General features: G+C 42.6%; 48 protein-coding genes and 1 tRNA gene (1 of these 49 running past the window's edge). 14 read left to right on the top strand and 35 right to left on the bottom strand.

Going from position 1 to position 57,671, the window contains the following annotated elements; all coding sequences use genetic code 11:
• The 5 genes from mfd to GUA46_RS00225 form a co-directional block, all read right to left on the bottom strand.
• On the bottom strand, positions 1 to 900 hold the 5' portion of the coding sequence (gene mfd / locus GUA46_RS00245) for a transcription-repair coupling factor (protein ID WP_176619527.1). 2,496 nt of this gene lie to the left of the window's left edge; the window shows 900 of its 3,396 coding nt (coding positions 1-900); it begins with the start codon at positions 898 to 900; the stop codon falls past the left edge of the window.
• A gap of 56 nt (positions 901 to 956) precedes the next feature.
• Positions 957 to 1,589, bottom strand: coding sequence for a ligase-associated DNA damage response endonuclease PdeM (pdeM, locus tag GUA46_RS00240; RefSeq protein WP_108245332.1), 633 nt, complete (start codon positions 1,587 to 1,589; stop codon positions 957 to 959).
• Positions 1,590 to 1,797: 208 nt separating this feature from the next.
• Positions 1,798 to 4,260 carry a ligase-associated DNA damage response DEXH box helicase gene (locus tag GUA46_RS00235; protein WP_176618824.1) on the bottom strand — a complete coding sequence of 821 codons (2,463 nt, stop codon included), beginning with the start codon at positions 4,258 to 4,260 and terminating at the stop codon, positions 1,798 to 1,800.
• The gene (locus GUA46_RS00230) at positions 4,257 to 5,894 is read right to left on the bottom strand and encodes an ATP-dependent DNA ligase (protein WP_176618823.1); all 1,638 of its coding nucleotides are present in this window, start codon (positions 5,892 to 5,894) and stop codon (positions 4,257 to 4,259) included. Before GUA46_RS00230 ends, GUA46_RS00235 begins: the two co-directional genes overlap by 4 nt.
• Positions 5,891 to 6,919, bottom strand: coding sequence for a ligase-associated DNA damage response exonuclease (locus tag GUA46_RS00225; protein WP_176618822.1), 1,029 nt, complete (start codon positions 6,917 to 6,919; stop codon positions 5,891 to 5,893). The genes GUA46_RS00230 and GUA46_RS00225 overlap by 4 nt, the downstream gene beginning before the upstream one ends.
• Positions 6,920 to 7,009: 90 nt before the next feature.
• On the opposite strand from GUA46_RS00225, the gene GUA46_RS00220 reads away from it, so the two are divergent.
• A complete protein-coding gene (locus GUA46_RS00220) occupies positions 7,010 to 7,432 on the top strand; it encodes a tellurite resistance TerB family protein (protein WP_108245328.1) in 423 nt (140 codons plus the stop codon).
• Positions 7,433 to 7,435: 3 nt separating this feature from the next.
• Here GUA46_RS00220 and fbp read toward each other — a convergent pair whose 3' ends face one another.
• A complete protein-coding gene (fbp, locus tag GUA46_RS00215) occupies positions 7,436 to 8,446 on the bottom strand; it encodes a class 1 fructose-bisphosphatase (protein ID WP_108245327.1) in 1,011 nt (336 codons plus the stop codon).
• 113 nt (positions 8,447 to 8,559) lie between these two features.
• Here fbp and GUA46_RS00210 point away from each other — a divergent pair, with 113 nt between their 5' ends.
• The 3 genes from GUA46_RS00210 to GUA46_RS00200 all read left to right on the top strand — a co-directional run bounded on the left by GUA46_RS00210 (position 8,560) and on the right by GUA46_RS00200 (position 12,220).
• Positions 8,560 to 9,042, top strand: a complete 483-nt coding sequence (locus GUA46_RS00210; RefSeq protein ID WP_176618821.1) for a GNAT family N-acetyltransferase — start codon at positions 8,560 to 8,562, stop codon at positions 9,040 to 9,042.
• 28 nt (positions 9,043 to 9,070) lie between these two features.
• The gene (locus tag GUA46_RS00205) at positions 9,071 to 10,321 is read left to right on the top strand and encodes an aspartate kinase (RefSeq protein WP_108245325.1); all 1,251 of its coding nucleotides are present in this window, start codon (positions 9,071 to 9,073) and stop codon (positions 10,319 to 10,321) included.
• 78 nt (positions 10,322 to 10,399) lie between these two features.
• On the top strand, positions 10,400 to 12,220 hold the full coding sequence (locus GUA46_RS00200) for a GNAT family N-acyltransferase (RefSeq protein ID WP_108245324.1): 1,821 nt from the start codon (positions 10,400 to 10,402) through the stop codon (positions 12,218 to 12,220).
• Here GUA46_RS00200 and GUA46_RS00195 read toward each other — a convergent pair.
• The 15 genes from GUA46_RS00195 to GUA46_RS00125 all read right to left on the bottom strand — a co-directional run bounded on the left by GUA46_RS00195 (position 12,217) and on the right by GUA46_RS00125 (position 24,295).
• A complete protein-coding gene (locus GUA46_RS00195; RefSeq protein WP_176618820.1) occupies positions 12,217 to 12,708 on the bottom strand; it encodes a GNAT family N-acetyltransferase in 492 nt (163 codons plus the stop codon). The two genes, GUA46_RS00200 and GUA46_RS00195, sit on opposite strands and share 4 nt — an antisense overlap.
• A gap of 80 nt (positions 12,709 to 12,788) precedes the next feature.
• The gene (locus GUA46_RS00190) at positions 12,789 to 13,175 is read right to left on the bottom strand and encodes a YtxH domain-containing protein (protein WP_176618819.1); all 387 of its coding nucleotides are present in this window, start codon (positions 13,173 to 13,175) and stop codon (positions 12,789 to 12,791) included.
• Positions 13,176 to 13,228: 53 nt separating this feature from the next.
• Positions 13,229 to 13,615: a VOC family protein gene (locus tag GUA46_RS00185; RefSeq protein WP_108245321.1), complete on the bottom strand. Its 387-nt coding sequence runs from the start codon at positions 13,613 to 13,615 to the stop codon at positions 13,229 to 13,231.
• Entirely contained in the window at positions 13,612 to 14,070 is a 459-nt protein-coding gene (locus GUA46_RS00180) for a DUF1801 domain-containing protein (RefSeq protein ID WP_108245320.1), read from the bottom strand. Before GUA46_RS00180 ends, GUA46_RS00185 begins: the two co-directional genes overlap by 4 nt.
• Before the next feature lie 56 nt (positions 14,071 to 14,126).
• Complete coding sequence (locus GUA46_RS00175; protein WP_176618818.1) at positions 14,127 to 15,059, bottom strand: 2-hydroxyacid dehydrogenase; 933 nt, start codon at positions 15,057 to 15,059, stop codon at positions 14,127 to 14,129.
• 19 nt (positions 15,060 to 15,078) lie between these two features.
• The gene (locus tag GUA46_RS00170; protein ID WP_176618817.1) at positions 15,079 to 15,444 is read right to left on the bottom strand and encodes a cupin domain-containing protein; all 366 of its coding nucleotides are present in this window, start codon (positions 15,442 to 15,444) and stop codon (positions 15,079 to 15,081) included.
• Between the two features lie 30 nt (positions 15,445 to 15,474).
• Positions 15,475 to 15,948 carry a DinB family protein gene (locus GUA46_RS00165; protein WP_176618816.1) on the bottom strand — a complete coding sequence of 158 codons (474 nt, stop codon included), beginning with the start codon at positions 15,946 to 15,948 and terminating at the stop codon, positions 15,475 to 15,477.
• 21 nt (positions 15,949 to 15,969) lie between these two features.
• A complete protein-coding gene (gene mgtE, locus GUA46_RS00160) occupies positions 15,970 to 17,322 on the bottom strand; it encodes a magnesium transporter (RefSeq protein ID WP_176618815.1) in 1,353 nt (450 codons plus the stop codon).
• The gene (gene rsmA / locus GUA46_RS00155; RefSeq protein WP_108245317.1) at positions 17,309 to 18,181 is read right to left on the bottom strand and encodes a 16S rRNA (adenine(1518)-N(6)/adenine(1519)-N(6))-dimethyltransferase RsmA; all 873 of its coding nucleotides are present in this window, start codon (positions 18,179 to 18,181) and stop codon (positions 17,309 to 17,311) included. The genes mgtE and rsmA overlap by 14 nt, the downstream gene beginning before the upstream one ends.
• Positions 18,182 to 18,199: 18 nt before the next feature.
• Positions 18,200 to 18,508: a gamma-glutamylcyclotransferase family protein gene (locus GUA46_RS00150; RefSeq protein WP_108245316.1), complete on the bottom strand. Its 309-nt coding sequence runs from the start codon at positions 18,506 to 18,508 to the stop codon at positions 18,200 to 18,202.
• Positions 18,509 to 18,511: 3 nt separating this feature from the next.
• Entirely contained in the window at positions 18,512 to 18,829 is a 318-nt protein-coding gene (locus GUA46_RS00145; RefSeq protein ID WP_108245315.1) for a DUF4286 family protein, read from the bottom strand.
• 35 nt (positions 18,830 to 18,864) lie between these two features.
• Positions 18,865 to 20,649, bottom strand: a complete 1,785-nt coding sequence (locus GUA46_RS00140; RefSeq protein ID WP_229418408.1) for a tetratricopeptide repeat protein — start codon at positions 20,647 to 20,649, stop codon at positions 18,865 to 18,867.
• A 77-nt stretch (positions 20,650 to 20,726) separates the two neighbouring features.
• Positions 20,727 to 21,998, bottom strand: coding sequence for a serine--tRNA ligase (gene serS / locus GUA46_RS00135; protein ID WP_176618814.1), 1,272 nt, complete (start codon positions 21,996 to 21,998; stop codon positions 20,727 to 20,729).
• A gap of 50 nt (positions 21,999 to 22,048) precedes the next feature.
• A complete protein-coding gene (locus tag GUA46_RS00130; protein WP_176618813.1) occupies positions 22,049 to 23,365 on the bottom strand; it encodes an HTTM domain-containing protein in 1,317 nt (438 codons plus the stop codon).
• On the bottom strand, positions 23,366 to 24,295 hold the full coding sequence (locus GUA46_RS00125) for a bifunctional riboflavin kinase/FAD synthetase (protein ID WP_176618812.1): 930 nt from the start codon (positions 24,293 to 24,295) through the stop codon (positions 23,366 to 23,368).
• Between the two features lie 58 nt (positions 24,296 to 24,353).
• Between GUA46_RS00125 and GUA46_RS00120 the strand changes: the two genes are divergently transcribed.
• Entirely contained in the window at positions 24,354 to 28,148 is a 3,795-nt protein-coding gene (locus GUA46_RS00120; protein ID WP_176618811.1) for a reprolysin-like metallopeptidase, read from the top strand.
• Entirely contained in the window at positions 28,145 to 28,831 is a 687-nt protein-coding gene (locus GUA46_RS00115) for a hypothetical protein (RefSeq protein ID WP_176618810.1), read from the top strand. Before GUA46_RS00120 ends, GUA46_RS00115 begins: the two co-directional genes overlap by 4 nt.
• A 2-nt stretch (positions 28,832 to 28,833) precedes the next feature.
• Here the strand turns inward: GUA46_RS00115 and pth are convergent, their stop codons facing one another.
• The 3 genes from pth to GUA46_RS00100 all read right to left on the bottom strand — a co-directional run bounded on the left by pth (position 28,834) and on the right by GUA46_RS00100 (position 31,156).
• Positions 28,834 to 29,463 carry an aminoacyl-tRNA hydrolase gene (gene pth / locus GUA46_RS00110; RefSeq protein WP_176618809.1) on the bottom strand — a complete coding sequence of 210 codons (630 nt, stop codon included), beginning with the start codon at positions 29,461 to 29,463 and terminating at the stop codon, positions 28,834 to 28,836.
• Between the two features lie 90 nt (positions 29,464 to 29,553).
• Positions 29,554 to 30,195, bottom strand: a complete 642-nt coding sequence (locus GUA46_RS00105; protein ID WP_108245309.1) for a 50S ribosomal protein L25/general stress protein Ctc — start codon at positions 30,193 to 30,195, stop codon at positions 29,554 to 29,556.
• A 19-nt stretch (positions 30,196 to 30,214) separates the two neighbouring features.
• On the bottom strand, positions 30,215 to 31,156 hold the full coding sequence (locus GUA46_RS00100; protein WP_176618808.1) for a ribose-phosphate pyrophosphokinase: 942 nt from the start codon (positions 31,154 to 31,156) through the stop codon (positions 30,215 to 30,217).
• 160 nt (positions 31,157 to 31,316) lie between these two features.
• Here GUA46_RS00100 and GUA46_RS00095 point away from each other — a divergent pair.
• The 3 genes from GUA46_RS00095 to GUA46_RS00085 all read left to right on the top strand — a co-directional run bounded on the left by GUA46_RS00095 (position 31,317) and on the right by GUA46_RS00085 (position 34,088).
• A tRNA-Leu gene (locus GUA46_RS00095) sits at positions 31,317 to 31,398 on the top strand.
• A gap of 115 nt (positions 31,399 to 31,513) precedes the next feature.
• Positions 31,514 to 31,843 carry a hypothetical protein gene (locus tag GUA46_RS00090; RefSeq protein ID WP_176618807.1) on the top strand — a complete coding sequence of 110 codons (330 nt, stop codon included), beginning with the start codon at positions 31,514 to 31,516 and terminating at the stop codon, positions 31,841 to 31,843.
• A 67-nt stretch (positions 31,844 to 31,910) separates the two neighbouring features.
• Positions 31,911 to 34,088 carry a TonB-dependent receptor gene (locus GUA46_RS00085; RefSeq protein WP_176618806.1) on the top strand — a complete coding sequence of 726 codons (2,178 nt, stop codon included), beginning with the start codon at positions 31,911 to 31,913 and terminating at the stop codon, positions 34,086 to 34,088.
• A 53-nt stretch (positions 34,089 to 34,141) separates the two neighbouring features.
• Here GUA46_RS00085 and GUA46_RS00080 read toward each other — a convergent pair whose 3' ends face one another.
• Entirely contained in the window at positions 34,142 to 35,887 is a 1,746-nt protein-coding gene (locus GUA46_RS00080) for a hypothetical protein (RefSeq protein WP_176618805.1), read from the bottom strand.
• A gap of 534 nt (positions 35,888 to 36,421) precedes the next feature.
• On the opposite strand from GUA46_RS00080, the gene GUA46_RS00075 reads away from it, so the two are divergent.
• Together GUA46_RS00075 and GUA46_RS00070 are read left to right on the top strand one after the other, a co-directional pair.
• Positions 36,422 to 37,696: a ribonucleotide-diphosphate reductase subunit beta gene (locus tag GUA46_RS00075; protein WP_108245305.1), complete on the top strand. Its 1,275-nt coding sequence runs from the start codon at positions 36,422 to 36,424 to the stop codon at positions 37,694 to 37,696.
• A gap of 3 nt (positions 37,697 to 37,699) precedes the next feature.
• The gene (locus GUA46_RS00070) at positions 37,700 to 39,487 is read left to right on the top strand and encodes a ribonucleoside-diphosphate reductase subunit alpha (protein WP_176618804.1); all 1,788 of its coding nucleotides are present in this window, start codon (positions 37,700 to 37,702) and stop codon (positions 39,485 to 39,487) included.
• 78 nt (positions 39,488 to 39,565) lie between these two features.
• Here GUA46_RS00070 and GUA46_RS00065 read toward each other — a convergent pair whose 3' ends face one another.
• From GUA46_RS00065 to GUA46_RS00050, 4 genes are all read right to left on the bottom strand, one after another.
• On the bottom strand, positions 39,566 to 40,042 hold the full coding sequence (locus GUA46_RS00065; protein ID WP_176618803.1) for a DUF4625 domain-containing protein: 477 nt from the start codon (positions 40,040 to 40,042) through the stop codon (positions 39,566 to 39,568).
• A gap of 57 nt (positions 40,043 to 40,099) precedes the next feature.
• Positions 40,100 to 40,879 (bottom strand): DUF4625 domain-containing protein, encoded by a 780-nt coding sequence (locus tag GUA46_RS00060; protein WP_176618802.1) that lies wholly within the window; start codon positions 40,877 to 40,879, stop codon positions 40,100 to 40,102.
• Between the two features lie 39 nt (positions 40,880 to 40,918).
• Complete coding sequence (locus GUA46_RS00055) at positions 40,919 to 43,291, bottom strand: TonB-dependent receptor (protein WP_176618801.1); 2,373 nt, start codon at positions 43,289 to 43,291, stop codon at positions 40,919 to 40,921.
• A 218-nt stretch (positions 43,292 to 43,509) separates the two neighbouring features.
• Positions 43,510 to 43,818 carry a hypothetical protein gene (locus tag GUA46_RS00050; RefSeq protein WP_176618800.1) on the bottom strand — a complete coding sequence of 103 codons (309 nt, stop codon included), beginning with the start codon at positions 43,816 to 43,818 and terminating at the stop codon, positions 43,510 to 43,512.
• Between the two features lie 315 nt (positions 43,819 to 44,133).
• Between GUA46_RS00050 and GUA46_RS00045 the strand changes: the two genes are divergently transcribed.
• The 3 genes from GUA46_RS00045 to GUA46_RS00035 all read left to right on the top strand — a co-directional run bounded on the left by GUA46_RS00045 (position 44,134) and on the right by GUA46_RS00035 (position 49,883).
• Complete coding sequence (locus GUA46_RS00045; RefSeq protein ID WP_176618799.1) at positions 44,134 to 48,279, top strand: T9SS type B sorting domain-containing protein; 4,146 nt, start codon at positions 44,134 to 44,136, stop codon at positions 48,277 to 48,279.
• Positions 48,280 to 48,282: 3 nt separating this feature from the next.
• Positions 48,283 to 49,224 carry a PorP/SprF family type IX secretion system membrane protein gene (locus tag GUA46_RS00040; RefSeq protein ID WP_176618798.1) on the top strand — a complete coding sequence of 314 codons (942 nt, stop codon included), beginning with the start codon at positions 48,283 to 48,285 and terminating at the stop codon, positions 49,222 to 49,224.
• A 77-nt stretch (positions 49,225 to 49,301) separates the two neighbouring features.
• On the top strand, positions 49,302 to 49,883 hold the full coding sequence (locus GUA46_RS00035; RefSeq protein WP_176618797.1) for a precorrin-2 dehydrogenase/sirohydrochlorin ferrochelatase family protein: 582 nt from the start codon (positions 49,302 to 49,304) through the stop codon (positions 49,881 to 49,883).
• Between the two features lie 5 nt (positions 49,884 to 49,888).
• Here GUA46_RS00035 and GUA46_RS00030 read toward each other — a convergent pair whose 3' ends face one another.
• The 6 genes from GUA46_RS00030 to GUA46_RS00005 form a co-directional block, all read right to left on the bottom strand.
• The gene (locus GUA46_RS00030; protein WP_108245297.1) at positions 49,889 to 50,641 is read right to left on the bottom strand and encodes a LytR/AlgR family response regulator transcription factor; all 753 of its coding nucleotides are present in this window, start codon (positions 50,639 to 50,641) and stop codon (positions 49,889 to 49,891) included.
• Between the two features lie 800 nt (positions 50,642 to 51,441).
• Complete coding sequence (locus GUA46_RS00025) at positions 51,442 to 52,107, bottom strand: hypothetical protein (protein WP_176618796.1); 666 nt, start codon at positions 52,105 to 52,107, stop codon at positions 51,442 to 51,444.
• 207 nt (positions 52,108 to 52,314) lie between these two features.
• Positions 52,315 to 52,689, bottom strand: coding sequence for a hypothetical protein (locus GUA46_RS00020; protein ID WP_108245295.1), 375 nt, complete (start codon positions 52,687 to 52,689; stop codon positions 52,315 to 52,317).
• Between the two features lie 182 nt (positions 52,690 to 52,871).
• Positions 52,872 to 53,870, bottom strand: coding sequence for a dienelactone hydrolase family protein (locus GUA46_RS00015; RefSeq protein ID WP_176618795.1), 999 nt, complete (start codon positions 53,868 to 53,870; stop codon positions 52,872 to 52,874).
• 21 nt (positions 53,871 to 53,891) lie between these two features.
• Positions 53,892 to 54,836 (bottom strand): PorP/SprF family type IX secretion system membrane protein, encoded by a 945-nt coding sequence (locus GUA46_RS00010; protein ID WP_176618794.1) that lies wholly within the window; start codon positions 54,834 to 54,836, stop codon positions 53,892 to 53,894.
• A gap of 13 nt (positions 54,837 to 54,849) precedes the next feature.
• Positions 54,850 to 57,671: T9SS type B sorting domain-containing protein (locus tag GUA46_RS00005; RefSeq protein WP_176618793.1), on the bottom strand; the 2,822-nt coding region annotated here is incomplete at its 5' end.

The following is a 57,671-nucleotide window of genomic DNA, read 5'->3' as shown; positions in this document are numbered from 1 at the left end:
ATCCAAAAACAACTCTTTAGGTTGGGCGTGTTTGATGTCCTTGCTCAGTTTGGCAAAACTTTCCTCTGCTTTTTCAAAGAATGAATCAATCCGGTCGTAGATTAAAGCGGGGTTCTTGGCAAAGACCACAGTATTGCCCGAAATATATTTTAAGAAACTTTCCCGTATTTCCTCGGTGAACTTATTTTCTACGTTTGGAATGATGGTGATTTTCTTCACTTTGTCCGTGGAAAGCTGTGTCTCTACATCAAAAGTTCGAATGCTGTCCACTTCATCACCAAAAAACTCGATTCGGTAAGGTTCATCGTGAGAGAAGGAGAAAACGTCCACAATACCGCCTCGAACCGAAAATTCCCCAGGTTCGGTCACAAAATCCACTCGCTTGAACTGGTATTCAAATAACACTTCGTTTAAAAAGTCCAATGAAATCTCATCGCCCAATTTTATCTTTTGGGTGTTCTTGTCCAGTTCCTTTCGCGTGACCACTTTTTCAAAAAGCGCATCGGGATAGGTGACGATGATGGCCGGCTTTTTTCTGGAATTGATGCGGTTGAGCACTTCGGCACGAAGTAGTACGTTCGCATTGTCCGTTTCCTCAATTTGATAGGGCCTACGATAACTTCCGGGGTAAAAAAGTACATCCTTTTCTCCCAAGAGTTGCTCCAAATCATTCAAGTGATAAGCTGCTTCCTCTTTGTCGTTCAGAATCAATAGAAATGGGGATTCAACTGATTTGAAAGCCTCTGAAACCACAAAGGAAAGTGAGGAGCCTACAAGTCCTTTTAAATTAATTTTCCGTGATGATTCAGAAGAGTTGTTTTGAGTTTGGGCAATGGTATCCCTCAGTTTCCCAAGTTGTGGAGACTGTTCAAAAAGCTGTGAAATCGGGGTTTTGGTCAATCCAAAAAACTTTGCGGCAAAGATAAACCGCAGAAGTTTTGCGGACAACACCAATTTTAAACTTTAATAACACTGTCCTCTACAATGGCATACACCTCGTCCGAATCCTTGGGGTCTAAGGAATAGGTTCCTGTAAATTGGCCAAATGCGGGAAGAATCATTTGATTATCTGATTTGAAAAAACAGGGCAACTTAATGCGTTCCCGGCCAAAATCTCTCAGTTTTATGGATGGATGTATATGTCCGCAAAAGGTAAAATATCCTTCGCGTTCCTCGGGATGATGGGTCAATAGGAATGAATCAATGATCAACTCTGGAAAAATGGTGATCTTTAGTTTCTCAAATTTTTCTGGAGCAATGATGTCGTGGTTGCCCGCCACTAAAAGCATTTCTGCTGGGGTCTTGGCGACCCAATTTTCGAACAGTTCCCATTCCTTGTTCAGTGAAGAATGAAATAGATCGCCCAAAAAACAAATCTGAAAGGGCTGAAAATCAGCTACGATTTTATCCAACAACAAAAAGTTCTTGTGGATGGCCTTTCGGGGCACGGCCGCTCCAAACTTTCTAAAGTGGGATACCTTGCCCAAATGCACATCACTAATGAGCAAGAGCGATTTTTCTTCCCAGAACAGACCACCCAAAGGGTGGAGTACGAATTCTTGTTTATGTATTTGAATTTTTTGGATCATTTGTAATCGATGATACAAATTTAATTCAATTGTCATTTTGAACCGAGCGAAGCAAGTGTGAGAAATCTGAAACTAGATTTCTCAATCGTCGTTACCCTCCTCATATCGAAATGACCTCCTTACGTCATGCTGAACTTGTTTCAGTATCCCCCTGTCGGATGAGATTCCGTGTCGGGGCACGGAATGACAAGAGGCTTGGGATCGTTGGTTATTTGGTCAATTTAGTTATCATTCGTTGAATACGGTCCGCCAATTTCTCGTTGGACAGTTTTTCCCGCAACCTATCGGTGATAATGGGGAAGGAAAGGGGCGTGGGTTGGGAACATTGTTTCCAAACGATTTCTTGTTGCGCGATTCGCTCCAAGGCCAATCGTATACGGCCTTCTTCCAATTGATGTTCAAAGGTTTCGGTGTAGGCTTGCTGATAGAGCAGATTATCATCCTCAAAATCACGGAAAACATCAAACAGCAATTCCGAACTGCTTTGCAGGTGTTTCATTTTAATGCCTTTTTCCGGATAGCCTGTAAAAACCATGCCACTGATGACGGCAATATCACGGAATTTTCTACGCGCCATTTCGTTGGAGTTCAAACTTTTTTGAAGGTCGGATAACATGTACTCCGGGGTAAAAAGGTTGTTGTCCAAAACTTCTTGAATGTTGATTTCTCGGTCTGATAGTAGTTCAAATCCATAGTCGTTAAAGGCAAGTGAGCAAGTTATTGGTGCCAGTAAACTGATACGATAGGCCAACAAACTGCTCATGCCTTCGTGGATGGCCCTACCTTCGAAGGGGTAGAACATGTGATGATAGCCATCTCGTGTCTTAAAGGTCTCAATTAAAAATTGATGGGGCTGCGGCACTATGCTTTCCTCCCGTTGTTTGGAAAACATGGTATTCAATGCCTGGATTTCTTCCGACTGTTCCGAAAACTCCAACTCGGCGGTGTACAGCTCTTGACGCAACAATTCCGACATTTTTGCGGAAAAGCTCAATCGACCTCCCATCCAACTGGGCACTTTGTTTGTCCTTTTTGTGGAGTTGCGGACATGGGCCGCCATCCCCTTGATCCTTATAAATTCCAAATTTCTTCCAGCAAAGGTGAACACATCGCCCGGACTCAATTTGGAGATGAAATATTCCTCGATACTGCCAATGTAGCCACCTTTTTGATAGCGAACGGAAATTGTGGAATCTCCGACAATGGTTCCGATTTGAAAACGGTGCCGCATGGCCACCGCCCTGCTGTTCACTTTAAATTTGCCGTCTTCTTCAACTTCTACTTTTTTGTATTCATCATAGCTTTTAAGGCTTTGGCTACCCATCACTAAAAAATTGAGTAACCATTGCCATTGCTCATCTGAAATACCCTGATAACAAAAGGTTTGTTTGATTTCAGGATAGATGTCATCCGGATAAAATCCATCGGAAACGGCCAAAGTGGTCAAATACTGAATAAGGACATCAAAGCTGTTCAAATAGGGGATGCGGTCTTCGACTGCGTTGTTCAACACCGCTTTTTGCATGGCCGAAGCTTCGACCAACTCAATGGCGTGGGTGGGTAAAAAATAGATGACGCTTTCTTTCCCCGGTCTGTGGCCACTGCGCCCAGCTCTTTGTAAAAAACGGGCAACGCCTTTTGGACCACCAATTTGAATTACCGTTTCCACAGGTGCAAAATCCACTCCCAGGTCCAAGCTCGATGTACAGACCACAGCTTTTAGGCTTTCGTTTCTAATGGCCTGTTCCACCCAAAGACGGGTTTCTTTATTGATGCTTCCATGGTGCATGGCCATTTCCCCGGCAAATTCCGGATACTTCTCCAGTATTTTCTGAAACCAGATTTCACACTGGCTTCGTGTGTTGGTAAAGAGCAGAGTGGTTTTGCTGTTATTGATGATGGGTGCCACCTGGTCCAAAAGATGCAACCCCAAATGCCCACGCCATGGAAAGGTTTCCATTTTCTTTGGAATAATACTTTTTACCGTGATTTTTTTGTTGAGGTTGGCCTTGACCAAAACTGAATTTTCGAGTTCTGGCGATGTTGGACCCAACAAGACTTCCCGAGCTTGTTCCAGATTCCCGATGGTGGCCGATATACCCCAAATCCGTAACTCCTTGCAGATGGTTTTTAAACGAGATAAGCCCAATTCCATTTGTACGCCCCGCTTGGTGCCCAAAAGTTCGTGCCATTCGTCCACAACAATGGCGGAACAGTCCTTAAAAGTTTTTTCGTAGCCTTTGGACGATAGCAACAACTGTAGGCTTTCTGGAGTAGTAATCAATAAGTCGGGCATATTGGTGCGCATTTTTGCCCGCTCTTTTGCCGAAGTATCCCCTGTTCGAATCCCAACGGTCATTTGTGTACCTAAATCCTGGGTGATTCGCTCCGCAGATTGTTTTATTTCTTGGGAGAGTGCTCGCAAAGGAGTAATCCAGATGGCTTTTAGTCCTTTTTTGTGTTTGGTCTTGTAATCGGGATTGTTTTTGATGTAATTTAGCACTATCGGGAACCACAACGCATAGGTTTTTCCGCTCCCCGTAGGAGCATTCAAAAGACCGTGTTTGCCCTCCAAGAAAGCGTTCCAACTCTCTTTTTGAAAAGGAAAGGGTTTCCAATTTTGTTCTTGGAACCAGTTTTCGGCGATATGGAAAAGCTCTTTCTGTTTCATTTGTCTAGAGGTTCCTTCGCTTTAATCGGAATTAGTGCTTTTAAATCATTCAAAGAGTTAGCTTCTTCGATTTTTTTATCTTTTCGCCATCGCAAAATTCTGGGAAAACGTGTGGCTACACCACTTTTATGACGTTTGGATGGAGCAATACCTTCAAAAGCAATTTCAAAAACATGCTCTGGGGTAACGCTACGAACTGGACCAAAGCGGTCCAAGGTGTTTTTCTTGATCCAGGCATCCACTTGCCTAAACTCTTTATCTGTCAACCCGGAATACGCTTTGGCAAAAGTGACCAGTTCTTTTTCCCCTTCTTCGTTTTCATCCCAGAGGGCAAAGGTATAATCAGTAAAGAGGTTACTTCGCCGACCATGGCCCCGCATAGCGTAGGTGAGCACGGCATCAATGGTCAAGGGGTCCACTTTCCATTTCCACCAATCCCCTTTTTTTCGACCCACTTGGTAGGTGGAGTCGTTTCGCTTGAACATTAAACCCTCACTGTGTTTTTCTCTGGACAGTTCACGCTCTTTCGCAACTTCTTTCCAGGAATTGAATTGCATCCGTTCAGATAGAAGCAAGGGTATGGTTTCTTTGTTTGATTTTATAATGTTAGAATAAAAATCTTCCAGGATATGTCTCCGCTCCAGATAGGTCTTGTTTCTGATGTCATGTCCTTTCCACTCTAAAATATCGTAGACTTTCAATTTTACAGGAATTTTTTCCAAAAGGGATTTTGAAATGTTCTTTCTACCTATTCTCGTTTGGAGGTCTTTAAAAGTGCCGATTTCTCCTTTGGGGTAGGGTAGCAACTCACCATCCAATACCGTTCCGTTGGGAATGAATCCTATAAATGCTTCGAACTCTGGATATTTGTCCGTAACAAGTTCTTCACCACGGCTCCACACAAAAATCTCGTTATTTCTTAGGATGACCTGTGAGCGAATCCCGTCCCATTTGTGCTCCGCTGACCATTCCGATACATCCCCAAAATCAGAAACATCACCTTCAACAGCATACGCCAAAAAGAAAGGGTAGGGTTTGGAGAGGTAATCGCTCTCCTTTTCCTCTAATACAAGGTCATGAAAGCTGATGCTATTCGGATCCCAATTGCCCATTAATTTATAGGCGAGAATATCTTCTTCAATACCCGTAGCTTTTGAAAGGGCCCGTGTCATTAATTTTTGACTTACCCCAATTCTGAAACTGCCCGTAATCAATTTATTGAAGACAAAACGTTCGTAATAATCGAGTTCAGACCAATGTTGAAAAAGATATTTCTTTTTTTCGTCTTCTGTTTTGCTTCTCAAATCGATCATCTCCTGCAAAAAACGGGTCAAAGATTTATCGGAACCTTTTTCTGAAGATGGAACCACTAGGGCAATGGTCTCGGCCAAATCACCAACGATATGATAGCTTTCTTCGAACAGCCAAGTTGGGATTTTGGATAGTTCAGCGGCCCAAGTTCTTAACAAGGTTGTGTTTACAGGGCGGGGGGGTCTTCTGTGGGACAGGATGGCGATGGTCCAAACCTTGTCAGGTTCATTGGCTTCCTCAAAATATTGGGCCAGTGCTTGCACCTTGATGTTGGTTTTGTTGGTACCATCCAAAGTTTTTATGAGTTGGGCAAACTGCTTCATTCCGCTTCCGATTTTTCTGGTTCGTTTGCATTTTCTTCGGACAGTTCGCCTTCGTATTGTGTGGCTTCCGTTCTTGCATCATACCCAAGTTCCATCAAATATTTAGAGAAAATGTCGGTATAGCCATGTGTGCAAATTATTTTTTCTGCTCCGGTAGCCTGTATGGTGTTCAGTAAAGCCTGCCAATCACAATGATCGCTCAGGACAAAGCCTTTGTCTATGGCCCTGCGCCTACGGGCACCCCTAAAGGCCATCCAACCACTGGCTGTTCCGGTTACATAGGGAACCATTTTACGGATCCAGGTGCTTCCGTGTGCACTCGGTGGAGCTATAACCATGTTGCCCAAAAGTTCACTTTTCTTGGTTTCCTTGGTAATCAAGTGGGTTGGTGGTAAATCCACGATAGGCCGAAGTACTTCGGTCATGTTTTCAACAGCGCCATGGGTGTATATTTTTCCTACGGATGTATCCAAATGTTTTAGTAGGCGTTGTGCCTTGCCCAGGGAATACCCAAATAGTACGGAAGTTTTTCCTTCTGATCGGTTCTGTGCCCACCACTGGTTGATATCGTTAAAAACCTCTTGCTGCGGTCGCCAACGAAAAGCTGGAAGCCCGAAAGTACATTCGGTAATGAACGTGTCGCACTTTACCAGTTCAAAAGGTGTGGTAAGTCCATCATCTTCGGTTTTGTAATCACCGGTAAATACCCAAACTTCACCTTTGTGCTCCACCCGAATTTGAGATGATCCCACAATGTGTCCTGCTGGGTGAAAACTGAACTTTACGTTGTTTACGGTGAACGTTTCGCCCCAATTTCTGCCTGAAATGGAAACTTCTCCCAAACGATGTTGAACAATGGGAATGTTTTTATGATGTGTAATATATTTTTTGTTGCCCCACCTACTGTGATCGGCATGTCCGTGGGAAATAATCGCATTTTCCACTGGTTTCCAAGGGTCAAGGTATACGTTTGCCTCTTCACAATAGATGCCTTTGGATGTAAATTGTAACAAAGGATTTTTCATAGCAGTGGTAAATTACAAATTTCTTTTGGTGCTCTTTTTAATATTTTTATCTCTATTAAACATTTATATTTGTGCCACAAAATTTGAAATATGCCGATTTTAGACCTTTACGAGCACGGAGACCATAGAAAGAATTTGGCCCATTTTGCCACTTTGGCGAGTTTGGCTGCGGTAGATGGGGAAATCAATCCACAGGAAAAAGCCATTTTGGATAAGTTTGCCTTTAAGCTCGACATTACCGAAGAAGAATTCAAAGAGGTAATGAAAAAGGAGAACAAATATCCTATTGAGACACCTCACAGTGGCGAGCAAAGATATATGAGGCTTTTCGAATTTTTTCAGATTATCTTTTCAGACCACGATATTGATGACCAAGAGCGTAAGATAGTGGAAAAGTATGCGATTGGGCTTGGCTTTTCTCCAAAATCCGCTGCGGAGATCATTGATAAATCCATTAAGATATTTACCGGAAGAATCCCATTTGAGGATTATCACGAATTGGTGAAGCGCTAGGTCTTATTTAGACTTGGACATAAATTCTTCAGCTTTTTCAACCATTTTTTTGCTTCCACAGAAAAACGGAACACGTTCGTGGAGCTCGGTTGGCTGAATGTCCATAATTCGTTGATAGCCATCACTCGCCTTGCCATTCGCCTGTTCGGCCAAAAACGCCATGGGATTGCACTCGTATAATAAACGTAGCTTGCCATTCTGTGCTTTGCTGCTTTTGGGATACATGTAGATTCCCCCCTTGATCATGTTTCGGTGGAAGTCAGAAACCAGTGATCCGATGTATCTTGAAGTGTATGGTCGGTCGCCTTCCTCCATTTGGCAATATTTAATGTAATCCTTGACCCCCTGCGGGAAATGAATATAGTTTCCTTCATTTACAGAGTAGATTTGACCTGTTTCGGGAAACTGCATGTTTGGGTGGGATAGGTAAAATGTGCCCAATGCCGGATTTAATGTGAACCCGTTAACCCCATGCCCTGTGGTGTAGACATACATGGTGGAAGTGCCATAGATAATGTATCCAGCAGCAATCTGATTTCTGCCGGGTTGTAGAAAATCTTCCAAAGTAACAGGCGTTCCCACGGGCGTAACTCTCCTATAAATGGAGAAAATGGTGCCTACGGATACGTTCACATCAATATTGGACGAACCGTCCAAAGGGTCTATCAGAACCACATATTTGTTTTGATGCTGCTTGTCAAAACTATTAATAGTGATAAAATCATCTTCCTCTTCCGAAGCAATGCCACAAACAATTTCACGATTTTTCAGTGTCTGGATGAATTTATCGTTGGCAAGGACATCCAATTTTTGCTGGTTTTCACCTTGAATGTTGGTTTCGCCTGCCGCACCAATAATATCCACCAGTCCCGCTTTGTTCACCTCGTGGTTCACCACTTTTGCGGCTAAACGAATACCGTTGAGCAATCTTGAAAGTTCTCCGGAAGTGTACTGAAATGATTCTTGATTGGCGATGATAAATTCGCCCATGGTTAGTCGTTGTTTGTCAAACATTGGGAAGGACTGTTTTATTTACGGACAAATATCGGGCATTTTGTGAAACTACAACGTTTTCGAAGGACTTTAATTATGTAATTTTATAACTTTGAGTTTTATTTGTAACAATTATGGAGTATACAATCAGAGCGGCACGTCCAACGGATATGAAACAGGTCTTGAGCTTGATTCAAGAATTGGCAGATTTTGAAAAGGAAACTGATGCGGTTGAAGTCACGGAACAAGATCTAGTGGAACATGGTTTTGGTGATCAGAAGCTGTTCCATTGTTTTGTAGCCGATACAAAAAACGGGATTGCAGGCATCGCCTTGGTCTATCCTAGATATTCTACATGGAAGGGCCCTGCCATTCATTTGGAAGATTTAATCGTATCAGAAAGGATGCGTGGCAGTGGCTTGGGAACGGCCTTGCTCAATGAAGTTGTGAAGTATGGCGCCAGTTTGGGCGTAAAGCGTATATGCTGGGAGGTCTTGGATTGGAACGAACCTGCTATCGAGTTTTATGAGAAAAAGGGAGCGAACGTCCTAAGAGATTGGGATGTGGTTCAATTGGATGAGAAAGGAATAAAAAATTATATGGAAAGCCTAAACTAGGCCGACCAAATACAAGAATATAAAATACATGAGAGTATTTAAGTTTGGAGGAGCATCGGTAAAAGATGCAGATGCTGTAAAAAATGTAGTGAACGTTTTACAGGAGGTAGGTTACCAAGATACTTTGGTAGTGATTTCCGCGATGGGCAAAACCACCAATGCCATGGAAAAGGTGGTAGAATCATATTTTAATGATAGGGATGAGGTCAATGTCTCCATTCAAGAAGTTATCGATTACCACAATGGCATCTTGTCCAATCTTTTCCAAAACCCTAGCCATCCCGTGTACGCAGAGGTTAAGGTCCTTTTTGAAGAGGTAAAGGGTTTTTTGGCTTGGAACAAATCTCCCAAGTATGCATTTGTGTATGACCAAGTAGTGTGTTATGGGGAATTGTTGTCCACAACCATCGTGAGTGCCTACCTAAATGAAATTGGTATCGCCAATGAATGGTTGGATGTGCGAACAATGATCAAAACAGATAATAGCAATAGGGATGCCCAAGTAAATTGGGAGCGCACACAAGAAGAAGTGGTTTCCCGTGTGGATGTGTCCAAATTGAACATTACCCAAGGCTTTTTGGGTAGTGACGACAATAACTTTACCACGACCTTGGGAAGAGAAGGTTCCGACTATTCTGCTGCAATTTTGGCGTATTGTCTCAATGCGGAATCGGTTACTATCTGGAAGGATGTTCCGGGCGTGTTGAATGCCGACCCTAGAAATTTTGAGAATGCCCAATTGCTGGACAAGATATCATACCGAGAGGCCATTGAGCTTGCGTTTTACGGAGCATCGGTAATTCACCCAAAAACACTGCAGCCTTTGCAGCGCAAGGAAATACCCTTGCATGTAAAATCTTTTGTAAATCCAAAAGACAAGGGAACTACAGTTGGTAAGGGAAATGGCATTGAACCAAAGGTTCCCTGCTTCATCGTAAAGAAAAATCAAGTACTCCTAAAACTTTCCTCTTTGGATTTTTCATTCATAGTCGAGGATAACATTAGTGAAATCTTCAAACTGTTCTCTGACCATCGACTCAAGGTTGACTTGATTCAAAATTCGGCCATTAGTTTCTCGGTTTGTTTGGACAATAAGTTCAGGGGATTGCCACCTTTATTGGAAGAACTTAAAAGAAAGTTCAAAGTGGTGTGCCACGAGGACGTTTCCTTATATACCATTCGTCATTTTAACGATGAATCCGTCAAATCCCTTCAAAATGGAAAGTCGGTTTTAGTGGAGCAAAGAGGTAAGGAAACTGTTCAATTGGTTGTAAAATAAGGGCTTAGTCTTAACAACTATGTAAAAAGAGCTCTTAGGTTTATTTTCTATCTTTACAGGTACCTAAAAACTTTTTCTATGGGTTTGGTTTCTGCTAAAGAGGTGGCGAAGGTCATCCACTTGGACAAATATGGCTTTTTGGGCACGTTTGTGGGATGGCTTTTGATGAAAGCCACTCGAATTAGCACCATCAATAGATTTTACGATAAGAACAAAGACCTGTCCGGTCCCGAATTTTTGGACGCTATTCTCAATCACTATGAAATTGATTTTGAGATTCCGGAGGAGGATTTAAAAAGGCTTCCCAAATCCGGTCCGTATATCACTATTAGTAACCATCCCCTGGGTGGAATCGATGGCGTGTTGTTGCTCAAACTATTGTTGAACGAACGACCCGATTATAAAATAATCGCCAATTTTTTATTGCATAGGATAGAGCCATTGAAACCCTATATAATGCCCGTTAATCCTTTTGAAAACCACAAGGATGCCAAGAGCAGTATTGTAGGTTTCAAGAATGCGCTAAAGCACCTTCGGGATGGTCATCCATTGGGTATTTTCCCCGCCGGAGAAGTATCTACCTATCGAGATGGAAGATTGGTGGTGGACCGGCCTTGGGAAGAAGCAGCCATAAAATTGATACGAAAGGCCGAAGTGCCAGTGGTACCTATTTACTTTCATGCCAAGAACAGTAGGTTGTTTTATCGATTGTCCAAAATTGACGATGTTTTCCGAACGGCAAAATTGCCTTCCGAGCTTACCTCACAGAGCAGACGGCCCATTAAGGTGAGAATAGGTCAGCCCATTCCGGTAAACACCCAAAATGAGGAAGAAACTTTGGAAGGTTTCGCCGAACTGCTTCGCAAAAAAACCTATCTGCTGGCCAATGCTTTCGAAAAAGAACGGTTTATCGATAAAGTCCCGACCTCACTTAAAATCCCGAAGCCACCTAAAAAAATAGCTTCTGCCATTAGTAAGGAGGTGTTGAACGGTGAGATAGAAAAACTTAGGGAAAAGGATTGTCGCATGCTGCAAAGCAAGAACTACGAGGTGTTTTTGGCCCAAGCCAAGGATATGCCTTTTTGCTTGAACGAAATCGGTCGTCAGCGTGAGGTTACTTTTAGAGAAGTGGGAGAGGGGACCAATAACGCTATCGATTTGGATAAGTTCGACTCCTATTATCATCATTTGTTCTTGTGGGACGATGATTCCAAAGCAATCGTGGGAGCCTACCGAATGGGATTGGGGTCAGAAATTTTCAATAAATATGGGATCGACGGTTTTTACCTCCAAGACCTTTTTCGGTTCGAGCCCGAACTTTATGGTATGATGGAGAAATCCATCGAGATGGGTAGGGCTTATATTGTGAAGGAGTATCAGCAAAAACCCATGCCGTTGTTTCTACTTTGGAAAGGCATTGTGCATACGACTTTGAGACACCCCGAGCACAGATATTTGATTGGAGGGGTTAGTATAAGTAACCAGTTTTCGAACTTTTCAAAGTCATTGATGATAGAGTTCATGAAATCGAATTATTGGGACCCTTATGTGGCACAATATATTAGGCCCAAAAAGGAATTTAGGGTAAAGCTAAAGGATGCCGATAAGGAGTTTGTGTTCGATGAAACCCAGGCCGATCTTAATAAGTTCGATAAATTGATAAGCGAGGTTGAACCAGGTAGCCTGCGCTTGCCGGTCTTGATCAAAAAGTACATCAAGCAAAACGCCAAAGTGGTGGCATTTAATGTAGATCCGTTGTTCAATAATTCCGTGGACGGATTAATGTACATACGAATCGCAGATTTGCCCGAGAGTACGGTTAAGCCGGTTATGGAAGAGTTTCAGGCTGAGCTGGAACGCAAGATGGCCGAAGGAAATGGTACGGCAGAGGAAGATTAATCTATCCCGACCCGGCTGCTCCTTCTTTCGAACAGAAGATTATCCTTCCATACCCCATGGATTCTTCCAACACGTTCCCGTTTTCCAATATAGCGGAAACCTACTTTTTTATGAAGCTTAATACTTGGAGTGTTCTCTGGAAAAATACCGGATTGTATGGTCCAATATCCCGCTTTTTCACTTTCTTCGATTAAATGCTGCATTAGTAACTTCCCAACCCCTTTGCCGCGACTCTTTTCCGAAATGTAGACGCTTACCTCGGCTACACCACCATAAACGCAGCGACTGGAAACAGGGGATAGGGCCGCCCATCCCATAATTGAGCCATTGTTTTCAGCTACCAAACGACATTCTTGGGTATGGGCATTGTCCCACTGTTCATAAGAGGGCGTCTTGGTCTCAAAAGTGGCAAAGCCCGTTGCTATTCCTTCCAAATATATAGTGGAGACGGCATCCCAATCCGAAGGTTTCATGGTTCTGACAATCATATTGAAGTGTTATTAATTGCAATATTACGATGAATGTATGTTTAAAAAAAGCCAGACTATATCTGGCTTTTAAAAAGTTGTTATAAGCTTTTGAACCAATCTTGAAAGTACTCTCCTACCAAAAACACTGGTTTTTTGGTACCGTTAATGGCTCCTATCAAACTTATAATCCACAGTATTAATGGTAATATCCATGCAAAAAAGTTGATTATAGGGATAATGCTCAATACCACTCCAAGCAAACCAATTCCTAAAGTTTGTCTAATGTAAAAGGAACCTATTTCTGTTTTATTGCTGCTATTCATAATGAGGGCGATAATCCAACCAATTAAGGTAAGGTGAGCTACAATTGCCACTGTTTTTCCACTTTCAGGATTTGCAGGGTCGAATGCTTTGTTCACATCCTCCTTGAAATCTTTAGCGGCTTCTTCGGCCCTGTCTCCAAAGTCTTTTTTTTCTTCTGACATGTTTATTTAATGTGTTGGTTAATGAAGGTTAAATGTAGCAAATAATTCAATAGCTACAGAAATGCTTTATCAACAGGTTCCCATAGTTCCAACTTGTTTCCCTCGGGGTCCAATATCCAACCGAATTTACCATAGTCGTACTCTTCTATTTCTCCGACTACGGTAACCCCTTCTTTTTTTAGAACTTCGAGTAGTTCCACCAAATTTTCCACTCTAAAGTTCATCATAAATTGTTTTTCGCTGGGTTTAAAATACTCCGTTTTCTCGTCCATCGGACTCCACTGGGTGGAACAATCGTTTCCCTCTTTGTCCTTCCACCAAAATGTACAGCCATATTGATCCGTGTTCAGTCCTAGATGGTTTTTGTACCATTCTTTAATGTGGTTGGGGTCCTTGCTCTTAAAGAAAAATCCTCCTAATCCTGTAACTCTGTTTTTCATGGTTTTTTAGTGTTTTTTTCATACAACGCAATCCACTCTTGGGGAGTTATTTTTTGACAAAGAGCGGCTATAAGCTGATAAGGAATTGTATTGATGTTCTTAAAGCGGATACAGCTTTTCCCCATATCCAATTTTGTTTTTACGTGTTTGGGATATTCGCTCACAAACCAATCGTGCACATTTGGGTCGGCATAGATTCCTGAATGATAAAGGGCCACAAAGTTTTTCTGTGAGGCAATATTTATGAAAGGAAGGGGCAAGGTGGGGTCAACATGATATCCATCGGGATACATGGAGTGCGGAACAACAAACCCAATCATCCCATAGTTGATGCATTCCTCAAATCCGGTGGGCAAATTCTGTTTTACGGTGTCCCGAAGTTTGGAAACTGCCTCCTGCCGTTCAACGGGAAGCTTTGCTATGTATTCGTCCGGTGATTTGGCATCAATCGTCATATCTGGTAAATTTTAAAAAACTACCAGAGCCAAAAGCTATTGGATGGCTTATAAAGTTAACAAAATCTTTCTTTGACTTTGTCAACAATTGTCTGGGCCAATTTTTCTTTGCTTTCCACGGTCCAACCCGCAACGTGGGGCGTAAGCAAAACGTTTTTGGCTTTACGCAGATATTTAAATGCCTTAGGCTTTTGGGCGAACATATTTTCGAAGGACTTTTGTTCATATTCCAGAACATCCAGTCCGGCACCGAGCACTTTTCCAGATTTAAGGGCTTCTACAAGGTCTTTGGTCACCACGCATTTTCCGCGTGCAGTGTTCAATAACCAAAACGGCTTATGGATTTTTTCAATAAATTCAGAATTTACCATGCCGATGGTCTGCTCGGTCTGTGGAACGTGCAGGCTAATAACATCGGAGCGCTGTTGAAATTCCATTATTCCTACCTGGCGTGCATTTTCATCACCTACACCACCAACAATATCGTAACAGATGACCTCTACATCAAAACCACGTAGTTTTTTGGCAAAAGCCTTGCCCATATTTCCGTAGCCTATGATTCCGACAGTTTTACCATCCAGTTCAACGCCTCTGTTCTGTTCACGTTTCCACTTTCCCTTTCTTACTTGACGGTCGGCCTTGCCCATATGGTTCATTAGGGAAAGTAACATGCCCAAAGCGTGTTCTCCCACAGCATTTCTGTTGCCCTCGGGGGCAGATGCCATGAATATATTTTTGTATTTGGCGTAGTCCGTGTCAATATTCTCCAAGCCAGCGCCCACTCTTCCTATAAATTTAAGATTGGTGGCTTTTTCCAGAAACTGCTGGTCTATAGTAAACCTGCTACGGATGATGATGCCATCGTACTCGTGGATTTTCTTTTCTACTTCCTCTTTGGTGGATGTGTAATCTTCGTGATTTTCGAACCCCAGCTCGGCAAATTGTTCAATGAGCAACGGGTGATTGGTATCTAAGTGGAGAACTTTCATGGGGGCAAATATACAACACCTAGATTTTTGGATAGTGGGTTTGAGTTTTTTCGTGTTGCACCTTTCCTGTGTGGGCGGTAGTCATTTTTTCAAAAAGAAGGACATGGACTTCTTCACCGTTCTTGGTCATCGGGTTGTGTTCTACACCTTTTGGTACCACAATGAGCTCACCTTCGTTCACAACCTCGGTCCGGTCATGGAATTGCATGTAAAGTGTACCCTTGATAACTTGAAACAGTTCATCTTCATTTTCGTGGGCGTGCCATACAAATTCTCCTTGGAGTTTGGCCAAAAGCACCTGCATATCATCAACAATGGCAATTTGATGGGGATGCCATTGTTTGGTGAATTCGGCGTGTTTTTCTTTTAGGTTGATGGATTTCATATTATGAAAAGTAAAAAGTTAGGTCAAATGTCAGAAATCCAAAAGGATTTTTTTAATAAGTGAAATTTGGCCAAGATGATAATAACTATGTTCGATAACGCCCTCAATATTTCGTTGATAGGTGCCATATTTTTCATGAACAAATGGTTCGTCAAACATTGAATCTTTCATTAATTCAACACGTTCAATAAATAGCTTTGAATTGGTCACAAAACTTTCGACCAGTTCACTCCATTCTTTTTCTGAATGAATGGGAGGCATATCAAAGCTGAACTTGTCACGAATTTCTAGATTTCCACCCAGAAACACTTGCGTTATTCCTTCAAGATAATAGTTTAGGTGATAGGTAAGCAGAGCTATGGTATTTAACGAACCGACTTTTTTAGTTGCCTGCTTCCAGGTTACACTTTTAATTTGCTCTTTTACATTGGTTTGAGCTATCCATTTTCCATCCAGAAGAACTTCTTTCAATCTGGAAGACATAAATTCACTTCTAGTATTCATTGATTTGTCTATGATAAAGGTTTAAATCCCCAAAATCATCTTTGCTATCCAAAAGTAGATCAGGATTCCAAAAATATCGTTGCTGGTTGTGATGAAGGGCCCAGTGGCAATCGCTGGGTCAATATTTCTTTTGTGAAGGAACATGGGGACAAAGGTCCCTATCAGACCAGCGACCACGATCACGACCACCAGGGACAATGAAATGGCCAAAGCGGTGGCAAAAGAGCCTTTCCAAATCCATGTAAAAAGCAGTAACAGCATTGCAAGAATAAAACCATTCAAAAGAGCTAACAGCATTTCTTTTAACAAATGGGTGCTCACACTTCCTTTAAGGTCATCGTTAGCCAGACCTTGCACTACAATAGCACTGGATTGCACCCCGACATTCCCAGCCATTGCGGCAATCAATGGGGTGAAAAAGAACAATACGGCGTGCTTGGAGATCATATCTTCAAAGGTTCCCATAATGGCCGCTGCACTTAGACCACCCAATAGGCCAAGAATCAACCAGGGCAAACGGGCGCGCGTGAGTATCCAAATACTATCGTTTACTTCAACATCCTGCGAGATACCTGCTGCCATTTGGTAATCCTTGTCGGCCTCCTCACGGATTACGTCCACAATATCATCAATGGTAATTCGGCCTACCAATCGTCCTATTTCGTCTATCACCGGAATGGCCTCCAAATCGTACTTGGACATGATCTTTGCCACTTCTTCTCCTTTTTCGTTTACATTTACCGAATCAACCTTGGGAATATAGATGTCCTTGATGTGGCTTTTGGTAGAAGCTGTAAGTAAATCTTTAAGGGAAAGACGTCCCTTTAGCTTGCCTTCGTCATCTACCACATATATGGAATGTACCCGGGTCACGTTTTCTGCTTGGGCCCGCATCTCCTTGACACAATTGGTCACGGTCCAATTCTCGTCGACCTTTACCAATTCCTTTGCCATAAGACCACCCGCGGAATCTTCCTCGTAACGTAAAAGGTCCACAATGTCCTTGGCGTGTTCGCGGTCCTCTATTTCGGAGATTACTTCTTGAACAAGTTCTTTGGGAAGTTCGTTGATGATATCTGCTGCATCATCCGTATCCAGTTCCGAAAGCTCACCGGCAATTTCCTTGGCCGTAAGGTTTTTAAGTACGGCCTCCCGGATATCCTCATGCATTTCGGCAAGGATGTCCGAAGTTTTTTCACTGTCCAGTAACTTGATCAGGTAGGTAGCTTCCTCGACCTCCATTTCGTCCGCTATTTCCGCTATATCGGCATAGTGGAACTCCTTCATCATTAATTGAAGTTCGGCGTCCTTGTTCTCGGCGATCAGTTCCCTGATCTCTTCCAAAAGTTCGTCTGTGAGTTTAAACGGGGTCATCGGCTATCTTTTGTGTCAACGTTACAAAATCAACTACACTAAGCTGTTCAGGGCGTTGATCAAAGATAGCATCTTCTTTTAGATTATCGGAGAGGTTAAAGATTTTAAGACTGTTACGAATGGTTTTTCGTCTTTGGTTGAACGCTGTTTTCACCACCTTAAAGAAAAGTCGCTCGTCGCAAGGGAGGTTGAGTTCTTTTTTTCTTGTTAGGCGAAGTACTCCCGAATCCACCTTTGGTGGAGGGTCAAAAACCCCAGGTGGTACCGTGAACAGGTATTCGGCATTATAATACGCCTGGACCAGTACGGAAAGAATCCCGTAGGTTTTGCTTCCAGGTTCTTCGCAGATACGCTTGGCGACTTCTTTTTGGAACATGCCCGAGAACTCGGGTACCTGTTTTCGCATTTCCAACATTTTAAATACGATCTGGCTGGAAATGTTGTAGGGAAAGTTACCGGTAATCGCAAATTGTTCATCACCGTACAAATTGGAAAGGTCAAACCTTAGGAAATCGGCCTCAATGACATTCAAGCGACTGTTTTGTTTTAAAATGGCGGCGTGCTCCAAGGGAAAACTGTGATTGAGGTAAACGATGGATTCGTCATCCAAGTCCATTGCCACCAAATCCAAATCGCGCTGCAAAAGATATTTGGTGAGCACCCCCATTCCGGGGCCTATTTCCAATACGTTTGTGTACCCTTCCAAAGACAGGGTCTGCGCAATTTTCTGTGCAACGGTTTCGTCTTTAAGAAAATGCTGCCCCAAATGCTTTTTTGCCTTTACGGCACTATCCTGCTGCACATACTTATTTTTGTGGGAGGCGTCATTCGAGTACTTCTTTTTCTTCTTTTTGGACACGTATGGTTTTTTTGCAAGTTAGTTGGAATTTTCGATATAGATCCAAGCTTCGTCCCCGGATTCCAGAGGAAATTTTTGGCGTTTGTAAGCATTGGTTTCGTAAATATCCGCCTTTTTTAGGTCAACCTCGTTCACTTCGTAGGCCACACCGACTACTTTATCTTCCGGATTGTTGGTGTTGATAACCAAAGGATAACGGCCATAAACGGCATTTTCCAATTTTTTAAAACCCAACGCGACATCAGCTTTTCCATGGAGCAATCGGCCAAATATGTATTGCTGTACTTGATGGTCCTGAAGGGTTCCGTAGGAAAATAAATAGTCCAATAGCTAAGGTATTTGTTGGCTGATAACTTCCAATTCTGTTCTAAAGGCAACGAATTTATTAGGGAACATTCGCTGCGCCTGGGCACGTAAATGTTCTGCGTCTTCTTTGTAATAGGCTTCCAAGGTATCCCTGCCCTGCGTGGTGTATTGTATCGAATAGGTTATTCCGCCCATATCTTCCTCTACCAACACCTTTACCATTTTGGCATGCGAAAATTTTCCTGTTGCCAGCATGTCGGGTATGTGCTTATCCTTCATCCAGTCCAACCATTGTTCGTGAACACTTTCATCTATGTTGATGGTAACGTTGTAAATGAGCATGTGCCTTTGTTTTATTGGGCTAAAGTAGGAAAGAATTAGTTAATGGCATCTCCACGGAGCCTTCTAAAATTCTTGCGGGCCTGGGGGAAGTAATAACTATCCTGATAATTATAGATGATTTTCTCGTAATGACTTTTTGCCTTTTCGGGCTCGTTCAAGACATTTTCATATAGTTCTCCAAGGGCAAAGTGGGCGTCGTCGGCCAAAATGCCATCAGAATAGAACTCTACTATTTTTTGATAGTTGAACTCGGCACTTTCATAGTTTTTCTGTTCTGCTAGCAATTCGGCCTGTTTCAACAAAGCTTCGTCCTCTATTTTTTCCCCTTTATGATTTTGTAAAATATCTTCAAGCACTTCGATGGCTTCGGTACTTTTATTTTGATAGGCCAGTAAATCAGCCCTGGCATATTTTTTCAGGGCGGTCTGCGTGGAATCTTCCCGAGAATTATCTGAAATCAGCAAACTTAGTTGCATGGCATCGTTGGCAATAAGCTGGGAGGTGGAACTGCGAAGCACCTTTAATTGGGTAAGGGCCCAGTCAAAATCACCTTTGTAAAAACTGGTCTGGGCCACCTTAAAGCGGGCATCTTGGCCAAGTACATCGTTTTTGACACTTTTTTGTACCTGTGTAAAAAGGATAAGGGCCTCATTGAACCTTTGGTCGAATACCAAGATATCCCCAAGCGCCAATTTTACATAGGCCATGATCATCCGGCCCATGGGAAGTTCCAAGCTTTCCTTGAGCATGGCAATGGCCGGTTCGGGCTCTTCTTTTTTAAAAGTTAGAAAGTTGGCGTAGGCAATCTGCAACTGTAGGGTAGTACTTTGATTACCATACTCTTCCACTAGGTCCTCGAACTTTTTTTGTACATCTTCCAGGACCTTTTTCGTTGGGTTTTCCAGTGCAATATCTATCAGGTTGAGTTCAGCATTGAGCCGAGTTCTTGGGTTTTCGGTATTGTCAACGATATAATTGTAAACCTCGTTGGCCGTTTCCCAATCCTTGTCATCCAAAGCTATGCTTCCCAAGTTTTCCAAGCGGTCCATAGATTGCCCTTCGCTACGTTTGTAGATGGCCTTTTCTTGACCAAAGGCACTATTGTATTGTTTTTGTTGAACAAAAAGCCAGCTCAACAGTTCGTTCCACAAAATATCCGGAGCTTTTTGCGCATTTTGAAGAAGCACCTTTCGCAACAGTACATTATTTTCGTTGGAGGGGTCCTCGGAGATGAAATCATCGATATTTCGGAGCACATTGGCACGTGAAGTACGACCTTCCCAAATTAGATTGAGATAGGATTGATACATTTTTGCGATATCGCCCTGTTCTCCATAAATGCGAGCCAACTGAAAATCGTAGTTAAGGTCCGGCTTTAGTTCCATTGCCTTGGTATAGGCCTGAATGGCATATTCCAGCAAAGCATATTTTTGGAAACGGTACCCAACACTGTATCCATAGTTGGGGTTATCCTCAATCTTGTTGATGGCCCTATCGTAATAAGTATTGGCCTTTTCTTCTTCGTTTTTTAGGGTGAAATTGTAGCCCAGCTCTATATAAAAAGTGGGAAAGGCGTAACTATCCTCTATTTTTTCCAAAAGGAATGCTTCGGCATCATCGTAACGTTCCAATTGTTGATAGCAGGCCACTAGGCCCTCGGCATAATCCGTGCGTCTTGGATTGGTTTCTACCAATTTTTCATAGAACACCAATGCTTTCTCGTAATCGCCATCCTGAAAGTATTGTTTGGCCAAGAAATCTTCTTGGGCCGTTCCAATAAAACTGGATATCAGGAGTATAAGAAATAAAAGATGTCGCAATAGCTTGTTTTATTTCAAATATAACGCAGAAATGTGGGGGATTCTGTTAACCGAATCCAAATTAATGGTTTAAAACCTTAATCGATGATGTCAAAACCGCAATAGGGAACCAGTACGTCAGGTATTTTTATACCTGCATCGGTTTGATAGTTCTCCAAAATTCCGGCAAGTACCCTTGGCAATGCCAAAGAACTTCCGTTCAGGGTATGGGCCAATTGACTTTTTCCGTTTTCATCCTTGTAGCGAAGCTTCAAGCGATTGGCCTGGAAGGTCTCAAAATTGGAAACGGAACTAATTTCCAGCCAGCGATCCTGTGCTGTGGAGAATACTTCAAAATCGAAGGTTAGGGCAGAAGTAAAACCAAGATCTCCTCCGCAAAGACGCAAAATACGGTAAGGTAATTTTAGTTCGCGAAGTATATTTTTTACATGTTCCACCATGTCATCCAAAGCTTGGTATGAATTATTGGGATGTTCCAATCGCACAATCTCGACTTTGTCGAACTGGTGCAAACGGTTCAAACCGCGAACGTGGGCCCCATAACTTCCTGCTTCGCGACGGAAACAAGGAGTGTAGCCTGTGTATCTTATGGGAAAATCACTTTCAGCCAATAAATCGCCACGGTGCAAATTGGTAACGGGTACTTCGGCTGTTGGGATAAGATACAAATCATCTGCCTGCACATGGTACATTTGCCCTTCCTTGTCCGGCAACTGACCTGTTCCATAGCCAGAATCTTCGTTCACCATAAGCGGCACTTGCATTTCGGTGTAACCTGCTTCGGCATTTTTGTCCAAAAAATATGAAATGAGGGCACGCTGTAAACGTGCTCCTTTTCCTTTGTATACGGGGAAACCTGCCCCGGTTATTTTAACGCCGAGCTCAAAATCGATGATGTCGTACTTTTTTGCCAATTCCCAGTGAGGAAGTGCTCCTTCGGACAAAGTTGGGATATCGCCTTCCTTGAAAATTTCTTCGTTGTCCTCCTCCGTGCTGCCCGCTGGAACGGATTCGTGGGGCACGTTTGGAATCAGATACAATTGCTGCTGAAGTTCATCGGCAGTGGTATTGAGGTCATCACCCAAGGTTTTGGATGTTTCTTTAAGTCCAGCAGTCTTTTCTTTTAGGGCATTGGCTTCCTGTGCTTTTCCTGTTTTGAAGAGCATGCCAATTTCTTTGGAAAGCTTATTGGATTCGGCCAAGGTCGCATCCAGTTCGGTTTGGATGGAACGTCTTTTTTCGTCGAGTTCCAAAACCTTTGATAGCATAGGTTCTGCATCGATGTTTCGCTTTTTTAGCGCGGTAATGATACTTTCCTTGTTTTCCCTAATGTTCTGTATTTGAAGCATGGCCTTGTTTTGAGCCGCAAATTTAATTTAATCTGTAGAAGTGCCCAACTTTATTCCTTGGGAGAGGGAAGAATCCAGTCGTTGTGGGCAAAATGTTTCCACGGAACGCTGGCCAAATCCACATTGGGGTCTATAAATGGTTGATACGGATTTTGATTTATCCTTACTTTGTTGTCCACAAAAATCTGTATGGTCTCTCCTTTATCGGTGTATTCTTTTTTGAGCCGTTGGGCAAACTGCCAGATAAAATCGGGATAACAGGTAACTCTTTGTTTTTGTTTTTTTGTGAGATAGTCGTTCAGGTTAACCTTGGTCGTGTCCTTAGTCTGAGCGTTCACTACTTTGTAGGTGATTCTTCCATCACGGCTACGCAACATCATTCGCCAGCTTAATCGGTGTCCCTCTTCGGTCCAGAGCACATCATCTTTAAAAAAATGGTGTCGAATCGGCAAGACCAATTGAAATAGGAAATAAATACCCAAAACCGTTAAAGTGATGGTTTTGGTTTTTGGTATGATGACCTTGGTCTCTGGAATTGTTTTCTTAGTTCTTAAAAAGATGTTCCTAATAGTTTGCGGCTCAAAAAAGAACACGATAAACGCTAAGGACAGATACGGGAAGATTCCTATTTGAAACACGATGCTATTGAACAAGTGAAAGAAAATGGACAGTACGAACGCAAATTTTCGGGTGGGTTTCCAAAGGAGGGCGGGAATAATCAAGAGATCAAAGCCTATTCCGAAAACCGCTATTATTTTGTGTACCCACTTAAGTTGAAGAAATTCACCGATGATATAGTAGTCTTTTTTAGAATACATCAGAACATCTATCATACTAAAATCCAGCCAATCCGCATATAGTTTAGCGATGGATGCGTAGGTGTACACGATAAAGAGTTGAAGGATGATGATCCATCGAACCCAGTTGTACATGGATTGTGAGCGTAGCCCAGGGTTTAATTTTGCGTCCAACGAAGCATCGCGATGTGCAGGTAAGAATGCCATGATGTAGGCGAGCAGCATCAATAGATAATAGTGATTGTTGTAGGATGTTTTCTGCATCAAATACACACCCGACCATAATACGGCAAAGGCCAACGCGCTAAATCGATATTTGAATCCGAAAGCGATCATAAGCCCCAAAGTGCCCATGATGGCAAAGTATATGTACATGCCGTTGCCGGGCAGAGGTTGCAGCCATTCAAACCCTATAAAGGAAAATGTGAACTGGGGCTCCACCAAGGTGCGTCGTACCCAGCCCGTTGCTATGGCGCCATAGCATTCCGCGCTGACCAACAGTCCATAAAATACCCGGAAAACCACAAGTTGTGCGTTGTCAATCTTCTTAAATAGAAATTGGCTCAACATTTATTTGGAGATTAGATCCAAAGAGTGGTCTTTGTCCTTTTTTAATTGTTCCTTAAGTTCTTCTATGGAGTTGAACTTATGCTCGTCGCGTATGCGGTGCAACAGTTGCACTTGGATTTTTTTGTCGTACAGGTCACCCTCAAAATCAAAGAAATTGACCTCTATACTTTTTTGGGAGCCATCCACGGTAGGGTTAAAACCAATGTTCATCATTCCAAAGAATTCTTTGCCGTTGAGTTGGCTTTTGACCACGTAGGCCCCATTTTTTGGAATTAACTTATATTCTTCTTCAATATGAAGGTTGGCGGTGGGAAATCCAAAGTCCCTTCCCAGACCTTTGCCCTTTTTAACCATTCCGGTAAGCATATAGGCGTAGCTCAGATAGTTGTTTGCGGTTTCCACATCTCCTTCCAAAAGCGCTTTTCTGATTTTTGTGGAGCTTACGGAAACATCATCGATTTCTTGGGCGAGAATCTCTTCCACCTCAAAATCGAAGGTATTCCCAAATGCAATCAAATCTTGGATATTGGCATTTCGATTGCGGCCAAATCTGTGGTCGTACCCGATGATGATTCTCTTGCTCTTTATGTTGTTCACCAAGATGTCACGAACAAAATCGACAGCGGAAAGTCTAGAGAATTGTTTGGTAAACGGATGTATGATCAAATAATCCAATCCCAAAGTTTCAAGAATCTGCTTTTTTTCTTCAAGGGTGTTCAGCAATTTAATGTCCACATCCTTCTGCAATACCATTCGGGGATGAGGGAAAAAAGTGAGCACCGTTGACTTTAGACCTGTATTTTTGGCACTATTTGTGAGACGTTTCAGTATTTGGCGGTGTCCTAAATGTACACCGTCGAATGTACCGATGGTCACCACAGTGTGGTGTGGAATGTCCTTAAAATCAGAAATGTTGTGGATTGTTTCCAACTCAAATAAAGAAATAAAAAAGGCTTACATTTGAAAATATACTATGCCCTAACCGTGTATGAAAGCTAAATTACATCTTGTTTTTTCAATAACCATATTTTTTAGCTGCTTTTGCATTTTTGGGCAGCAAGGTTATTGGAAAACAGTGCCCAAACAGTCCAACCTACGAAGTGCTTCCCTAACCGATATTTCGGGGGCTACCAAGGTTTTGTCATTGGATAAAACGGCCTTTTCGACCCAGATAAAATCTTTTTCCGCTGCAAAGTCGGCAGGTAAAATAGTATATCTTCCCAACGGCGAAGGTGCTATTGTTCCCTTCAATTTGAAGGAAACATCGGTGTTGCATCCGGATTTGGCCAAAAAATATCCCAACATAAAATCCTATACCGGTGCAAGTTTGGATGGTAGGTACAAGGTAAAGCTGAGTAGTTCCCACAAAGGCTTGCAATCTATGGTTGTGGATTTACAGAATAACAAAACGGCTTTTATGGAGCCGGTTTCCAATAGGCCCAACACTTATGTTGTGTATGATAAGGAGGATGGGCTTTCTTCCAAAATGGATTTTATCTGTGCTACTGCAAAGGATTTGTTTGGTTCCGGAAGCAAATCATCGGGAGGTACTCTCAAGACAATTGTTCCCTTGGTAGATGATCAGGTGTTGCGAAAGTATAGAATCGCAGTCTCCGCCTCAGGGGAGTATACCCAAAAACTTGGCGGTACCGTGGCCGATGCCCTGGCGGGAATCAATGCAACGTTGACACGCGTAAATGAAGTTTTTGAAACGGATTTAGGAGTTACATTGGAGCTTGTGCCCAACAATGATGAGATTATTTTCACCAATCCCGATACCGACCCATATGGAAATAGTTTGAATTCCGAAGTACAGTTTACTATTACATCTAGGATTGGGGAAACGAATTATGATGTTGGCCATCTTTTTCATCAAGTGGGAGAAGGTTTAGATAATGGAAATGCCGGATTTATAGCTTCCGTTTGTGTGGATAACAGAAAGGGTAGTGCTTTTTCGTCGGCCAATAATCCGCAGGGAGATACATATGATTTGGACTTTGTGGCTCATGAGTTGGGCCATCAATTTGGAGCCAACCACACCTGGTCTTTTGAGTCAGAAGGCACTGGGGTGCAAGCGGAACCTGCTAGTGGTTCCACGATAATGGGGTATGCGGGTATCGTTACAGGAAATAATGTGGCGGCCAATGGTGATGATTATTTTCACTTTTATAGCATACTGCAAATTTCAGCTTATTTGGAAACGACTTCTTGTGCCGAAACGGTGGCATTGGTAAATTCTCCACCAGTTGTAACACCTGTTGACGACTATATTATTCCTAAGGGTACTGCCTTTGTTTTGGAAGGTAGTGCAACCGACCCAGATGTAGGCGATGTGCTTACCTATACGTGGGAACAAATAGATGATGGTCTGGTCACTAGGTCGTCGTTTGGGTCCATCAATCCCAGTGGTGCCAATTTTAGATCTCTCAGGCCAACTACTTCTCCAATACGATATTTTCCGCGACTATCACGAGTTGCACAAGGAAATCTTACCCAAACCAATCCAAATGTAGGGGCGGCTTGGGAGACCGTTTCTGATATTGAACGGAATCTTGGTTTTGCATTTACTGTTCGCGATAATGCGGAAGGAGGAGGGCAAGTGGTCTCCGATGTCCTCAATGTGAGGGTCATAAAAGCGTCAGGGCCTTTTTCGGTGACTTCCCAAGCCGAGACTCAAGTGTATCAAGCGGGTTCTGTTCAAGAAATTACATGGGATGTTGCTAATACTGATGTTGCTCCCATTAATGCCCAAAATGTGGATATATTCCTCTCTTTGGATGGTGGACTTACCTTTCCGATAACACTTTTGGAGAACACCCTTAACGATGGTTCGGAGGAAATCCTTTTGCCTGGAAATACCACAAATACAGCGAGGATTATGGTAAAGGCAAGCGAAAACATATTCTTCGCTGTCAATAGCACGAACTTTGTCATAGAGCAATCCGAAGTAGTCTTGAATTTTGAATCGTTGGAGTATGAAGTATGTCAACCAGATGACATCATAATTCCTTTTACATACGAGACCTATGCAGGTTTTAATGAGAACTCTACATTTTCGGCGGATGTGCCGGCGGGATTAACGGCAAACTTTTCCCCGATTGACGCAAGTGTTGATGAAACTGCCGTTGAGTTGACGTTGTCCAACACGGACAATATTGCTCCGGGTGTATACGATATTACGGTTTCTTCCGAATCAACATCGGTTACTAAAAGTGTAGTTCTTTCCCTTACCGTACAAGATGGTACTTTTTCTGATGTTGCCTTGCTCTCCCCGGCCAATGGTGAGGTAGGGGTTTCTTTGGATGCTGAACTCAGTTGGCAGGAGAACTCCCTGTACTCTAACTACGATGTTGAAGTAGCCACTGATGCAGGGTTTACGGATATTGTTCAATCTGCATCAACTCCTTCCACAACCTTTAAAACCAATAGTTTGGAAGCCGAAACCGAGTATTTTTGGAGAGTTAGGCCAAACAATGGCTGTGGGACGGGAACATTTGGCACGCCTTTCAGTTTTATAACATCACAAGTAAATTGCAAGAACAGGGAATCCAATGATTTGCCTATCAGCATATCTTCATCAGGTACCCCAACAATTAGCACATCTGTTTTGTTTGTGGAAGATTTACCGATATCCGATGTAAACGTGAACTTGCAGTTGGATCATACCTATTTGGAGGATTTAATAGTTACCCTTATTTCTCCCATGGGCACAAGGGTGACACTGATTTCTAACACCTGTGGTGATTTAAGAAACATAAATGCCGTTTTTGATGACGATGGGGACCCAATAGCATGCTCAGGAAATCCGGCTATTTCTGGAACCGTAGCTCCAATCGGTTTTTTATCGTCCTTAAAAGGGGAGTCCATTATGGGCCAGTGGGTTTTAGAAATCCAAGATACGGCAGCGAGTGATGGAGGAAGTTTAATAGATTTTTCGTTGGATATATGTATTGAAGGGAGTTATAGGCCAGATGAAGACGATGATGGTGTTTTTGATGACGGAGATGATCTATGTCTTGGAACTCCCAAAGGTGTTGAAGTGGATACCAACGGATGTGCAGTGTATAGGTTTGCTTCGGATAATTTTGAAATAGAAATAGATAGTGAAACTTGCCGAAGCAATGATGATGGCTCCATAACAATTGTTCCAGTTGATACTTCCATTAACTATACGGCCGTTTTGGATGGCCCTGGCGGTACAGAGTCGTTTGATTTTACAAATACCCTAACCTTTGATAGCCTTGTCTCCGGTGAATATTCGATTTGTATTACCGGCACCAATGGTTTGATAACGTATGAGGAAGTGTGCTTCAACGCTATGGTTTCCCAGCCAGATGTACTGGATATCAATGCACTGATGGACTCTGGTATTTTAAGTGTTGAATTGAGCGGTGCCTCCCTTTATAATGTGGAGCTTAATGGTCTGGTCACCCAAACAGAAGAATCAAGGGTTCAGCTTGCACTTAAAGAAGGTACTAACACCCTGAAAGTATATTCTAATCTGCCTTGTCAAGGTGTGATAGAGGAAACCCTGTTCTATTCTTCAAGACCAATAATTTCGCCAAATCCCGTAGATGCCATTACCTCGGTTTACATGGCTGGTTATGAGGGCGATGTATCTGTACAGATTTTTACATCAAATGGTAGATTGGTTCGAGCGGAGAACCGAAAGGTTGCGGGAGACGATTTACAACTAGATCTATCCGGTCTTACCAAGGGTATTTATTATCTAGGTATACAAAAGGCAGGTGCAAAAGAAATGTTCAAACTGATAAAAAGATGATTCGAAATATAATTTGGTTATCCATTTTGGTTTTGTTGGTCGGTTGTGGCGGGGACGATGGGCCTCCTCCAGCACCACAAGGAGCTCAGTTGGTATTTCCCGAAGAGAATTCTGAGTGTACCACCGGAACGGATGTCAATCAAAATGCTACGCAGATTACATTTAGGTGGACGGCATCCAACAATACGGATAGTTATACGCTCACCGTGGTCAATTTGAACACCAATGTGCCCCAAAATATTTCTACGGCATCAACCTCCGCTAGTTTGACGATTTCCAAGGGAACACCGTATGCTTGGTCAGTGACTTCGCGAAACTCTCGTTCCGACCAAGTGGCATCGAGTCCCACGTGGTTGTTCTACAATGCTGGGTCGCAGACAACCTACGCGCCTTTTCCCGCACAATTGATGCGCCCAATGTCTGGCGCAACGGTACAAAAGGACATTGCGAACGAAATACTATTGGAGTGGTCCGGTGCCGATGTTGACGGAGATATCGATTCTTATGAGGTTTTCTTCTCCGAGAGTAATCCACCTATCGCTTCTGTTGGTGTTGCCAACGCTACAACTATGGAATTGCCGGTTGGGGTTGAGTCCGGAACAGTCTATTATTGGAGGGTGATTACCACCGATTTGGAAGGTAACACATCAATATCTTCGGTGTTTGATTTTAAAGTACTTTAGACTTATTTTCCGTTAAATTGATTCATAGTGTTTTTTGCACCTGCAAAAATAAAGGAGCGGACAAGGTCAGTTGATATTTTTAAACGTTCGGGCATCGCTTTTTGTTGGTCGGTGTCCCATTTGCCCAAAACATAATCCACTTGTTGGCCTTTTCCAAAATCGGAACCTACACCAAACCTAAATCGATTGTAGGAAGTAGTCTGTAAAACGTTCTGAATATCTTTTAAGCCGTTGTGCCCACCATCACTTCCTTTTCCTTTCAGTCGAATCGTGCCAAAGGGCAAGTTGATGTCATCAGTGATGATCAAAATGCTATCAAGGCCTATATTTTCTTTGTCCATCCAGTATTTTACGGCCTTCCCGCTTAAGTTCATATAGGTGGATGGTTTTAGGCAGACCACGCTTTTTCCTTTATGTTTAAACGTTGCAACGGCTCCGAGCTTGGCACTTTCAAAAGTGAAATCTTCCTGTTCGGCCAAAAAATCAAGGATTTTGAACCCAATGTTGTGGCGTGTCTCATCGTATTCGGAACCAATGTTTCCAAGTCCAACGATCAAAAATTTTTTCATAGGGTCGGTTTCTTGTAGTAGTTGTTTTGGTTTGCCAAAAAGTTTTTCGATAAAGTTGGGCATTGGCTGCTGATGGTTTGCCCAAAAATACAAAAGCATCCCAAATTTTTACCTAGGTAAAAACGGGATGCTCTTGTAAAAATCTTCAGAAGGCTATTCCGCAGCTTCTGCTTCTGGAGCTTCACCACCTTCGGTAGCTTCTCCTTCTACTCCTTCTTCATCTTCGTCTTCTAGTTCTTCATCAACAGATGTTCTAGAAGCTTTAACCTGAACGATAGCAGTACTATCTGGGTGAAGGAAAGTGTAATCATCGCTTAGGATGGTCTCCACTGCAATAGTTTGTCCGATTCTCAACTTGGAAATATCCACGGTGATGAAATCGGGAAGCAATGCGGGCAATGCTCTAATGGAAAGTTTTCTCTTTCTGAAAAGCAAACGTCCACCGTTTCTAACACCTGGAGAGTTTCCTTCCAAACGTACTGGAATCTTCATGGTGATTGGCTTGTCCTCGAACAACTGGTAGAAATCCACGTGTAGGATACTATCCGTTACAGGGTGAAATTGAATGTCCTGCAAAACGGCGTCAAATTTTTGACCATCCGCCAATTCAATTACCGCGGTGTATGCATTTGGAGTGTACACCAAGTCTTTGAATGCGATTTCATCAGCTTCAAAATGCACTGGTTTATCCCCTCCGTAAAGCACGCAAGGGACCTTTCCAGCATTACGTAAGGCTTTGGTAGCAACCTTGCCCACGCTTTCTCTTTGGGATCCATTGATTGTAATTGACTTCATTGTTATATATTAAATTGATTTACATTAAAAATTTTGAAGATATGGATGTGTTGTGGTGAACTCTGTGCATAACATCTGCAAATAGGTCAGCACAGGACAACACTTTGATTTTCTTTTGCTCGTGATCTACGGGAATGGAATCGGTTACGATCAATTCCGACAATTTTGATTCTTCAATTCTTTGGTATGCCTTGCCTGAAAGCAATCCGTGTGTCGTTACTGCCCGTACACTCTCGGCACCTCTCTCCATCATCAAATCGGCAGCTTTGGTAAGTGTTCCTGCGGTATCCACCATATCATCGACCAAAACCACATTTTTACCCTGCACATCACCAATAAGCTCCATGTGGGAGATAACATTTGCCTTTGCACGTTGCTTATAACAGATAACTACCTCGCACTCCAAGGCCTTGGAATAGGCATAGGCCCTTTTTGAACCTCCCATATCCGGCGAGGCAATGCATAAATTATCAAGATTTAAACCTCTTAAATAAGGCAAGAACAGGGTTGATGCGAACAAATGGTCCACCGGTTTTTCGAAAAAGCCTTGGATTTGGTCCGCGTGCAAGTCCATAGTGATAATTCTAGTGGCACCTGCGGTCTCCAACATTTTTGCTACCAATTTTGCGGCTATGGGAACACGGGGTTTATCCTTTCTATCTTGTCTGGCCCAACCAAAATAGGGCATAACCGCTGTGATGTGTCTTGCAGATGCTCTTTTGGCAGCATCGAGCATCAACAACATTTCCATCAAATTTTCCGAACTTGGATTGGTGGAGCCTATGATAAATATTCTGGCTCCCCTAATAGATTCTTCGAACGAGGGCTGAAACTCACCATCACTATAACGGGAGAACTGGATTTTACCCAATTCTGCCCCATAAGAAGCAGCTATTTTCTTGCCCAGCTCAACACTTTGGGTGCAAGCAAAAATTTTAGGTTCGGGAACTTGATAGGCCATTACAAATTCTTGTTAACTAGCGATTTAAAGTACTTTAAAATAAAGAGGTGCAAATTTAAAAATTAAATTGGGTTGCTCAAGGATAAATCAAAGTATTTTTTGGTGATAAATAAAAAATATTTTTTAGCTTTGCACTCGCATTTGAAAATGTAGTGCCAATGCCTTGGTGGCGGAATTGGTAGACGCGCTGGATTCAAAATCCAGTGTCTTCGGACGTGTGGGTTCGATTCCCACCCAAGGTACTTAAAACCTCTACAAATTTGTAGAGGTTTTTTATTTTCGGAATGTTTGTTATTGCAAACCGTCAATTTGGCTTACTTCTGAAGTATAATTATCGGATTTTTCTACCTTTGACCTATGAGAGTAGTCGCAGTGATTTTGTCTTTGCTTACCATTTTCCTGTCATCCTATCCTTGTTGTCAGGAATCGGATAATTGTTCAGATACCTTCGCAACATGGGACAGCAGTGAAAATGAGTCAGGTGACGATAATCATGAAAAGGAGCCTCCCTGTTCACCTTTCTTTAGCTGCGGCAGATGTTCCGGTTTTACCTTGACCTATGATGGATTGCTGGATATTGTTTCAAGGGAAATACTTGTCAAATCCAATATAGAGTATTATCAAAAACTGATTCCCAAAGAGGTCTATTCCTACGACTTGAAACCACCCCGCAACTTTGAAGTATAGTTGAGCTTTACAAAATATCCTTGGTCTTAAATCCGGCCAAGAAAATCATACTTCAAAAATTAAGAAAATGAAATTTAAAATATTTTTGGTACTCTTCCTTTTGGGAATGGTACCCGTTCTGGCACAGAACACCCTTGACATTGTGGTCAAGGACTCCATTGACAAAGAACCGTTGATCGGCGTAACCGCTGTTTTACCCTCATTGGATATTGGGGCTATATCCAATGAATCCGGTAAAATTCATATTGAAAACATACCCAATGGCACGTTTCAATTGCAACTGAGTTATGTTGGCTATGCGAAACTTGAACGAAGCTTTAGTTTTCCCTTGAATGCCACACAACAAAAACAGATAATTTATCTAGTTCCACAGACTGAGGAAATGGAGGAAATCACCTTGGTGTCCACCAGAAGTTCCCGTACCATTGAGGATATCCCGACACGGGTAGAGGTCATTGCGGGGGAGGAACTCTCCGAAAAGGGCAATATGAAACCTGGGGACATACGCATGTTGCTCAACGAAAGTACCGGTATCCGTACCCAACAGACTTCCGCCACTAGTTACAATTCCAGCATCCGTATACAGGGGCTCGACGGTAAGTATACCCAACTTCTCCGGGATGGATTCCCGTTGTATTCCGGATTTGCGAGCGGTTTGAGCCTGATGCAAATAGCTCCTTTGGACCTTAAGCAGGTCGAGGTCATCAAGGGTTCCAGTTCTACCCTTTATGGAGGTGGGGCGATAGCTGGGTTGGTAAATTTGATTTCTAAAACACCTGAAGATGAGCCCCAACTCAGTTTTATGGCCAATGGCACCTCTGCTCTTGGATTGGACCTAAGTGGTTTTTATTCCCAGAAATTCAAGAAGATTGGAACTACTGTGTTTGCTTCCTACAATTTGGGGTCACCCTATGACCCTGCCGATATCGGTCTAACGGCTATTCCAGAATTCGACCGATTTACATTGAATCCAAAGCTGTATTGGTATCTAGGAGAGCAAACGGAGCTATTGCTAGGAATCAATGCTATTTGGGAAGATCGACTTGGTGGGAATTTGGACTATGTTAAGGGGGAACCGGTGGAAAACCCATATTTCGAATCCAATCAAACCGAACGTGTTTCCACTCAATTGGGATTCAAACATGTTTTTAATGAAGAAAATCGATTGGAATTAAAGAATAGTTTCAGTTTTTACGATCGTACCATCCAGATTCCGGACTTTACCTTTTCAGGCTATCAGCGTTCTTCCTTTAGTGAGCTGAACTTTTCAACCAGTTCGGAAAACGGTCTTGAATGGGTGTTCGGGACCAATCTATGGACAGAATATTTTAAAGATAACAGGGAAGATCAATCCATAGCACTGGACCAATCCTATCAAATTTTTGGATTGTTCGCTCAAAATGTATGGCAAATCAATGAAGGGCTCAGTTTGGAAACAGGTCTTCGTACCGATTTTCATTCCGATTATGGAGCTTTGGCATTGCCTAGATTATCCATATTGTATGAACCAAGTCAAAAATTGACATTTCGACTGGGGGGTGGAATGGGCTATAAAACCCCTACGGTCTTTACGGAGGATGCGGAACGGCTACAGTTTAGGAACGTGCTCCCCATTGATATTGATCAAACTGATTTGGAACGTTCTTTGGGCGGTAATTTTGATATAAATTATAAATGGGCGCCCATGCCGGGCATGACCATGTCCATCAATACGCTATTATTTTATACCAGAATAGATGATCCTATGGTATTGCAGTCCGAAGGAGACGACTTTTACACTTTTGAGCAACCCGATGGATTTGTGGATACCCGCGGAGCCGAGGTCAACCTGAAAATCAAATATGGCGATTTTAAGTTGTTCACGGGCTATACCCATGCCAATGTGAAGCAACATCAAAATGGAGAAGTTTCCGATTTTCCCTTGGTGGCCGAACATCGATTGAACAATGTATTGATGTACGAGCGCGAAGGGGACCTTTGGATTGGTCTGGAGGGATATTATTATAGTCCCCAGAAGCTTTCTTCGGGAGAAACAGGCCAATCCTATTGGATTGTGGGCTTAATGAGTGAAAAAAAGATAAGTGATAAATTCTCTATTTTCCTGAATTTTGAAAACTTTCTGGATACCCGACAAACCCGTTTCGATACAATATATTCCGGAAGTATAAGTGACCCTCAATTTTCGGAAATTTATGCTCCAGTGGATGGTTTTGTAATCAATGGCGGATTCAAGATTAAAATTTAAATACGGATAGGACAGTCTTTTTGTGTTATGCCCATTTAACTATTATGATGGTTTTAGTTCACCCTATAAGTAATCTTTCTATTGGTGATGATGGTTTGCACCCTTATGTCCAAAGTAATGATATTGGAGGTTGATAAAGGTGAGCAAACATAAGCTTCGTTATATAATTGCACCCGATACAGATACCCATCCATGCTCATGTTGGGATTATTGATGGTCAGGGTGTCGGTGTCGGTTCCTGAGTACATCCCAAAATCAGAAATGTCGGCAAAGTTTGCACCACCGTCGGTGCTTACTTGCCATTGATATTGTGTGGTATTGGTCGTTATGATGTTGAGGTTGCCCGGATGTCCATCAAAAATAATGGCGTTTGTCTGGATTGCTGAAACTGTGGGACTGTTTCCGGCTTCGGTATAATCATAAACGGTGTTGCCATCCCCATCTACCGGAGTGGTATATCCACCTTGTCCCAAGACCATTCCGGAAGAATTGATGGTTACTGGGGAGTTGCCCAGAAGACCATCACCATCAGGATCCGTAAAACCAGCCTCCACAACGTCGTAACATCCGTCCGAGTCACTATCAATGGATGTGTAGTTTAAAAATGTATCGTTGTCAGAATCGGCTATGTTGTAATTGATGGTTCCATTATTGTATTGTGAAGGAGCTTGTACCGCGTCTGGAATACCATCGGTGCCGACCGGACCGGGGATACGCCCATTTACTGTGGCGACACCGTGACCGGCTTCCACGGCATCCAAAATTCCATCGTTGTCACTGTCAAGGTCGAGTCCATTGGCGAGGCCATCCCCATCACTGTCCGTTGGGGAGCAACCTGTGCTAAAACTGTCATCGTTAACCGCAAAGAAAACCGGATCTGCATTGGCAGAAATTTCTAATCTAAAGATGACGGCTTCTGTTCTCTCAGCAGCTGTCAATCCGAATTCTGAGAGTTCAACTGCGGCCAACCTGATATTCTTTTTTACGTTTTTATTGTTGGGGGTGTCGTTCACATTATATTGGTCGATCATTGAATTGCCCACAATAGGTGTGTTGTTCCAGTTTACTTCGACGCCATTGCCAAGGTAGTTCCCATCTTTGTCCAACAAATGCAGTCTATTATAATTAGATCCCCCAGATAGTTGAGCGCCCTGGGTCAAAAGAATATCCATGATGCCGTCACCATATGCTGGAGTATTGGTGCCCCCTAATCTAAAATACCATGCATTGCCGATATTGGCAATGGCATAAGCCATGTCCAGTCCTCGTTCTCCTTGGTATAAATAAGGGTTGAAGGGAATTCCTCCGGTGGTCAACAAAGGGCCGGCAGCTTGTCCGTTGTTCCCATCAATAGATCTTCCTTCCAGGCGTATTCCGGATAGAATCTTTGTGACCGGTTTAAGTGCTCTCCAAGAAGTTTCTTCCACATTTAGGTCGCCTATTCCATTGCCGTCCGTATCGATTTGGTCATAATAGCTGTTACTGTCGCTATCTATCATTCGTGTAGATGCCACTCCGGTCGCATATGTGTTGCTTCCAACTGTAAAGCCCAACAGGGTGGAAACGTCATCGTAGGCTTTTGGATTTAGGCTCCCTACGGATGATACCCAGAAGCCACGGTAGTCCGTATAGATTGAGGTGACATAATTTGTAGTGCTGTTGGATGGTGGTGGTGAGCCAAATCCAACATTGGTCTCACAACCATCTTCGTAAATATCGGGAATACCGTCATTGTCATCATCTTGGTCAATATCGTCAGAGATGCCATCACCATCACTATCTAAACTGAGTTGGTTCATGTGAGGGCTTTTGTTTGATGAATTGTCAAGAACATCAATTTTGTCAAGTTCAGGATTGAACAAAACTAAAACAAGCACGATTAGACCGATAAGAAAGCGTATGTATGTCAAAATACAATTATAGGTTTGGTTTGTTGGTCGATTATCGATTGGAAAATCAAAGGCAAATTAGATGTATCTGTGGTTTCAGTATATTTTTTGTTGTTAATCTGCTGTAAAGTATGGTGTAGTTCGTCGATTAAGTGGTTCGCTTGTTGCGGATGCCCTAGGTAAAAGCTTGTTCTGAAAACATCTTGATGGAGTTGGGCATCAAAAATTGTTAAAAAACTGTGAAAAACTATTTTGGACGATTTGTGACAAGTGTGAATTTTTTGGAGACCTTACTATACGTTTGTTCACAAGGTTTTTGACTCTTGAAAATCTCGAATGTTGATAAAAGTGTTAAGAACCTAATTGCCAAAACCGCGAATCCAAGTAAAGAAAATATGAATTTTACAGTCAAGCTATTTTTTACAACTCCAAACCGTTTTCTTCATGCAGATTACTCAGATAACTAAGAGGGATTTTAGTACGCAAGAATTTGATTTACACAAGATTACAAATGCAATCTTGAAGGCCATGACAGCTGTGGAGCATGGTCAGATCACTGATGCGCAGACCATTGCCAACAACGTCAACCAAGTGTTGTTGGAGAGAAAAAGTCAAGACGAACATTATTTGCCGACCGTTGAGGAAGTACAAGATGTTGTTGAGAACGAACTTATGGATAGTGAGTTCCATGATGCGGCAAAAGCATACATTATTTACAGGAATAAAAGGGCTCAAATGCGCGAGTCGGACATTTTTGAGAAGCGTATCAACTTAAAGCCTTATGAGTACCCGCAATTGTATGAGTATGTTCCAGCAATCCGTCATTCGTATTGGATTCATACCGAGTTTAACTTTACCAGTGACATTCAGGACTTTAAATCTGGACTGAGCGAAGTGGAGCGCAGCGCCATCAAAAACACGATGCTTGCCATTTCTCAAATCGAGGTTGCGGTGAAATCGTTCTGGGGCGATATCTATCACAGAATGCCAAAACCGGAAATCGGTTCTGTTGGGGCCACCTTTGCCGAAAGTGAAGTGCGCCACCACGATGCATATTCCCACCTTCTGGAAATTTTGGGATTGAACAAGGAGTTCGAGAACTTGAAGAAAAAGCCGGTAATCATGAAAAGGGTGCAGTATTTGGAGACTGCACTGAAGAATGCGAAAAGCGAGAACAATAAGGACTATGCAGAGTCGGTATTGCTGTTCTCACTTTTTATAGAGCATGTATCGCTATTCTCCCAGTTTTTGATCATTATGGCATTCAATAAACACAAGAATGTCCTAAAAGGGATATCGAACGTGGTTGAGGCGACCTCCAAAGAAGAGCAGATTCATGGTGATTTCGGAATCGACATCATTAACATCATCAAAAAAGAACATCCGGAGTGGTTTGATGATGCCTATAAGGAGATGATTCAGGATATCTGTGAGAAAGCATTTGAGGCAGAAAGTAAAATAGTGGATTGGATTTTTGAAGATGGTGAATTGGATTTCTTGCCAAAAAACTTGGTGAACGAATTCATCAAAAACAGATTCAACAACTCATTGGAGAGCATTGGCATCTCCAAAATATTCGACGTTGACCAAAAACTATTGGAACAGACCGAATGGTTCGACGACGAAATCATTGGAACAAAACACGGAGATTTTTTTGTAAAAAGATCCATCAACTATAGCAAAAGAACACAAAGTATAACAAGCGACGACCTTTTTTAAATTATGGAGAAGAGAACACAAACCCCGACCACTGACCAAAAGCAAGATTACAAAACACAGGAACTTGTAAACGCAAGAAAGGATACCTTGTCCAAACTTAAGAATGAGGAGGATAAAGGTTTTGAATGGTTGAACGAATATAGCCGAAAGTTTTTGGCATCAGGATACCTTACCGAAGGGGTTACCCCCGAAGGTCGTATCCGTGAAATCGGCGATAGGGCAGAGGAGATTTTACAGATTCCGGGGTACTCGGACAAGTTTTACGGTTATATGTCCGAAGGTTTCTTTTCTTTGGCTTCTCCGGTATGGTCGAACTTTGGTAAAAAGCGCGGGTTACCTATTAGTTGCTTTGGTTCCCATATAGATGATGACATGGGGAACATCCTTTACACACAATCGGAGGTTGGGATGATGTCGAAGCTTGGTGGTGGAACTTCTGGATACTTTGGAAAAATAAGACACAGAGGCGCACCTGTTAAAAATAACGGACAGGCCTCGGGAGCTGTTCACATTATGCAGTTGTTCGAATCCATGGTTGATGTAGTGAGCCAAGGTTCCGTTCGTCGAGGTCGTTTTTCTCCATATTTGCCCATTGACCACAAGGATATTTTGGAATTTTTGGAAATCGGGACCGAAGGAAATCCTATCCAACAGTTGACTCATGGTGTTACCGTGACCAACCAATGGATGCAGGAAATGGTCGAGGGAGATGTTGATAAAAGAACCGTTTGGGCAAAAGTGTTGCAACGTAGAGGTGAGATGGGATATCCGTATGTATTCTTTACCGACAATGCCAACGATGGTGCAGTGGATGTGTACAAGGACAAAAACCACCGTATCCACGCCAGCAACTTGTGTACAGAAATTATGTTGCCATCCAATGATGATTGGTCGTTTGTATGTGTGCTTTCCAGTATCAACCTATTGCATTACGATAAATGGAAGAAGACCGATGCCGTTGAAACGATGGTTCATTTCTTGGATGCGGTAATTACCGAATTCATCGAGAAACTGGAAGCTTACAGGGATTCTTCCGATAGGGACGACCAACAAACTTTCCTCTTCATGGAAAGGGCGTATAATTTTGCAAAACAAAACAGAGCATTAGGTTTAGGTGCTTTGGGCTGGCACTCTCTTTTACAGTCCAAGAGATATGCATTCAACAGCCAAGAAGCCTATAACTTGAACAGTGAAATATTCAAAGAAATCAAAGAACGCTCTTACAAGGCGTCTGAGCAATTGGCCGAACGTTTTGGTGAGCCCGAAGTGTTGAAGGGTTATGGTAGACGTAACGCTACGTTGAATGCCATTGCTCCTACTACATCCTCAGCGTTTATTTTGGGACAGGTGTCACAAGGAATCGAGCCTATCTGGTCCAACTGTTATGTGAAGGACATTGCCAAGATCAAAACCACGATCAAGAATCCGTTCTTAATGGACCTATTGGAAGAAAAGGGACAGAATACCAACGAAGTTTGGAAAAGCATCCGCGATATGGATGGATCCGTACAGCATTTGGAATTTTTGACCGAAGCTGAGAAAGCAGTCTTTTTAACCTACTCGGAATTAGACCAGTTGGATATCATCTATCAAGCTGCAAACAGACAAAACCATATAGATCAAGGACAGTCAGTGAATATCATTGTACACCCTGATATGCCTACAAAGGAGGTCAATAAAATCCACGTTACCGCATGGAAACTGGGCCTAAAATCCTTGTATTACCAGCATAGTATGAATGCCGCACAAAAATTCAAACAAAAGAAAGATTGTGTGAGCTGCGAGGCATAAAAAGCAAATAACAATCAATAAAAAAAGGAGGTTCGAATTAACGAAACCTCCTTTTTTCTTCAAACTAACTAGAAAAGATCATAGTATCTTAATGTCTACAGAGGTTCTGCTTTGCCAACCGGTAACATCGGTTACGGAGTAGGAGCAGTGATAATCCCCGGGGTCAATATCTTCTGGAATGTCAATTGAAACGTTGATTTCATATGAAGTGGCGCCCTCTTCAACATCAAAATTCTCTATATAAATCATAGGGTTCACTGCATCCTTAGTAGGTTCCAGTTCACATTGGGCGCCTTGGTCATCATGTGTGTGATGGTCAAAATTGTGATGGATGTTCAAACTGTAAGCAGCAAGCGCAAGATTATCTGTCGCTCGAGCCTTAAAGGTGTAGGTGTTTCCCCTTTCCAGGACTTCACAAGCTTGGGGAAATCCACCATCATAATTAATTGTTATGGATGGTTTTTCCTCGTCAACACCACTATCGTCACTACTGGAACAAGATGCTAGCATCATTATCAAAGGAAGAATCCGTAAATATTTGATAATCGATTTCATATTCATTTTTTAAAAAAATTAGCCGCATGGCATTCAAGTGCCATGCGGCAATTGGTTTTATGATGCAGTTACATCAATATGTGTTTCGTATTCAACGGTGTTTCCTTCTTCATCTTCGATTGTAAAAAGAATATGGTATTCGCCTGCTGGGGCAGTTGCAGGAACATCGATGTGCTCATGGAACTCTGCTTCGGACAATTCGTGATATCCTTCGGAATATGTTTGCTCAAAGTCCCATTCCACTTCTCCTTCACCTACAGGCAAGTCGTGTCCATGAATGTCGACCGTAATTTCATGGATTCCGTTAACCGCATTGATCATAAATTCTGCATGCATATCTGTACCGCGAACTACGGTCTCATCAATGGAAAATGCACTTAATGAGATGGCGTCCATAATGTCTACATGGCCTTCGACCTCGGTGCTGTTCCCCAATTCATCTGTAACGGTCAAAGTAATATGGTATTCACCAGATGGAATATCCGAAGGGATGTCCACATGCTCGTGAAATGTTGGGTTGATTACCAAATAGCTGGCATCGGTATAGGTCTGCTCAAAATCCCATTCCACTTCACCTTCTCCTACTTCAAGGTCATGTCCGTGAATGCTCAATTCGATACTGCTTACCGTTCCGGGAGCATTGATTTCAGCTTCTAGATGGATATCCGAACCTTTGTAGGCCACTTGCTCTGTTGAGTGTGAACTTCCTTCGCCATATTCAAAATTCGAAATTTCGGGTGCAGCTACAGAAGAGCCCCCATCATCGTCACTGCTACAAGAATGTAAAGCAAAAGCTCCCAATGCGATAATTGCCAAAGATTTAAAATTAGTTTTCATGTTGTTTCTGTTTTTGGTGTTAAACTTCATTTGGATTAATTAAAATGGTATGGTCATCGAAACTGAAAGGTTCCTGCCAGGTTCTGGAACATCGATGAGCCTGTAAAAACTGGTATGATCGTAGTATTCGGTATTGAATACATTGTTTAGTTTGATGCGCAATTGTGCTGGTTTTCCCTTGCCAAAGAGTTGGATTTTTGTGTTGGCCGAAAGGTTGAGCGCTTGGTACCCATCGGTAACCTCTTCTGGTGGCACAATATCATTTTGGGCGGCTGTTACCCTAAAATCAGCCGTAAACTGAGGTGATTGCATAAAGGCGATATCCTTGAATTGATAACTGGCCGAGAACAATCCCGAGAGCGGAGGCGAAAACGGAATGGTAAAATCTTTTTTGGGTCCGCTGGTCTGTCTGGAATACACATACTCGACAGACGAATCCAACCGTAGCATCGGAGTTACATTGATTCCGGCACGAGCCTCCCCACCAAACCGGAACACCTTACTTTGGGTGTACTCGTAAATTTGCAAGGTTTCATAATAATTGGGGGTTGGGTTCAGGTAAATAAAATTCTCAAAGAAATTCACAAATGGGCTAACCCCAATATTGAATTTCGAAGAGGAATGATCAATATCAATATCCAACTGATAGGATTGTTCGGGGTCAAGGTTCATATTGCCCCTCTCATATCGGTACATATGGTAGTTTACCCCATCAGAGGCCAGTTCGTTGGCCAAGGGCATTCTAAAGCTTTTGCCAAGATTTATCTTGTAGGAAGTGTTTTTATGGATGTAGCTCAGGCCAAGGGAACCACTTACATTTCCAAATTCGATGTTCTCATTCAGGGCCCGTTGTAAGTATACTCTGGAAGTGGAACCATCTGGGTTTTCTATCGGGGTTTGGAACCAATCAAAATGGGCCTTGGTCTCCATTAGGCCAGCATCATAACGTAGCCCTCCTTGGAGGTGAAGATTATCGTTCAGCTTAACGTGATCATAAATGAAAACTCCGGCAGAGTACCTATTGTATGCTGGAATCAAGAATCCCCAGCCACCAATATTGTTATTTTGTAATTCGGTGTTTATTCCAAGGACTATATGGTGTTTGTCATTGGGGCTGAAGGTGTCCTTAAGGTTTAGGGAGTATGTATTTTTTGTGAATATCCGTTCCCTGCTATTGGGAGGTGTCGGCATGTTTCCATGTGGAACAGGCTCAGAATTTTCATCTCGCTGATTATTTTGATAGCCTAGATCAAGCTCTAAGGTATGTTGGTACAAATATAGGGTAGTATTGTTGGTTACCTTAAAATGGTTCACACGATGAAAGGGGAGGTCCACATCACGGTTGGAGCGGTCATAATCAATGCTAGAGGAGCGAACCTCAAGACCATGGGCGTTGGCAAAAAATCCGTTCTTGGCGTTAACATTGCTAAAAAAGGTTTCAGATTTTATATTGTCCGAGATGTAACCAATACTAAAACTGGTATTGATCTCTTCGCCCGCAGTATTTCTGAGGTTGTTGTCGTGAAGCTCAAAAATGTAGTTTTCATAGTTGATCCTGTCCGTGGGAACTTTATAATCGGCATAATCCCTATAGGTTAAACGACCTCTGTAGAACCAATGCTGTTTTCGGCCCTGTATACCGGTAGATATGCCGATCAGGTCGTTGTTGGTCTCTCCCAATAGATTGACCTCCCCGCTGAACGAATTCGGCAATGGGACTTTGGAGGGTTGAATGTCCACGACCCCTGCAATAGCATCAGACCCATAGACCAAGGATGCGGGACCTTTGACAATCTGAATACTTTCTATTCCGTATTGATCAATTTCAAGGCCGTGATCATTGCCCCATTGCTGGGCTTCGTGCTTAATACCGTTCTGGACCACACTAACCCGGTTGAAACCCAAACCACGAATAACAGGTTTTGATTGTCCGGCACCGATTGTTATAGTGCTTACCCCCGGAATCTTTTTTAGGGTTTGCATTAAACTGTTTTCCCGATTCTTGTTCAGGAATTCTTCATCCACCCCCACGGTTATGGTGGAGAGTTCTTGGGCTTTTCGTTTTTCCGTTTTTCCAAGAAGTTCCACGCCATCCAAATTTGTGACGGATTCCTTTAATCGTATGGTCAGCCCTTGGACATCATCTCGACCGATTTCCACGGTAAAATGTTCATGTCCATACCCGATATGGGTAATTTCAAAGCGGTATTTTCCAGCCGGAACGGTTTTTATGACGAACTCGCCATTGTCCGCAGAAATTGCATATAGATTTTTTCCAATTATGTTTACCCCAGCAATAGGTGCCGAAGTATTTGCATCCACGACAATACCTTTTATAGTGTGGTATTCTTGAGCGGATGCCGAAACGCACAGACTGATGAGCAGCCATGCGAATAGCAAGTATTTAATCATTTTAGGGAATACTATGGGATTCTCAAATTGCCTCCAGAGAGGAAGCTTCTAGATTTATTCTCCATTGCATTGTTTCAGAAAAGTTTGAATGAATCCATCAATGGACAGTTGATAAAGCTATACGATTACAGCACGCTTTTGTACATATTGAATGCAGTCAAATTTCTTTAGTCCTTAAAAAGGACCAAGACTTTTTGTTGAAAAAAATGAATGGGTTTTTAGATTGTTGGCGGAGGCCTCGAGAAGAGCTGGCTTGTTGCCAAGGTGCCAGAAACCTGAAAATCGTACTTGGAATCAATGTTCTGTTGAACAGCTATTTCAATTTGCTCGGAAATAGGTTCATGAGAATCGGTTAAAATGCCAGGCGTATGAGTATCGGAGGCGATATTGTGACAAATGGCACAATGATCTAAATACCCTTCCGTATCGTCGTGGTGGGTAAGCACATGGAGCCCAACAAGCTTCGTTGCCAAAAACAGGGCAAGAAACGCAAAGGTGATACTATTTAAAAAACGACTGTTTTTCATTCAAGAACAAATCTATTAAAAAACATTGTTATGCAAGGGTAATTTCCTTAATGTCCATATTTTTTTAGCATTTCCTTAATAGTGGATGGTAATTTTGTCAATTGTGAAAGTATATATATAGATTCAATAAAGTTGGCAATTGAAGAGGTGTATTTCTTTTTGGATTTATAATTAAAGTAGGATATTTTTTCCATCATTAAAGTGCCATTTCACAACAAAACCATCTTGCCATACAACATAACTTCTCCAATCTACCCTGTTCTTGATAAGTTTGGGTAAGCCTTACTACGTAAGGAACACCTCATCATCCAAACTATGAACAAACCCCAATCCTCCCTAATTTTTAGGTGTTTTTTAGTGTTGACCCTTCTTGGTATAGCTTCGGTTCAAGTGGGATATGGACAGGATTGTGTTGCTATCGCAGGACCCAATCAGGTCGTTTCACAGGTCAATGCCGTTTTTATGGATGCCAATGCCGCACCTGTTGACGGTTTGGGAACTTGGAGCCGTTTATCTGGCCCATCTTCTGTAACCATCGATGATGTAAATGACCCCCAGACTCAATTATTGGATTTGGTGCCAGGAGATTACGTTTTCGAATGGACTGTTTCGGGGCCCAGCTGCGATACTGCTTCAGATTTGGTCGGGATTACCATACAGGGCATTGACTTGGAAATGGAAATTGTGGCGAGCAATACCGAACCCGATATTGGCGAAGTGGTAACTTTCACTGTAAACATGAGCAATTTTGGAGATGTGGATGCCACTAATGTTGTGGTGGAATATTTTGTTCCTTCAGGCTATAACGGTATTACCGCAATCAATAATTCAGGTTCTGTGGATGGCTCACAAAAAATAACATGGTTTGGATTTGATGTGCCAGTGGGGAGCAACACAGTTGCTTTAAGCTTTAATGCCACGGTACTTACCCCAACAGGAACCAATGGAGAGTACACTCATGTGGCCGAAGTAATTTATGCCGATCAAATTGATGAGGATAGTACTGCGAACAATGATGATGGCGACCAGAGCGAGGATGATGAGGATAACATTGATGCCGCTCCAGTTCAGGCCGATTTATCGTTGGTTACATCCGTGGTCGGTGGTAACTTGTCCCCGAACGTAGGCTCACAAATCAGTTTTGAAATATCGGTTTCCAATAATGGTCCCCACGATGCAGAGAATGTACAGGTAGAAGACCAGTTGCTGTCTGGGTTTACCTTTGATTCTTATTCGGCAACAACGGGAACTTACGACCCGCTTACCGGGATTTGGCAAGTTGGGGCCGTGGGCAATGCAACTACGGAGACACTTACCATTGTAGTTGATATAAATGCTTCGGGAAATTATACCAATACGGCACAAATAATCGCTTCGGATGCTTTTGATATTGATTCAACACCCAACAACAATATTCCGACCGAGGACGATCAAGATGAAATTATTTTGACGCCTGTGCCGGTAATTGACCTCTCATTGACCAAAACTATTGATAAATCACCGCCTTTGGTGAGCGACAATGTAAGGTTTACCCTAACGGTGGCCAACGACGGTCCCAGTGAAGCAACTTCTGTAGAGGTATTGGATCTATTACCCTCTGGATATACCTATGTTTCTGACGATGGTGGAGGTGCTTACGATGAAGTTACTGGTGTTTGGAATGTGGGTTCGGTTGCAAGCGGTGATTCAACCAGTTTAAGTATCCTTTGCAACGTAAACGCTTCTGGAGATTATGATAACGTGGCAGGAATTATAGCTCATGATCAAACGGATACGGATTCAACTCCGAACAACAATGTCCCAGGTGAAGACGATCAAGATGGTGTATCGGTGATACCGGTACCATTGGTAGATATATCCGTTGCCAAAACGGTAGACCAAATCATCCCGGAAGTGGGAGAGGAGATACTTTTTACGGTCACGGTGCAAAACGATGGTCCAAGTGACGCCACTAATGTGGTTGTAACCGATGTTTTGACTTCTGGTTATCAATTAATCAGTTCTAACCCCTCAGTGGGTACTTATAATGGGACAAATGGTTCATGGGTCGTAGGAGATTTGGCCAACGGAGCTTCTGAAACTTTGGAAATTACCGTAGAAGTATTGCCAACAGGAAATTATACGAATACTGCCGAGTTGACGAACGTTTCGGAGATGGATGTGGACTCGAGCCCGAACAACAACAACGAATCGGAAGATGATCAGGATACCGTGGAACCCATTGTAATTCCAGTGGCCGACTTGCTGTTGCAGAAATCTGTGAATGTATTGAGTCCATATGTAGGGCAAGATGTGATTTTTACCATCAACATTACCAATTTGGGCCCAAGTGATGCTACCGGGGTCGCGGTGATGGATGTGTTGCCGGATGGATACACTTATGTTTCTCACGGAACCACGGCGGGAATCTATAACCAGGGTTCCGGAATGTGGAATCTTAATGGTACCCTGGAAGATACAAGTACAGAAACCCTTACCATTGTGGCCACGGTAAACAACTCAGGAGATTACTTCAACGTTACGGAGGTTTTTTCTTCCGATCAGTACGATCCCAATTCTATCCCCAATAACAACAATATTTTTGAAAATGACCAAGATAATGCTGGAACTACTCCCGTTCCGTCCGCAGATTTAAACTTGGATATTACTGTCGACAACGCCTCCCCGGATGTGGGAACGGAGGTTTTGTTCACCATTACTTTGATCAATGAGGGGCCAAGCGATGCCATCGGAGTTATTGTTGAAAATACGCTTCCAGATGGATTTACCTATGTTTCCGATGATTCAGGCGGTTTATTTAATCCATCTAACGGAATTTGGAACGTGGGCAATTTGGCTTTGGAATCACAGATAGAGCTTCAAATTGTTGCCGAAGTAAATCCTTCAGGGGATTATACGGTAGGTACAGAGGTGATAAACTCCATTTTTCTCGATATTGATTCTACCCCTGGCAACGATGTGCTTTCAGAAGATGATCAGGATGAACTGACGGTCGTGCCAAGACATGTGGCGGATATTTCGGTTTCAAAATCCGTCAATAATATGAATCCCGAAGTAGGGGATGAGATTGTTTTTACCATTGAGGCACTTAATGATGGCCCCAACGATGCTTCCGGATTGATTTTAGAGGATGAATTGGAAAGCGGTTATCAATTTGTTTCGGCAACAACATCAGCAGGAATTTATGATGAAATTGCTGGCACATGGAATTTACCGGATTTGGCAAATGCAGCTACAGCAACTTTGGAGGTAAGGGCGATAGTGCTTTCGAGCGGTGAATACAAGAATACAGCCGAGCTTATTGCTTCAAATGTCTATGATCCAGATTCTACTCCTAATAACAATTTGGGCTCCGAGGACGATCAATCCACCGTGATACCTGTTCCAGAGGGACTAAGTGATTTGTCACTTTCAAAAACTGTAGATAATGAAAACCCTAACGTGGGAGAGGTAGTCCGTTTTGTGGTGAGTGTTGGCAATAGCGGCCCATCCGATGCGAGGGGTGTCGCAGTGACGGATATGTTGCCGCCCGGCTACACTTACCAATCGCACACCTCTACTGCCGGGGTGTACAATTCGGCTTCAGGAATTTGGAACGTGAACCGAACCATATTAAATCAAGATACGGAAAGTTTGGAGATTTTGGCCGTGGTAAATGCGCCAACAGGTCTGCAAAATGAGTATGTGAACGAAGCTTTTGTTTCCTCAACTTTATATCCTGACCCGGACAGCGACCCATCAACAGGGATTGGGGAGGATGATTTTGACGACGGTATTTCGGATGATGACGAAGCAACTGCCTTTGTAATACCTCAAACCACGGATATCTCAATCACAAAAAACGTAGACAATGCAATGCCCAATATAGGGGATGAGGTTGTTTTTGAAATAACGGTGACCAATCAAGGTGTGGATGATGCTATCCATTTGGGCATTCAGGAAGAATTGCCATTGGGATATCAATTCATCAGTTCGGAAACCACAGTAGGAACTTATGATGCTGAATCTTCATTTTGGGAGATTGAGTCGCTGCTTGTTTCTGAAACCGCAACGCTACTGCTTACCGTTAAGGTGGTGGATATGGATGATTATGTGAACAGGGTAAGTTTGGCCTATGTGGATCAATGGGATGTAGATGAAAGTAGTAATTCGGCCGAAGCGTTTGTAGATCCAAGTTGCTTAGTGGTCTATAACGAGTTTTCTCCCAATGGAGATGGGGTCAACGATTACTTTAAGATTGATTGCCTAGGTCGTTATCCAAACAATACACTTCAAGTATACAACCGATGGGGAAATATTGTGTACCAGACAAAATCCTATAAAAATGATTGGGACGGTACACCGAACGGTCGTGCTATGGTCCAGCCCGAAGACCAGTTGCCCGTGGGAACCTATTATTATGTGCTGGATTTGGGCGATGGCTCGGAACCAAGAACAGATTGGTTGTATTTAAACAGATAAAAAATGGAGTTGGTTTCATCAAAATATAAAATAACCGGAGGTAAGCATGTACTTGTGCTAATGCTTGTCCTATGCTCCATTTTTGGATATGCTCAGCAAGACCCGCAGTTTACGCAATACATGTACAACACCATGAGCGTTAATCCGGCATATGCTGGCAATAATGGTCATTTAACCGCATTGTTGTTGCACCGTTCGCAATGGGTAGGTGTAAATGGAGCTCCCAATACGCAGGTGCTTGCCGTGGATATGCCCTTGGAAAATAAACTAGGGGTGGGAGGCATCATTTCTCGTGATGCATTGGGGCCTTCCTCCGAAATATCGGTGGATGGAAACGTTTCGTACACCATTCAGTTGGATAGTGCCAATAGCAAATTATCCTTTGGGATGAAGCTCGGAGGTCGCATTTTTGATGTGGACTTCTCTAAAGGACTTATCGAAGATGCCGATGTGGCTTTTCAAAATAATATCAAGAGCAAATTCTTCCCAACCATTGGAGCAGGTCTTTATTATGATACGAAGAAAGGCTATTTAGGATTTGCCATACCCAATTTCTTTTCACAAAAACATTATGATGGGGAGGAGCAGGAAATCGCTGCGGAGCGTTTGCATTATTACTTTATTGGTGGAAAAGTGGTGGATTTGACCCCGGATGTGAAACTTAAACCAGCTTTTTTTGTGAAATGGGTTCCAGGGGCGCCAATTATAGCCGATTTATCCGTGAACGCCATGCTTAGGGAAACGTTCACCGTTGGATTGGCTTACCGCTGGGACGATTCGTTTTCAACCTTGTTGGGAATGCAGATCAACCCGAATTTTAGTGCCGGTTATGCTTACGACCTAACTACTTCCAATTTGGCGAGCTATACGGGAGGGTCACACGAATTGTTTGTCCGATACGAGTTTAAAACTTCCCAAAAACAGAAGGAGGCGCCTACATTTTAGAGTCAAATGGAATTAGGGCGCAAATAGTCTGTATCTTTAACTTTGCATTGGTAAAACAATGATTAAATTGATATGCTATGGAAAGAAATGAGCTCTACCCCGTTTTTTTAAAAGTAAATAACTTAAAGGTACTCATTGTTGGAGGAGGGAATGTTGGGTTGGAAAAGCTTACTTTTTTATTGAAGTCGAGTCCCAATGCTCAAGTTCAGATGGTCGCTCCCGAGTTTTTATCGGACACATTGGAGTTGGCGGCAGCGCACCATGTGGAAATCACGGAAGATTTGTATCAAGAAAAATATTTGGAAGGCAAGCACATGGTGGTTGCCTGTACGGATAAACCCGAAGTGAACGAGCAAGTTTACCACGATTGTAGAAAACTGAGCAAGTTGGTGAACGTAGCCGATAATCCACCGTTTTGTGATTTTTATATGGGAGGTATTGTGACGAAAGGGAATGTGAAAGTTGCCATTTCTACCAACGGACAATCACCAACAACCGCAAAAAGATTACGACAATTCTTTGAGGATGTTATTCCCGAAAATATTGATGACTTGGTAAAAAACTTGAACGAATATAGAAAAACCTTAAAAGGCGATTTTGAGCAAAAGGTCGAAGCGTTGAACGAGTTTACCAAAGGCTTGGTCAACCAAAAAGATTAAGCAGGTTACAAGCGCTTCATTGCTTCAATTAAGTCATCTCTTTTTCTTGGTGAAATATTCACCTGCATATCGTTGCTCATTATAAGGTGGCCTCCATCAGATTTGACATATTTTTTCACTTTTTTTAAATTGATTAGAAAACTATTGTGAACCCGCATAAAGTAATGTTCCGAAAGCAACATTTCGTATTCCTTTAAATGTTTGCTCACCAAGAGCATGCTTTCATCTTCCAACATAAAACAAGTATACGAGCCATCCGCTTTGCAGGCCACTATCTCATCTAAGGCAATAAACTCCATTCCGGCCGTGGTGGCAAGGCAAATTTTTTCGGGACGTACTTTTCCGCGAGAAATGCTTTGCATTAATGTATCTAACTGTTCTCTGTAAACATTGGTGTCCATTCGGTTTCTTGCTTTTTCTACTGCTTGCTGGAGTTCGTCCAAATCTATAGGCTTCAGTAAATAATCCAAGGAGCTGAACTTTATGGCCTTGATGGCATATTTTTCAAACGCAGTGGTGAAAACAACTTCAAAGTTGGGGTCTTTTATTTGGTTAAGTACATCGAACCCTACACCAGATTGTAGCTCTATGTCCAAGAAAACAATATCTGGACTGTAGATGGATAATACTTTCACTGCCTCTTCTACTGAGCCGGCCATAGCAATTACTTGCACTTCTTTGCAAAATTCTTCCAGCATGGATTTTAAGGTTTCTCTGCTGTGTTTCTCATCTTCAATTATTACTGCTTTTAAAATCATAAGGCTATTTTTAGGGGTTATTTGGTTATTTATTGCTGCAGGCTAAGTTTTGAAATTGATGTGATTCTAAAAATGAAAAAGGATTTTTCTTTCAAATTATATCAGAATTTGATTATTATTCATATATTTGGTTTATTGCCAGTATTATATAGTTTTTGTTTTGGATTGGCATTACGGCTATCAACCGATTTTTCTTTTCATTAGATTACATAGTTTTTCGATAGTACCTTACTGTCTTGCTGGTTTATTAGACTGTGTAATAGGGTTATAACGTTTTTGTTTTCCTTTATAGGGGAAAATTGCTTTTCACTGTATTAAGTTAAACATTTTTACGGGGGGAAGAATAAATAGTGGCAAAAAACCCTAGTTGTCATTTTCTATGAAAATGATAACTTGTTGTGCCAGTACGTAAAAAATAACTCACCATTTTCAATCCTATAGATAACTGTTGCGCAGCATAACCCCATACTTGCTTTCAGCTTAAGAATTTACTCATGGTGAGTTTTTATTCAACAACTTATATATTTTGGACTGCACTGCCTTTATCGCCAGAACCAAAGGCAAAACAATAGTTTTATGTGCAGCCCAATATTTATTTTTGGTTGATAAATCTACATTTATCATAATTAAAAAACCGGTGCCATTTGACGTATGTGGGGTTTGAGTTTATGGATGGCCCTTTTGAGTTCACGTAATTTTAAATTAAATCCTTTTTGATGTAAAATGGGACTCCTCGATTAAAAGGAAATCCCATTTTTTACAACAGGAGAACACTAAAAAGATTCTTAATTTTAAACTGATCATGCAGAATGATATAGCTCTTGATGGTTAAAGTATTTTGTAGCTCTAGAAAAGGATTTCTTCTTATGAGGCATTTTGGCCACAAAGTGTCCTTTAAAATCTATTGATGCAATATTGCTGAAGTAACCAAGCATGTCCTCGTAGTCATTTATATTGATTCCGGCTTTTGCCAAGTTGTTTTGCATAACCGATTTGTTTAATTTGGTTTCCCAATTTCCGTTTATTCTTATGTCTTTAGATCTTATGATTAAAATCTTGAGCTTTTTTAAGTGCCAGGTCGGAACATAGAAATTGGTAACACCATCCTTTAAAGATTTAAAGGTCACGTATACCTTGCCAACATTTTTGTACACTTTTGCGGTATAGCCAACACTACTGTTGCTCAATGGTAGTTTTAGACAAGAGTTATCCGATTCCAAATAGAATAGAATGGAGTTTTTGTTCAGGACTTCTTCTGTGATTTGTGGAACGTCTATGGAAAACGACCAATTGGGTAATTGTTCTCTAATATCAAAAGACAAAAGTTCCACCGTATTTTGCGTTTTGGACGCGCATGATTGTTTGTGATCCCGTAGTACTGTGCTGGATTTCTTAATAAGATAGATTGGGTATCCTATTATTACAGCGGCACAAATCAATGTCCAGAAGATAGTCAATAGATGCATAACTTTATTTTTTGTTAAAACTTGGGAACCTTTTTCAGCTACTAAATAACAAAGAAAAATAGTAGCTAAACCCCATCAATATACGGATGGGCCTTTTCAATTGACGTATGAGAAACCACCGATAAAAAGAGTGTTTTTACAGATGAAATACACTCATTTTTTTCTTAAATGGACATTTGGATGCACAAATTTGGTTTACTACTTACCCTATGATGTCTTATTGGTCTTTTCCAATTGGCCGATTACGCCCATTACATCATAATTTGCAATTTTTCTAGTACTATAATTTCGTTTTATGTGGTTCACGTATGTGTGGATTTCCAGAGTATAGTAGTTTTCTAGTTCAAAGACAGGATCTTTGGCAATTTCTAGACTACTGTTCACTTTCATTTTGCCATAAGCTCTTGCATGGTAGACAATTTTATAGTTGTTATTATCATTATCCATCCACTCAATGGTCACTTCAATAAAATCGTCCATTCGTTCTCTTAACTTGTAGTTCGCATGCTTGGGTATGTTCCCAAACTCATATTCAGACTTAATTAGGTCCAAAATCCATTTTTCCAGAAAGTTATCCTTCATGTCATTTAAATTTTAGGTGTTCTGATTTTGATCAGCGATTGACCAATGGTTCTATAAATCTTTAATGAGGTTGAAATGGTTTTGAATTGTTTTTTGATACTGCTGGGCCAATACCTTGATTCGTTAATTATTCTTTTGATTCTTAATTTTTTTTGAGAGTATTACTAAATCCGATGTTTGGTTTATTCTGTGATGTGCAATAGTGTCTTTAACCAATTAATCGCATTTTTCCTGGCCATTTCACTTTGGTCTTTACCTTCGGTATCAAATCCGTGACCCACACCCTCATAAATATGATGTTTCACGGGGACCCCTTTTTCTTCCAATAAGTCCACCATACACAATGTGTTTTCTGTTAGATAGCCCTTAGAAGGAATCTGATATAGGATTGGGGCATAAGGACGGTATATATTCTTCACAAATGCATTCTCATTACAAGGCCCCGGCCCCCAATAACCATATCCTGAGGATCCTCCATAGTAGAAAACCCCTCCGGCAAAACCATTTTCCGGTTTGGTTTGAGGTGGCTGAACTCCCGATGAGGCATCATATTTGTTTCCGTCAAAACTTTGTGTCCATTCCCAATCGGCGGGAGTTGAGTCGGTATCATAAAGTGTTGCCGCCAATGCACTGGCTCCGTCGGAAAAACCAAGTAAGGCGATGTCATTCGGTCTTACCAATGGCTTCCCGTTATCAAGTTTTAGGTTTTTGAGTACCTCTAAGGCCATATTGGCATCTTTGGGACGAACAAATTGAGAACTGATTCTAAAGTTGTCCGGAGCGTCCGTCCATTTGCCAGATCTCTCTTTTACATTCCTTCCAGAATAGCTGTCAACAAAAGCACCAACAATACAGTTGTTATCAAAGATTTCTCGCCAATCCCGATTTTGACTGGACATTTTTCCGGTAGTGGGGTCATCGTTCGACCACATTCCGCCAGAACCGTGCATTACCACCACCGCAGGGTAATTTTCATTTCCGCAGCCCTCGGGGATTGACAGGTAAATAGGGATTTTATCTTGCTGTATCTGGACATAGATAATAGTGTCCAAGGTAGATTGCGCCATTATAATTTCCGGAGCATCGGCCACAGAGGGTAAACCATCGTTATCCTCGCTGCATGATATAAAACAGACAGATAACACTAGAAGTAGGTTAAGTTTGATAAATAATTTAGACATTGTTTTTTTCATAATTTCATATTAATAAGTGCAGGAACAATTAGAAACCCCTTGGAACAAATCGATGCCCAAGGTCAGAACATGGGTGCCCTTCGAGTACCCAAGTATCTCATTCATGATAACCTGATAGGAATATCCAAAATAGAAATCACCTTTTTTAAGTCCAATAACGGGAGCTATGTAAAGTGGTGAGCCAAACTGGTCGTTTAAAAACCTATAGGTTATGCCGGCATAGTAGTAGTTCAGAAAATCATACCATTTGAATTTTGTGTTTATATCAGTAATTGACCTTCCATCACTCTCAAAATATTGAAAGAAAACAGAAGGTTCTATCTCAAAATCCGTTCTCGAGTTCTTCCTGAATTTGTATCCCGAATACAGATAATAATTGCGTAGTGTATTGGGTTCAAAAATTTGGTTGAACTTTTCAAATTCTTTATTCAGAATATTGGCGGCGTTCACGCTAACATAAAACCCTCTGCGCCGGTACAACATGCCCACATCAAAATTTGGATTGCTGGATGACCTATCATTAATCACAGCAGGGTCAGTGTTTGGGTCAAAATTTTCAATATCTATCCTAAATTGATTTAGGTTAAAGGAAAGCGCTAAGGAGAAATACTGGTCATCATATTTATTAAGAGTCAGGTGATGCGCAAAAGAAACTTTTCCTCCACGTTGTTTTGTTTCACCATTGGAATCGTTATAGATGACCATTCCAATACCGGAACGGTTACCCAATCGAACATCTGCCGATAACGATTGGGTATCTGGCGCATCCTTAATGCCGACCCATTGGGTAACCCCGTTCATACGCACCTTTACATAATCACCAATTCCTGCATAGGAGGGGGACATTACAAAAGGATTGTCGGACAAGTATTGGGACAATTGCGGAATCGTCAGCTCTTGTCCTTTTACAAGAAACAGGTTTATGAATATTAGGAAAACTACGACTCTCTTCATTTATCAATTAATTTTATCTATACAATGTGAAGTGACCAACAAATTCACGCCCAGACCCATCATTTAGCCTCACGATGTACCAGTAATCCCCAGATGGCATAGGGTTGGAGTCATATTCCCCATCCCAAGCATCCGATGTGCCTAAGATTTGGATTTCTCTTCCATACCTGTCAAAAATGTGGGTTTTGATGTCAGGGAACAGTTCGGAATTCTTTGGAGACCAAAAGTCATTTTCCCCATCACCATTTGGAGTGAAAAAATCCGGTATAGTGATTTCCACTAAGTTTAAAGTGATGTTCTGTGTCACCTCACAACCATAGCTATCAACGACTCTTACAGTGAAAGTGCCACTTCTCTTTATGGTATAGGTGTTGGAATTGGAAGCGCCTTGGTCATCAAAGTAATAAGTGTAAGGTGCATTTCCTCCTGTAACATTTGCGGTAATCTGATTTACATATTCACTGGTGAGTGACAACTCCAGTTGTTCGAAATTTTCAACCTCAAAAGGAATCTCAGCCAAACAACCATTATTGTGCATAATAAAAAGACTATGACTTCCAGAACTGATGTTTCCAAAATCTGGAGTTAATATAAAGTCATTTGGATTTGTTGAATCCAAGGCATAAAGCACATCATTGCTGATGGATGGGTCGGATAATGTTACCTCGATTGTATTTGAAGGTAAATTTTCCTCACACAAATACATGACATCTACTGTGCCACCAAGGTTTGGCCCGTCCGCCTTAATTTCAAAGATTGTATTGGTTTGGCAACCCGTGTTGTCGATCACATTCATTTCATAATTCCCTGGAGATAAATCCTCTATGGAGAAAGAATTGGTATTGAAAACCATAGGTTCCATATTATTAAGCTTAACTGTAACTGGAAAAGCTACATCTCCAACAGTTATAGAAACGGAACCGTTAGCATTTTCAGAACAATTCGCATCCTGAACGTTACTAGTGATGCTTAGTTCAGATGCAGTAAGCACGATATCAGGGTCCTGTTGTGATGCACAGTTATTGACGGTGATGGCCAGATTAGTGTAGTTGCCGGCAGCCAAGTTGGAGACAGTGGCTGTCCCTCCGCTCACGGCGACATCGGCAAACGACCCTCCGTCATAGGCTATGGTATGGTTCCCGTTGGGTACATTGGTAAAGGTGAACTGTATCTGTCCGTCGCTTGCCCCGCAGGTGGACGGTTGTACGGCCACGGCCTCGATGGTGGGCGCGTCCGGTGAGGATAGCACGACGTCGGGATCCTGTTGTGAGGTACAGCTGTTGGCGGTAATCTTTAGGTTGGAGTAGTTGCCGGCTGCCAATCCCGTTACGGTGGCGGCGTTTGATGCAACTGCCACGTTGGGGAAACTTCCCCCGTCATAGGATATGGTATGGTTCCCGTCGGGCACATTGGTAAATGTGAACTCTATCTCCCCGTCGCTTGCCCCGCATGTTGAGGGCTGTACGGCCACTGCCTCGATGGTCGGTGCATCCGGTGATGATAGCACGACATCGGGATCCTGTTGTGATGCACAGCTTCCCACGGCGATGCTCAGGTTGTTGTAGTTGCCCTCTGGAAGGTTGTCCACGGTAGCGGTCCCCCCGCTGACGGCCATGTTGGGGAAGCTTCCCCCGTCATAGGATATGGTATGGTTCCCGTCGGGCACATTGGTAAATGTGAACTCTATCTCCCCGTCGCTTGCCCCGCATGTTGAGGGCTGTACGGCCACTGCTTCGATGGTGGGCGCGTCCGGTGACGAGAGCACGACGTCGGGATCTTGCTGTGAGGTACAGCTATTGACGGTGATGGCCAGATTAGTGTAGTTGCCGGCAGCCAAGTTGGAGACAGTGGCTGTCCCTCCGCTCACGGCGACATCGGCAAACGACCCTCCGTCATAGGATATGGTATGGTTCCCGTCGGGCACGTTGGCAAAGGTGAACTCTATCTCCCCGTCGCTTGCCCCGCATGTTGAGGGCTGTACGGCCACTGCTTCGATGGTGGGCGCGTCCGGTGACGAGAGCACGACATCGGGGTCCTGTTGCGATGAACAGCTTCCCACGGCAATGGTCAGGTTGTTGTAGTTGCCGGCTGGCAGTCCCGTTACGGTGGCGGTGTTTGATGCAACTGTCACGTTTGGAAAACTTCCCCCGTCATAGGCTATGGTATAGTCCCCGTCCGGTACATTGGTAAATGTGAACTCTATCTCCCCGTCGCTGGCCCCGCAGGTGGATGGCTGTACGGCCACTGCGGCGATGGTGGGCGCGTCCGGTGACGAGAGCACGATGTCGGGGTCCTGTTGCGATGAACAGCTTCCCACGGCAATGGTCAGGTTGTTGTAGTTGCCCTCTGGAAGGTTGTCCAGGGTAGCGGTCCCCCCGCTGACGGCCACGTTGGGAAAGCTTCCCCCGTCATAGGATATGGTATAGTCCCCGTCCGGTACATTGGCAAAGGTGAACTCTATCTCCCCGTCGCTTGCCCCGCATGTTGAGGGCTGTACGGCCACTGCCTCGATGGTGGGCGCGTCCGGTGACGAGAGCACGACATCGGGGTCCTGTTGCGATGAACAGCTTCCCACGGCAATGGTCAGGTTGTTGTAGTTGCCGGCTGGCAGTCCCGTTACGGTGGCGGTGTTTGATGCAACTGTCACGTTTGGAAAACTTCCCCCGTCATAGGCTATGGTATAGTCCCCGTCCGGTACATTGGTAAATGTGAACTCTATCTCCCCGTCGCTGGCCCCACAGGTGGACGGTTGTACGGCCACTGCCTCGATGGTGGGTGCGTCCGGTGATGAGAGGACGACATCGGGGTCCTGTTGTGATGCACAGCTTCCCACGG

The sequence above is a fragment of the Flagellimonas chongwuensis genome, from assembly GCF_013376415.1.
GTDB lineage: Bacteria > Bacteroidota > Bacteroidia > Flavobacteriales > Flavobacteriaceae > Flagellimonas > Flagellimonas chongwuensis.
Note: the sequence above shows the minus strand (reverse complement) of the source record. Positions and strands in the feature narration are given on the sequence as shown.

Bases quoted from the DNA above. Each gene is read 5' to 3' on its own strand.
- pdeM (WP_108245332.1), bottom strand. From the start codon at position 1,589: ATGATCCAAAAAATTCAAATACATAAACAAGAATTCGTACTCCACCCT.
- GUA46_RS00235 (WP_176618824.1), bottom strand. From the start codon at position 4,260: ATGAAACAGAAAGAGCTTTTCCATATCGCCGAAAACTGGTTCCAAGAA.
- GUA46_RS00230 (WP_176618823.1), bottom strand. From the start codon at position 5,894: ATGAAGCAGTTTGCCCAACTCATAAAAACTTTGGATGGTACCAACAAA.
- GUA46_RS00225 (WP_176618822.1), bottom strand. From the start codon at position 6,919: ATGAAAAATCCTTTGTTACAATTTACATCCAAAGGCATCTATTGTGAA.
- GUA46_RS00220 (WP_108245328.1), top strand. From the start codon at position 7,010: ATGCCGATTTTAGACCTTTACGAGCACGGAGACCATAGAAAGAATTTG.
- fbp (WP_108245327.1), bottom strand. From the start codon at position 8,446: ATGTTTGACAAACAACGACTAACCATGGGCGAATTTATCATCGCCAAT.
- GUA46_RS00210 (WP_176618821.1), top strand. From the start codon at position 8,560: ATGGAGTATACAATCAGAGCGGCACGTCCAACGGATATGAAACAGGTC.
- GUA46_RS00205 (WP_108245325.1), top strand. From the start codon at position 9,071: ATGAGAGTATTTAAGTTTGGAGGAGCATCGGTAAAAGATGCAGATGCT.
- GUA46_RS00200 (WP_108245324.1), top strand. From the start codon at position 10,400: ATGGGTTTGGTTTCTGCTAAAGAGGTGGCGAAGGTCATCCACTTGGAC.
- GUA46_RS00195 (WP_176618820.1), bottom strand. From the start codon at position 12,708: ATGATTGTCAGAACCATGAAACCTTCGGATTGGGATGCCGTCTCCACT.
- GUA46_RS00190 (WP_176618819.1), bottom strand. From the start codon at position 13,175: ATGTCAGAAGAAAAAAAAGACTTTGGAGACAGGGCCGAAGAAGCCGCT.
- GUA46_RS00185 (WP_108245321.1), bottom strand. From the start codon at position 13,615: ATGAAAAACAGAGTTACAGGATTAGGAGGATTTTTCTTTAAGAGCAAG.
- GUA46_RS00180 (WP_108245320.1), bottom strand. From the start codon at position 14,070: ATGACGATTGATGCCAAATCACCGGACGAATACATAGCAAAGCTTCCC.
- GUA46_RS00175 (WP_176618818.1), bottom strand. From the start codon at position 15,059: ATGAAAGTTCTCCACTTAGATACCAATCACCCGTTGCTCATTGAACAA.
- GUA46_RS00170 (WP_176618817.1), bottom strand. From the start codon at position 15,444: ATGAAATCCATCAACCTAAAAGAAAAACACGCCGAATTCACCAAACAA.
- GUA46_RS00165 (WP_176618816.1), bottom strand. From the start codon at position 15,948: ATGAATACTAGAAGTGAATTTATGTCTTCCAGATTGAAAGAAGTTCTT.
- mgtE (WP_176618815.1), bottom strand. From the start codon at position 17,322: ATGACCCCGTTTAAACTCACAGACGAACTTTTGGAAGAGATCAGGGAA.
- GUA46_RS00145 (WP_108245315.1), bottom strand. From the start codon at position 18,829: ATGCTCATTTACAACGTTACCATCAACATAGATGAAAGTGTTCACGAA.
- serS (WP_176618814.1), bottom strand. From the start codon at position 21,998: ATGCTTCAAATACAGAACATTAGGGAAAACAAGGAAAGTATCATTACC.
- GUA46_RS00130 (WP_176618813.1), bottom strand. From the start codon at position 23,365: ATGTTGAGCCAATTTCTATTTAAGAAGATTGACAACGCACAACTTGTG.
- GUA46_RS00120 (WP_176618811.1), top strand. From the start codon at position 24,354: ATGAAAGCTAAATTACATCTTGTTTTTTCAATAACCATATTTTTTAGC.
- GUA46_RS00115 (WP_176618810.1), top strand. From the start codon at position 28,145: ATGATTCGAAATATAATTTGGTTATCCATTTTGGTTTTGTTGGTCGGT.
- pth (WP_176618809.1), bottom strand. From the start codon at position 29,463: ATGCCCAACTTTATCGAAAAACTTTTTGGCAAACCAAAACAACTACTA.
- GUA46_RS00105 (WP_108245309.1), bottom strand. From the start codon at position 30,195: ATGAAGTCAATTACAATCAATGGATCCCAAAGAGAAAGCGTGGGCAAG.
- GUA46_RS00100 (WP_176618808.1), bottom strand. From the start codon at position 31,156: ATGGCCTATCAAGTTCCCGAACCTAAAATTTTTGCTTGCACCCAAAGT.
- GUA46_RS00090 (WP_176618807.1), top strand. From the start codon at position 31,514: ATGAGAGTAGTCGCAGTGATTTTGTCTTTGCTTACCATTTTCCTGTCA.
- GUA46_RS00085 (WP_176618806.1), top strand. From the start codon at position 31,911: ATGAAATTTAAAATATTTTTGGTACTCTTCCTTTTGGGAATGGTACCC.
- GUA46_RS00080 (WP_176618805.1), bottom strand. From the start codon at position 35,887: ATGAACCAACTCAGTTTAGATAGTGATGGTGATGGCATCTCTGACGAT.
- GUA46_RS00075 (WP_108245305.1), top strand. From the start codon at position 36,422: ATGCAGATTACTCAGATAACTAAGAGGGATTTTAGTACGCAAGAATTT.
- GUA46_RS00070 (WP_176618804.1), top strand. From the start codon at position 37,700: ATGGAGAAGAGAACACAAACCCCGACCACTGACCAAAAGCAAGATTAC.
- GUA46_RS00065 (WP_176618803.1), bottom strand. From the start codon at position 40,042: ATGAAATCGATTATCAAATATTTACGGATTCTTCCTTTGATAATGATG.
- GUA46_RS00060 (WP_176618802.1), bottom strand. From the start codon at position 40,879: ATGAAAACTAATTTTAAATCTTTGGCAATTATCGCATTGGGAGCTTTT.
- GUA46_RS00055 (WP_176618801.1), bottom strand. From the start codon at position 43,291: ATGATTAAATACTTGCTATTCGCATGGCTGCTCATCAGTCTGTGCGTT.
- GUA46_RS00050 (WP_176618800.1), bottom strand. From the start codon at position 43,818: ATGAAAAACAGTCGTTTTTTAAATAGTATCACCTTTGCGTTTCTTGCC.
- GUA46_RS00045 (WP_176618799.1), top strand. From the start codon at position 44,134: ATGAACAAACCCCAATCCTCCCTAATTTTTAGGTGTTTTTTAGTGTTG.
- GUA46_RS00040 (WP_176618798.1), top strand. From the start codon at position 48,283: ATGGAGTTGGTTTCATCAAAATATAAAATAACCGGAGGTAAGCATGTA.
- GUA46_RS00035 (WP_176618797.1), top strand. From the start codon at position 49,302: ATGGAAAGAAATGAGCTCTACCCCGTTTTTTTAAAAGTAAATAACTTA.
- GUA46_RS00030 (WP_108245297.1), bottom strand. From the start codon at position 50,641: ATGATTTTAAAAGCAGTAATAATTGAAGATGAGAAACACAGCAGAGAA.
- GUA46_RS00025 (WP_176618796.1), bottom strand. From the start codon at position 52,107: ATGCATCTATTGACTATCTTCTGGACATTGATTTGTGCCGCTGTAATA.
- GUA46_RS00020 (WP_108245295.1), bottom strand. From the start codon at position 52,689: ATGAAGGATAACTTTCTGGAAAAATGGATTTTGGACCTAATTAAGTCT.
- GUA46_RS00015 (WP_176618795.1), bottom strand. From the start codon at position 53,870: ATGTCTAAATTATTTATCAAACTTAACCTACTTCTAGTGTTATCTGTC.
- GUA46_RS00010 (WP_176618794.1), bottom strand. From the start codon at position 54,836: ATGAAGAGAGTCGTAGTTTTCCTAATATTCATAAACCTGTTTCTTGTA.